This is a genomic window from Rhizobium sp. P1_C7 (genome assembly GCF_056406295.1).
On the sequence record NZ_JBFUAL010000028.1, the window covers coordinates 1 to 56,057 of the forward strand.

At 58.1% G+C, this 56,057-nt stretch carries 48 protein-coding genes, 2 tRNA genes and 11 pseudogenes; 25 read left to right on the forward strand and 36 right to left on the reverse strand.

Annotated elements, in window-relative coordinates; all coding sequences use genetic code 11:
* The 14 genes and pseudogenes from AC1D2R_RS28195 to AC1D2R_RS28260 form a co-directional block, all read right to left on the reverse strand.
* The coding region (locus tag AC1D2R_RS28195) for an SDR family NAD(P)-dependent oxidoreductase (protein WP_477972615.1) at window positions 1-392 on the reverse strand (392 nt) is incomplete at its 3' end.
* 4 nt (window positions 393-396) lie between these two features.
* On the reverse strand, window positions 397-1,233 hold the full coding sequence (kduI, locus tag AC1D2R_RS28200) for a 5-dehydro-4-deoxy-D-glucuronate isomerase (RefSeq protein ID WP_477972617.1): 837 nt from the start codon (window positions 1,231-1,233) through the stop codon (window positions 397-399).
* On the reverse strand, window positions 1,230-2,000 hold the full coding sequence (locus AC1D2R_RS28205) for a GntR family transcriptional regulator (RefSeq protein ID WP_477972619.1): 771 nt from the start codon (window positions 1,998-2,000) through the stop codon (window positions 1,230-1,232). Before AC1D2R_RS28205 ends, kduI begins: the two co-directional genes overlap by 4 nt.
* A 285-nt stretch (window positions 2,001-2,285) precedes the next feature.
* Complete coding sequence (locus tag AC1D2R_RS28210; RefSeq protein WP_477972620.1) at window positions 2,286-3,401, reverse strand: TRAP transporter substrate-binding protein; 1,116 nt, start codon at window positions 3,399-3,401, stop codon at window positions 2,286-2,288.
* A 48-nt stretch (window positions 3,402-3,449) separates the two neighbouring features.
* A complete protein-coding gene (locus tag AC1D2R_RS28215; protein WP_477972622.1) occupies window positions 3,450-5,030 on the reverse strand; it encodes a TRAP transporter large permease in 1,581 nt (526 codons plus the stop codon).
* A 15-nt stretch (window positions 5,031-5,045) separates the two neighbouring features.
* Complete coding sequence (locus tag AC1D2R_RS28220; RefSeq protein WP_477972624.1) at window positions 5,046-5,594, reverse strand: TRAP transporter small permease subunit; 549 nt, start codon at window positions 5,592-5,594, stop codon at window positions 5,046-5,048.
* Between the two features lie 117 nt (window positions 5,595-5,711).
* The gene (gene mctR, locus AC1D2R_RS28225) at window positions 5,712-6,359 is read right to left on the reverse strand and encodes a two-component system response regulator MctR (RefSeq protein ID WP_477972626.1); all 648 of its coding nucleotides are present in this window, start codon (window positions 6,357-6,359) and stop codon (window positions 5,712-5,714) included.
* The gene (gene mctS, locus AC1D2R_RS28230) at window positions 6,356-7,741 is read right to left on the reverse strand and encodes a two-component system sensor histidine kinase MctS (RefSeq protein WP_477972628.1); all 1,386 of its coding nucleotides are present in this window, start codon (window positions 7,739-7,741) and stop codon (window positions 6,356-6,358) included. The genes mctR and mctS overlap by 4 nt, the downstream gene beginning before the upstream one ends.
* Window positions 7,742-8,596: 855 nt before the next feature.
* The gene (locus tag AC1D2R_RS28235) at window positions 8,597-9,649 is read right to left on the reverse strand and encodes a DUF2332 domain-containing protein (RefSeq protein WP_477972629.1); all 1,053 of its coding nucleotides are present in this window, start codon (window positions 9,647-9,649) and stop codon (window positions 8,597-8,599) included.
* Window positions 9,650-10,205: 556 nt separating this feature from the next.
* A complete protein-coding gene (locus tag AC1D2R_RS28240; RefSeq protein WP_477972631.1) occupies window positions 10,206-10,412 on the reverse strand; it encodes a hypothetical protein in 207 nt (68 codons plus the stop codon).
* A pseudogene (locus AC1D2R_RS28245) lies at window positions 10,409-10,965 on the reverse strand (IS91 family transposase); the annotation flags it as partial. The pseudogene AC1D2R_RS28245 and the gene AC1D2R_RS28240, both read right to left, overlap by 4 nt.
* Before the next feature lie 109 nt (window positions 10,966-11,074).
* Window positions 11,075-11,149 (reverse strand) — tRNA-Pro (locus AC1D2R_RS28250).
* Window positions 11,150-11,496: 347 nt separating this feature from the next.
* A tRNA-Met gene (locus tag AC1D2R_RS28255) sits at window positions 11,497-11,573 on the reverse strand.
* A gap of 423 nt (window positions 11,574-11,996) precedes the next feature.
* Window positions 11,997-12,269: a hypothetical protein gene (locus tag AC1D2R_RS28260; RefSeq protein ID WP_477972633.1), complete on the reverse strand. Its 273-nt coding sequence runs from the start codon at window positions 12,267-12,269 to the stop codon at window positions 11,997-11,999.
* 990 nt (window positions 12,270-13,259) lie between these two features.
* On the opposite strand from AC1D2R_RS28260, the pseudogene AC1D2R_RS28265 reads away from it, so the two are divergent.
* A pseudogene (locus AC1D2R_RS28265) lies at window positions 13,260-13,430 on the forward strand (transposase); the annotation flags it as partial.
* A 475-nt stretch (window positions 13,431-13,905) separates the two neighbouring features.
* Here AC1D2R_RS28265 and AC1D2R_RS28270 read toward each other — a convergent pair.
* Window positions 13,906-14,073 (reverse strand): PAS domain-containing protein, encoded by a 168-nt coding sequence (locus AC1D2R_RS28270; protein ID WP_477972635.1) that lies wholly within the window; start codon window positions 14,071-14,073, stop codon window positions 13,906-13,908.
* Window positions 14,074-14,408: 335 nt separating this feature from the next.
* On the opposite strand from AC1D2R_RS28270, the gene AC1D2R_RS28275 reads away from it, so the two are divergent.
* The 7 genes and pseudogenes from AC1D2R_RS28275 to AC1D2R_RS28305 all read left to right on the forward strand — a co-directional run bounded on the left by AC1D2R_RS28275 (window position 14,409) and on the right by AC1D2R_RS28305 (window position 20,358).
* Window positions 14,409-15,128: an alpha/beta hydrolase gene (locus tag AC1D2R_RS28275; protein ID WP_477972637.1), complete on the forward strand. Its 720-nt coding sequence runs from the start codon at window positions 14,409-14,411 to the stop codon at window positions 15,126-15,128.
* Window positions 15,129-15,249: 121 nt separating this feature from the next.
* On the forward strand, window positions 15,250-16,236 hold the full coding sequence (locus AC1D2R_RS28280; RefSeq protein ID WP_477972639.1) for an MBL fold metallo-hydrolase: 987 nt from the start codon (window positions 15,250-15,252) through the stop codon (window positions 16,234-16,236).
* Window positions 16,237-16,323: 87 nt separating this feature from the next.
* Window positions 16,324-16,943, forward strand: a pseudogene (locus AC1D2R_RS28285) (pyridoxamine 5'-phosphate oxidase family protein).
* Entirely contained in the window at window positions 16,940-17,374 is a 435-nt protein-coding gene (locus AC1D2R_RS28290; protein WP_477972640.1) for a DUF1348 family protein, read from the forward strand. The pseudogene AC1D2R_RS28285 and the gene AC1D2R_RS28290 overlap by 4 nt, the downstream one beginning before the upstream one ends.
* Before the next feature lie 46 nt (window positions 17,375-17,420).
* Window positions 17,421-18,335 carry a fructose bisphosphate aldolase gene (locus AC1D2R_RS28295; RefSeq protein WP_477972641.1) on the forward strand — a complete coding sequence of 305 codons (915 nt, stop codon included), beginning with the start codon at window positions 17,421-17,423 and terminating at the stop codon, window positions 18,333-18,335.
* 166 nt (window positions 18,336-18,501) lie between these two features.
* Window positions 18,502-19,329 (forward strand): HD domain-containing protein, encoded by an 828-nt coding sequence (locus AC1D2R_RS28300; protein WP_477972642.1) that lies wholly within the window; start codon window positions 18,502-18,504, stop codon window positions 19,327-19,329.
* Between the two features lie 54 nt (window positions 19,330-19,383).
* Window positions 19,384-20,358, forward strand: coding sequence for an NADP-dependent oxidoreductase (locus AC1D2R_RS28305; RefSeq protein WP_477972644.1), 975 nt, complete (start codon window positions 19,384-19,386; stop codon window positions 20,356-20,358).
* Between the two features lie 32 nt (window positions 20,359-20,390).
* On the opposite strand, the pseudogene AC1D2R_RS28310 reads toward AC1D2R_RS28305, so the two are convergent.
* From AC1D2R_RS28310 to AC1D2R_RS28320, 3 genes and pseudogenes are all read right to left on the reverse strand, one after another.
* Window positions 20,391-21,395: pseudogene (locus AC1D2R_RS28310) on the reverse strand (aminotransferase-like domain-containing protein); the annotation flags it as partial.
* A gap of 292 nt (window positions 21,396-21,687) precedes the next feature.
* A pseudogene (locus tag AC1D2R_RS28315) lies at window positions 21,688-21,807 on the reverse strand (hydrolase); the annotation flags it as partial.
* A gap of 93 nt (window positions 21,808-21,900) precedes the next feature.
* Complete coding sequence (locus AC1D2R_RS28320; protein WP_477972645.1) at window positions 21,901-22,833, reverse strand: VOC family protein; 933 nt, start codon at window positions 22,831-22,833, stop codon at window positions 21,901-21,903.
* 120 nt (window positions 22,834-22,953) lie between these two features.
* Here AC1D2R_RS28320 and AC1D2R_RS28325 point away from each other — a divergent pair, with 120 nt between their 5' ends.
* Together AC1D2R_RS28325 and AC1D2R_RS28330 are read left to right on the forward strand one after the other, a co-directional pair.
* Window positions 22,954-23,853, forward strand: coding sequence for a LysR family transcriptional regulator (locus AC1D2R_RS28325; protein WP_477972647.1), 900 nt, complete (start codon window positions 22,954-22,956; stop codon window positions 23,851-23,853).
* 25 nt (window positions 23,854-23,878) lie between these two features.
* Window positions 23,879-24,132, forward strand: a pseudogene (locus AC1D2R_RS28330) (Lrp/AsnC family transcriptional regulator); the annotation flags it as partial.
* A 355-nt stretch (window positions 24,133-24,487) separates the two neighbouring features.
* Here the strand turns inward: AC1D2R_RS28330 and AC1D2R_RS28335 are convergent.
* The 6 genes from AC1D2R_RS28335 to AC1D2R_RS28360 form a co-directional block, all read right to left on the reverse strand.
* A complete protein-coding gene (locus AC1D2R_RS28335; protein WP_477972648.1) occupies window positions 24,488-25,234 on the reverse strand; it encodes a ribonuclease activity regulator RraA in 747 nt (248 codons plus the stop codon).
* 20 nt (window positions 25,235-25,254) lie between these two features.
* Complete coding sequence (locus AC1D2R_RS28340; RefSeq protein ID WP_477972650.1) at window positions 25,255-26,418, reverse strand: mandelate racemase/muconate lactonizing enzyme family protein; 1,164 nt, start codon at window positions 26,416-26,418, stop codon at window positions 25,255-25,257.
* Window positions 26,419-26,450: 32 nt separating this feature from the next.
* Window positions 26,451-27,548 carry an ABC transporter ATP-binding protein gene (locus tag AC1D2R_RS28345; RefSeq protein WP_477972652.1) on the reverse strand — a complete coding sequence of 366 codons (1,098 nt, stop codon included), beginning with the start codon at window positions 27,546-27,548 and terminating at the stop codon, window positions 26,451-26,453.
* Between the two features lie 10 nt (window positions 27,549-27,558).
* Window positions 27,559-28,449, reverse strand: coding sequence for a carbohydrate ABC transporter permease (locus tag AC1D2R_RS28350; RefSeq protein ID WP_477972654.1), 891 nt, complete (start codon window positions 28,447-28,449; stop codon window positions 27,559-27,561).
* Window positions 28,446-29,405: a carbohydrate ABC transporter permease gene (locus tag AC1D2R_RS28355; protein ID WP_477972656.1), complete on the reverse strand. Its 960-nt coding sequence runs from the start codon at window positions 29,403-29,405 to the stop codon at window positions 28,446-28,448. Before AC1D2R_RS28355 ends, AC1D2R_RS28350 begins: the two co-directional genes overlap by 4 nt.
* Window positions 29,406-29,478: 73 nt before the next feature.
* Window positions 29,479-30,957 carry an ABC transporter substrate-binding protein gene (locus tag AC1D2R_RS28360; RefSeq protein ID WP_477972658.1) on the reverse strand — a complete coding sequence of 493 codons (1,479 nt, stop codon included), beginning with the start codon at window positions 30,955-30,957 and terminating at the stop codon, window positions 29,479-29,481.
* Window positions 30,958-31,171: 214 nt separating this feature from the next.
* Between AC1D2R_RS28360 and AC1D2R_RS28365 the strand changes: the two genes are divergently transcribed.
* The 6 genes and pseudogenes from AC1D2R_RS28365 to AC1D2R_RS28390 all read left to right on the forward strand — a co-directional run bounded on the left by AC1D2R_RS28365 (window position 31,172) and on the right by AC1D2R_RS28390 (window position 38,378).
* Window positions 31,172-31,876: a GntR family transcriptional regulator gene (locus tag AC1D2R_RS28365; protein ID WP_477972660.1), complete on the forward strand. Its 705-nt coding sequence runs from the start codon at window positions 31,172-31,174 to the stop codon at window positions 31,874-31,876.
* Between the two features lie 54 nt (window positions 31,877-31,930).
* Window positions 31,931-33,097 carry a mandelate racemase/muconate lactonizing enzyme family protein gene (locus tag AC1D2R_RS28370; RefSeq protein ID WP_477972662.1) on the forward strand — a complete coding sequence of 389 codons (1,167 nt, stop codon included), beginning with the start codon at window positions 31,931-31,933 and terminating at the stop codon, window positions 33,095-33,097.
* Between the two features lie 69 nt (window positions 33,098-33,166).
* Window positions 33,167-34,528: a mandelate racemase/muconate lactonizing enzyme family protein gene (locus AC1D2R_RS28375; protein ID WP_477972664.1), complete on the forward strand. Its 1,362-nt coding sequence runs from the start codon at window positions 33,167-33,169 to the stop codon at window positions 34,526-34,528.
* Between the two features lie 14 nt (window positions 34,529-34,542).
* The gene (locus AC1D2R_RS28380) at window positions 34,543-35,742 is read left to right on the forward strand and encodes a mandelate racemase/muconate lactonizing enzyme family protein (RefSeq protein WP_477972666.1); all 1,200 of its coding nucleotides are present in this window, start codon (window positions 34,543-34,545) and stop codon (window positions 35,740-35,742) included.
* A gap of 269 nt (window positions 35,743-36,011) precedes the next feature.
* Window positions 36,012-36,722 (forward strand): annotated as a pseudogene (locus AC1D2R_RS28385) (aldo/keto reductase); the annotation flags it as partial.
* Between the two features lie 666 nt (window positions 36,723-37,388).
* On the forward strand, window positions 37,389-38,378 hold the full coding sequence (locus AC1D2R_RS28390; RefSeq protein WP_477972668.1) for a sensor histidine kinase: 990 nt from the start codon (window positions 37,389-37,391) through the stop codon (window positions 38,376-38,378).
* Between the two features lie 588 nt (window positions 38,379-38,966).
* On the opposite strand, the gene AC1D2R_RS28395 is transcribed toward AC1D2R_RS28390, so the two are convergent.
* The 4 genes and pseudogenes from AC1D2R_RS28395 to AC1D2R_RS28410 form a co-directional block, all read right to left on the reverse strand.
* A complete protein-coding gene (locus AC1D2R_RS28395; RefSeq protein WP_477972670.1) occupies window positions 38,967-39,194 on the reverse strand; it encodes a hypothetical protein in 228 nt (75 codons plus the stop codon).
* 88 nt (window positions 39,195-39,282) lie between these two features.
* Complete coding sequence (locus tag AC1D2R_RS28400) at window positions 39,283-39,618, reverse strand: DUF983 domain-containing protein (protein ID WP_477972671.1); 336 nt, start codon at window positions 39,616-39,618, stop codon at window positions 39,283-39,285.
* Window positions 39,619-39,762: 144 nt separating this feature from the next.
* Complete coding sequence (locus AC1D2R_RS28405; RefSeq protein ID WP_477972673.1) at window positions 39,763-40,092, reverse strand: beta/alpha barrel domain-containing protein; 330 nt, start codon at window positions 40,090-40,092, stop codon at window positions 39,763-39,765.
* A gap of 68 nt (window positions 40,093-40,160) precedes the next feature.
* Window positions 40,161-40,445, reverse strand: a pseudogene (locus tag AC1D2R_RS28410) (aminotransferase class I/II-fold pyridoxal phosphate-dependent enzyme); the annotation flags it as partial.
* 128 nt (window positions 40,446-40,573) lie between these two features.
* Between AC1D2R_RS28410 and AC1D2R_RS28415 the strand changes: the two are divergent.
* Complete coding sequence (locus tag AC1D2R_RS28415) at window positions 40,574-41,950, forward strand: aminotransferase-like domain-containing protein (protein ID WP_477972675.1); 1,377 nt, start codon at window positions 40,574-40,576, stop codon at window positions 41,948-41,950.
* Here the strand turns inward: AC1D2R_RS28415 and AC1D2R_RS28420 are convergent.
* Entirely contained in the window at window positions 41,915-42,520 is a 606-nt protein-coding gene (locus AC1D2R_RS28420; RefSeq protein WP_477972677.1) for a Ku protein, read from the reverse strand. The genes AC1D2R_RS28415 and AC1D2R_RS28420 overlap by 36 nt on opposite strands.
* On the opposite strand from AC1D2R_RS28420, the gene AC1D2R_RS28425 reads away from it, so the two are divergent.
* The 3 genes and pseudogenes from AC1D2R_RS28425 to AC1D2R_RS28435 all read left to right on the forward strand — a co-directional run bounded on the left by AC1D2R_RS28425 (window position 42,486) and on the right by AC1D2R_RS28435 (window position 44,088).
* Entirely contained in the window at window positions 42,486-43,238 is a 753-nt protein-coding gene (locus AC1D2R_RS28425; protein ID WP_477972679.1) for a class I SAM-dependent methyltransferase, read from the forward strand. The two genes, AC1D2R_RS28420 and AC1D2R_RS28425, sit on opposite strands and share 35 nt — an antisense overlap.
* A 60-nt stretch (window positions 43,239-43,298) precedes the next feature.
* Window positions 43,299-43,634, forward strand: coding sequence for a DUF2147 domain-containing protein (locus tag AC1D2R_RS28430; protein WP_477972681.1), 336 nt, complete (start codon window positions 43,299-43,301; stop codon window positions 43,632-43,634).
* 26 nt (window positions 43,635-43,660) lie between these two features.
* Window positions 43,661-44,088 (forward strand): annotated as a pseudogene (locus tag AC1D2R_RS28435) (DUF2177 family protein).
* Window positions 44,089-44,195: 107 nt separating this feature from the next.
* On the opposite strand, the gene AC1D2R_RS28440 reads toward AC1D2R_RS28435, so the two are convergent.
* A complete protein-coding gene (locus AC1D2R_RS28440) occupies window positions 44,196-44,414 on the reverse strand; it encodes a hypothetical protein (protein ID WP_477972683.1) in 219 nt (72 codons plus the stop codon).
* A 646-nt stretch (window positions 44,415-45,060) separates the two neighbouring features.
* The gene (locus AC1D2R_RS28445; RefSeq protein WP_477972685.1) at window positions 45,061-45,519 is read right to left on the reverse strand and encodes a hypothetical protein; all 459 of its coding nucleotides are present in this window, start codon (window positions 45,517-45,519) and stop codon (window positions 45,061-45,063) included.
* A gap of 319 nt (window positions 45,520-45,838) precedes the next feature.
* Here AC1D2R_RS28445 and AC1D2R_RS28450 point away from each other — a divergent pair, with 319 nt between their 5' ends.
* The gene (locus tag AC1D2R_RS28450; protein ID WP_477972687.1) at window positions 45,839-46,840 is read left to right on the forward strand and encodes a sensor histidine kinase; all 1,002 of its coding nucleotides are present in this window, start codon (window positions 45,839-45,841) and stop codon (window positions 46,838-46,840) included.
* 63 nt (window positions 46,841-46,903) lie between these two features.
* Here the strand turns inward: AC1D2R_RS28450 and AC1D2R_RS28455 are convergent, their stop codons facing one another.
* The 4 genes and pseudogenes from AC1D2R_RS28455 to AC1D2R_RS28470 all read right to left on the reverse strand — a co-directional run bounded on the left by AC1D2R_RS28455 (window position 46,904) and on the right by AC1D2R_RS28470 (window position 50,323).
* Window positions 46,904-47,206, reverse strand: a complete 303-nt coding sequence (locus AC1D2R_RS28455) for a hypothetical protein (protein ID WP_477972689.1) — start codon at window positions 47,204-47,206, stop codon at window positions 46,904-46,906.
* A gap of 268 nt (window positions 47,207-47,474) precedes the next feature.
* Entirely contained in the window at window positions 47,475-47,660 is a 186-nt protein-coding gene (locus AC1D2R_RS28460; protein ID WP_477972691.1) for a hypothetical protein, read from the reverse strand.
* Window positions 47,661-47,751: 91 nt separating this feature from the next.
* A pseudogene (locus AC1D2R_RS28465) lies at window positions 47,752-48,108 on the reverse strand (IS110 family transposase); the annotation flags it as partial.
* Between the two features lie 1,312 nt (window positions 48,109-49,420).
* A complete protein-coding gene (locus AC1D2R_RS28470) occupies window positions 49,421-50,323 on the reverse strand; it encodes a LysR family transcriptional regulator (RefSeq protein ID WP_477972693.1) in 903 nt (300 codons plus the stop codon).
* Window positions 50,324-50,460: 137 nt separating this feature from the next.
* Between AC1D2R_RS28470 and AC1D2R_RS28475 the strand changes: the two genes are divergently transcribed.
* The 4 genes and pseudogenes from AC1D2R_RS28475 to AC1D2R_RS28490 all read left to right on the forward strand — a co-directional run.
* A complete protein-coding gene (locus AC1D2R_RS28475) occupies window positions 50,461-51,639 on the forward strand; it encodes an HlyD family secretion protein (protein WP_477972694.1) in 1,179 nt (392 codons plus the stop codon).
* A 90-nt stretch (window positions 51,640-51,729) separates the two neighbouring features.
* The gene (locus tag AC1D2R_RS28480) at window positions 51,730-53,361 is read left to right on the forward strand and encodes an MDR family MFS transporter (RefSeq protein WP_477972695.1); all 1,632 of its coding nucleotides are present in this window, start codon (window positions 51,730-51,732) and stop codon (window positions 53,359-53,361) included.
* Between the two features lie 20 nt (window positions 53,362-53,381).
* Window positions 53,382-54,590 carry an adenylate/guanylate cyclase domain-containing protein gene (locus AC1D2R_RS28485; protein WP_477972698.1) on the forward strand — a complete coding sequence of 403 codons (1,209 nt, stop codon included), beginning with the start codon at window positions 53,382-53,384 and terminating at the stop codon, window positions 54,588-54,590.
* Window positions 54,591-54,662: 72 nt separating this feature from the next.
* Window positions 54,663-54,808, forward strand: a pseudogene (locus tag AC1D2R_RS28490) (carboxymuconolactone decarboxylase family protein); the annotation flags it as partial.
* 502 nt (window positions 54,809-55,310) lie between these two features.
* Here the strand turns inward: AC1D2R_RS28490 and AC1D2R_RS28495 are convergent.
* Entirely contained in the window at window positions 55,311-55,589 is a 279-nt protein-coding gene (locus AC1D2R_RS28495) for an HU family DNA-binding protein (protein ID WP_477972697.1), read from the reverse strand.
* Between the last annotated feature and the right edge of the window lie 468 nt (window positions 55,590-56,057).

A 56,057-nucleotide genomic window follows, 5' to 3' on the forward strand; every position in this document is an offset into this window, starting at 1 on the left:
ATCATGTGACGGCCGGCTGCCTGCGACAGGAAGAAGGCGGTCTTCAGATTGGTATCGATGACAGCGTCCCAATCGTCCTCGGTGAAATCCACCGCGTCGGCGCGGCGGATAATCCCGGCATTGTTGACGAGGATATCGAGGCCGCCGAAGACGGATACCGTTTCCGAGACGATATCCTTGACCGGCGCAATGCTGCCAAGATCGGCCTTGATGGCGTGGAAGCGGACACCCGCCTTTCTGACCAGAGCCTCGGTCTCGTCCATCGACGAACGACCGGCGGCGACGATCGAGGCACCGGCTTGAGCAAGAGCCAGCGCAATGCCCTGCCCGATGCCCGTGTTGGCGCCGGTGACGACGGCAGTGCGGCCCGAGAGATCGAAGGGATTGGCCATCGTTCTACCTCAGATCCGCAATGGCGATATGGTCCATGTCGGTGAAGCTCTTGTTGTCACCCGCCATTGCCCAGATGAAGCTGTAGTTCTTGGTTCCGGCACCCGAATGGATCGACCAGGGCGGCGAGATGATCGCCTGCTCGTTGGCGACCAGCATGTGGCGGGTCTGCTGCGGCTCGCCCATGAAGTGAAAGACACGCTGATCCGCTTCCAGGTCGAAATACAGATAGGCCTCCATGCGCCGGTCATGGGTGTGCGATGGCATGGTGTTCCAGACGCTACCTGCCTCGATCATGGTGAATCCCATGGTCAGCTGGCAGGACTGGCAGACCTCCGGGTGGATGAACTGGTAGATCGAGCGCTTGTTGGCAGTCGCCGCCTCGCCAGGCGTCAGGTGGCGGGCCTTGTCGCGGGTCAGGAGCACGGCGGGATAGACGTGGTGGGCAGGTGTTGAGACAAGGTAGAACTTCGCCGGATTGGCGGCATCCGCRCTTTCGAAGCTGACGTTCACGGCGCCCTTGCCGACATAAAGGCAATCATATTTGGCAAGATCGTATCGCTTTCCGTCGACGGTCACSTSACCGGCACCACCGACGTTRAGGGCCCCGAGTTCGCGCTCGSCAAGGAARGTCTCCTGACCGATTTCCTTCGGCGCACTCAGTGAAAGTGCAGCACCCAGAGGCATTGCGCCGCCGATWACCATGCGGTCGTAATGCGAATAGGTYAGCCGGATTTCACCGCCRGCAAAGACGGTCTCGATGAGGAAATGATGGCGCAGYGCTTCGGTGTCGTAGGCGCGAACTGCCTCGGGATGGGAGGCGTGGCGGACTTCGATCTTCATTGTACTTTTCCCTTMTGCTCGGGGGATGCCAGGGGAGATTTCGCATCCTCGATGAAAYATTTCGGATCCCAGATCTCGGCCTTCTCGACTTCGCCGAGCAGCTTGCCGAGATGGAAACCCATGGCCTCCGTGGCACCGGTCTTGTCGCCTTTGCGCATRCAGTCGATGACGATGGAATGCTCTTCGATGACGCGCGCCAGGCGCCCCTCTTGCGGCAATGTCAGCAAGCGGTAACGGTCGGAATGAACCTTGACCTGCTGGATGATCGCCCAGATGCCCGGAAAGCCGGCGATATCGCTGATCAGCTTGTGGAAGTCGTTGTCGACGACGTGAAAGGCCGCAACGTCRCCCTCGCGCACGCAGGCGCTGAGATCGGCGAGATTGCGCTCCAACGCACGCAGACCGGCAGCCGTCATCTTCTCGACGGCGATCGAGACTGTCGTGTCCTCCAGCGCCTTGCGTACCAGGATCGCCTCGTAGAGCGCATGGCGCGGAATGCGGGAAACGAATGTGCCGGACTGCGGAAATACGTTGACCAGACCGTCGTCGGACAGCCGCAGCATCGCCTCGCGGATCGGCGTGCGGCTGACGCCGAACTGCGCCTCGAGTTCCTTCTCGTTGAGCAGATCCATCGGCTTGCGGCGCAGTGAAATAATGTCGTCGCGCAGCGCGTTATAGACAAGCGTTGCGGCGCGCGGCGCCGCGGCCCGCTGATGCGAGAGATTGGTGACGCCGGAGAGCGAACGCTTCTTGCGGGCTTCGCTCATCGCGAAACTCCTGCCGATCCTGCATCGATAGAACGAATGCTTTTCTCCACCACTCACCACCTCCCGTTGGCTTGGTAAGAAGTAGTATATTAGTATCCAACTTAGCGCAAGACTTCCATTCGCTGAGCTCCGGAAAGTCACGTTTTCGGAGCGGCCGGCAAACGGATCCTATTTCAGAGAAAGAGGAAGGGGTGCGCCTCGTTCTTTTGCGAAATGCGCGGTGCAAAAAGAGGACGCCTTAGTCAAAAAGGAAAGAGCCGGGTTGAACCCGGCTCTTGACCTGCCTCACTTTTTTGCCGCCTGGGCAGCATACATGTAGCTATCGTAACTGTATTCGGCGACGCGAAACCATTCAAAGCTTTCATCGCGGAACTTCTTCCAGCCCGGATAGATCTTCGCCCAGGCCGGATGCTTTTCGCCGTACTCGGCGTAAAGTTCGAAGGAAGCCTTATAAGCGGAATCCATCACATCACGGGGAAGGGGACGCAGCTTGACGCCCTTTCCGACAAGCGAGCGGATCGCAGCGGTGTTTTTCACATCGTAGAGCGCCTGCATGTTGATGTTAGCCGCCTTGCACGCCGTGTCGAGCGCGGCCTTGTATGTGTCTGGCAGGCCTTCGTACTGCGCCTTGTTGATAAAGAAGTGGATGGTCAGACCGCCTTCCCAGTAGGCTGGGTAGTAGTAATTCTGGGCGATCTGATAGAAGCCGAGCTTCTCGTCGTCATAAGGTCCGATCCACTCGGCAGCGTCGATCGTGCCACGTTCGAGCGCTGGATAGATGTCGCCGCCCGGAAGCTGTTGCGGAACGACGCCGAGCCTCGACATGACTTCGCCGGCAACGCCCGCGATACGCATCTTGACGCCCTTCAGGTCGGCGGCGCTCTTGATTTCCTTGCGGAACCAGCCGCCCATCTGGGCGCCGGTGGCGCCACCTGGAATTCCGACCATTCCGTAGTCGGACAGGAATTCGTTATATGCTTCGTTGCCGCCGCCGTGATAGAGCCAGGCGTTCTGCTGGCGGCCGTTCAAACCGAACGGAATGGTGGAGCCGATGGCAAAGGTCGGATCCTTGCCGGTGAAATAATAGCCGCAAGTGTGGGCAAGCTCGACCGTGTTTGCCTTGACGGCGTCGATCGCCTGCGCTCCCGGCACGAGCTCGCCTGCCTGGAAGACCTGAATCTGGAACTTGCCCTCGGTGATCTTGTTCAGCGCATCGGCCATGACGACGGCACCGCCGTAGATCGTGTCTAGATTGTTCGGAAACCCTGAGGTCAGGCGCCAGCGGAGTGTCGGTGTGCTCTGGGCGATTGCGGGAGCAGCGAGCGCCGCCCCTGCCACGGTTGCAGCGCCGGCCAGGGCGCCTTTCGTCAGAAATCCTCTGCGGCCTATCTCTTTCGTCATCAATGGTCCTCCTCTGTGAGTTGGTGCGACTGCGCATTGCAGCTTGAGTTAGGGTTTGCTTCCATTTTGCTCCGGAGCGCCGAAGCTTGGGGTCGGAGACCCGAAATCCGGTGCCGGCGCGTCGAAGGCGGGCGGCGCGGCTTCACCGTCGGACGGATCGGCTCCGAACGGTGCTGCTGGCGTGCCAAACGGATTTGCTTCGTCCCCGCCTGGCATTGGAACGTTGAGCTCGATCGTCGAAGGATCGACAGCCACGTGTCCGGACTTGTAGTGGGTGACGAGGCCGGGGAACGCGATGACGATGACGACCATGACAAGCTGGATGCCGAGATAGGGCAGGGCACCCATGTAAATCTGGCCCGACGTGACCGGCTGGATCGTCGCTCCTGTGATCCGGTCCTTGTAGGCTCGCGTCGGCGCGACCGACCGCAGATAAAAGAGCGAGAAGCCGAAGGGCGGATGCATGAACGAGGTCTGCATATTGATCGCCAGCATGACGCCGAACCAGATCAGGTCGATCCCGAGAGCGTCGGCAACTGGTGCGAGCAGTGGAATGATGATGAAGGCCAGCTCGAAATAATCGAGGAAAAAGGCCAGGAAGAAGACGAGCAGGTTGGCGACGATGAGGAAGCCGACTTCCCCGCCCGGGATCGAGGTCATGAGATGCTCGACCCAGACGTGACCGTTGACGCCGTAGAAGGTCAACGAGAAGACGCGTGCGCCGAGCAGAATGAAGATCACGAAGGATGAGAGCTTTGCAGTCGCGTAGAGCGCCGATTTGATCATCGCGAGATCGAGGCGGCGATTGATGGCCGCCAGCGCGAGCGCTCCGACCGCACCCATTGCCCCGCCTTCGGTTGGCGTTGCCAGGCCGATGAAGATCGTACCGAGAACCAGGAAGATCAGGACCAGCGGTGGGACGAGCGAAATGACAACACGTTGCGCAAGCTTCCAGCCTCGGAGCGATCGGGCTTGTGGCGGCAGTGCTGGAACGCTCATGGGCCGGATGATCGACATGGTGATGATGTAGGCGGCATAGGCGGCCACCAGCAGGAGACCAGGGATGAGGGCGCCCTTGTACATGTCGCCGACAGAGCGGCCGAGCTGGTCGGCAAGGATGATGAGGACGAGGCTCGGTGGGATGATTTGCGCCAGTGTGCCGGAGGCAGCAATCGTGCCTGCGGCGACGCGCCTGTCGTATCCGTAGCGCAGCATGATCGGCAGCGAGATGAGGCCCATCGAGATGACCGAGGCCGCGACGACGCCTGTGGTTGCCGCTAGGATCGCCCCGACGAAGATCACGGCGAAGGCAAGCCCGCCGCGGACCGGACCGAACAGTTGTCCGATCGTGTCGAGCAGATCCTCGGCCATGCCGCTTCGTTCAAGGATCAATCCCATGAAGGTGAAGAAGGGAATCGCCAGCAGTGTTTCGTTCGACATCTGACCGAAGATACGGTCGGGAATCGCGCCGAAAAGATTGACGGGCAAAAGCCCCATCTCGATGCCGATGAAGCCAAACACGAAGCCTACAAAGGCGAGTGCGAATGCGACCGGGTAGCCAAGCAACAGCACAACGATCAGCGAAAGGAACATAATCGGCGCGAGATTTTCCGCGAAAAAAGCAAACATGGATATGGCTCCGCCTTAAAGGGTCTGGGCTTCGGCGTCGGCAAGTGCGATCGCATCGGGCAAGGCGCCGCGCAGGATTGCAATGCGCTTGATGAGTTCCGAGAGGCCCTGGAGAGCAAGAAGCCCAAAGCCGAGGGGGATCATCGCCCAGACCGGCCAAAGGATGAGGCCGCCGGTATTGTTCGATACCTCGCCGGTGGAGAACTTCTCGATCACGGTGGGCCAGGAGAGGTAGATGGTGATGAGGCAGAACGGGAAGAGGAAGAAGATGGTGCCGAAGACCTCGATCCAGAGTTGTGTGCGTCGCGAGAGGCGGCCATAGACCAGGTCGACCTTCACATGATCGTTGCTCATCAATGTCCACGCGGCTGCGACGAGGAAGGCTGCGGAAAACAGATACCATTGCGCTTCCAGCCAGGCATTCGAGCTGAGATTGAATAGTTTGCGTGTCGTGGCATTGATTGCGCTGATCAGCACGGCGAGCAACAGCAGCCAGGAAACGGCCTTGCCAAAGAAAGTATTGATCGCGTCGATCATCCGCGATAACGCCAAAAGTCCGGTCATGAATTCCTCCCGAGGCAGCAAGGAGCGGCCACTGAGGACACCTACGAGCAGTCTTCCAAGGCTACAATATCGGAAAATTATAATATGGATGGCTCTACCCAGTACTGGGTAGAGCGTTCAACGAGCCGGGATGAGACCTCGCTCAATGGCTATCCGCGTCAGTTCCGCTGTTGTGGATAGTCCCAGTTTTCGTTTTATAGTCTTGCGGTGGGTCTCAATGGTGGCGACCGAGAGCTGAAGCAATCCCGCAATGTCGCGATTGCTGCGGCCCGCTGCAAGGAGAGCCAGGATTTGACGCTCCCGTACCGTCAGCGGCAGCGGCTCGGTTTCTTCCATTTGTCGCCGTTGCATAAGGGCATCGGTGACCCCGGTGGAGAAATAGGTGCCGCCGGCGGCAACGGTTTCGATCGCCGTGATGATCTCGTCGTTTGGGACATCCTTGAGGATGTAACCAGATGCGCCCCTCACGATCGACGCCGAAATATATTCGCGACTGTCATGCATGGACAGCATCAGGATCCTTATCGATGGAACCGTGCTTTTAAACAACTCGATCGCATTGATGCCGCTGATCTGCGGCATGTTGATGTCCAGTAGGACGATGTCTGGTGCCGACGCGGCCGCGATCGCCAGACCGGGTTGAACCATCGCGGCGGTGCCGACAACGCTGATATGGGCGTAGGTCTCGAGCACCGCGCGCAGGCCTTCCAGCACAAGCGGATGATTGTCGACAAGGAGTATGGAAATAGGCCGGTCACCGTTCATGCCGCCCGTGCCGCCGACACTATCAAGTTCGCTGTCTTCGGAAACATCGCCGTCAGGGTGGTGCCATTTTCGTTGGATTTGATGAGCAATATGCCTTTGAAATGCGCCATTCGCTCCTGCATGTTCCTGAGACCGAGTCCGCCCGATCGGTTGGCGCCGCCATTTTCGCCGTCGCTTTTGATGCCACGGCCATCGTCTGCAACGGACATTCGGACTCGTCCCTTGGTGCTCCATATTCTGATTGTGACATGTGATGCACCGGAGTGTCGTTCGACGTTGGTAAGTGCCTCCTGGGCGATCCGATATAGCGCCGTGTTCGCTTCTGGCTTGAGGGCTTCGGGCGCTAGAGATTCCACCAAGACAGGAATGCCTGTTCGCTCTTCGAAATTGCTTCCAAGCGAAGACAGGGCCGCTGTCAGTCCAAGGTCGTCAAGCACGCTCGGCCGCAATTCATGCGACAGATCCCTGACCTCCTTGATCGCACCGTTCAGCGATGCAATGCCGCGTTCGATCGCGGCGCCGGCATCGGCTGCGCTCTCCCTGACTTTTCTCGAAGCAAGGTCGAAGGCATAGCGCACACCGATCAAGTTCTGCGAAACACCATCGTGAAGTTCCCGCGCCAGCCGCCCTCGCTCCTCTTCCTGAGTGTCGATGATCCGCTGCGTCAACAATTTCAGTTTGCCGTCGGCCAGGCGCCGCTCGTGAAGCGTGATCCACATGCATGTCGCAAAAACCATGAGGATCGACGGGACGGCAATCAGCGTTACCACCACAAACGTGCGTCGGATGCTTTGCTTCAAGTCGGCCTTGGCAGTCTGGGTCTGGGCGAAGACGTCATCGAGATAAACGCCCGTACCAATCATCCAGTGCCATTTGTCGAGGCCAGCCGCAAATGAGAGCTTGTCCGCCATCGCTCCCGACGAGGGCTTTTCCCATTTGTACTGATGCAGTCCACCGCCTTCTTTCGCCTTGGCAATCAGATTTGCAATTACTTGATCACCATCAGGGTCGACCAGGTCGAGCCAATTGTGACCTGGTCGGAAAGTTTGGCGCGGATGAACAACACTGTTGCCGTCGTAGTCGTAGACGAAGAAATATCCATCCTGGCCATAATTCAGTGAGGTTAGTATCTGTCTTACGCGTTCCATGGCACGCTCATCATCGACCCCGGCACTGTCATAAACATCCTTGATCGCCGAAAGAGCCAAGTTGGTAAGATTAAGGAGCTCGGTCTCCTTCGCTTTGAGCATGTTGCGCTCAAACGTATCGATACTGCTCTGGGCAAGGGTGGTTGATTGCCATGTCGTGAATGCCGTGATCAAGGTGATCGCAAGGACAAGTGGGAGAACTGCAAGCGCGAGGATTTGATGACGTAGTTGCACGGTAACCGCCTCTCTTAGAGCGGCAAGCTTATTCCGGCTCGTCCATCCAGCTCAAGGGTTGAGTTCAGTCCCTGATAAATGCGGTGAGACGTCCGATCGACTTGTGGTCGGCCGACGAGCTTCATACTGGCCGGGATCAAGCTCCATTCGTATTGTTCGTCGACGGCCCGATCGTTCGCGCGGGTCACACTCCTGTTGGCTCCATTTGGTTCGGAGCCGCTAAACGCATGCATGGATCAGGGTCTGGAAAGCCGTGCTTTGGTGCACGCTCGAAGCGAAGCAGACACAATCGGCCTCTTCCATTCCCGACGTCGCATGGGACGATCAGGCCAGGATCGGAATCTTTCGCTGTCTTAGTTCATGCTGCAGCCTGCGATCCGAACCGGAAGTCTGTGAGCGGTAAACTTGGCGCTCTTCTGTGCTCTTTCTTTCGGACCCTCTATCATCCTGGTGGCATGCACGACGACACAAGGTTCAGTCGTCGCCAAGGAGAACAATCTCGCCACAGCTGGTTTCGTCGCAGCCGACACACCAAAACGCCAGGCAATGCTCAACCGCCTGCCTCCGAACACCTTCGTGACGAGTATGCTTCTCCAACCGACTTTATGCTTCGGGGTCTTTCAAACCTGGGGTGGAAACCCCGCAGACGATCAGAGTACTGCTCCTGAACGATCGATAGTGGGGCAGCTCAATGGGGCGAATATCGAATTTTCAGCCGCTGGGAGGCGATAAGCAAACTCATAGGGGTGCGCCCTCTCCCTGTGAGGCGCGCAACATCGCCGACGAGCTTTGCCGACGGCGGGCCGTCCGGGCGACCCATTAGCGGAGCAGCCGCGGGTCGCTGGGGCTCAGTTCCTATAGCCACTCGATCCAGCGACCATGGTGGTCGCAGGCGGCGAGTTGCCTGGTTTCGCCGCGTGGCCAAATTGTTAGCCGCAGCACCGCATGTGGCGCGCCGGCGGCGAGCGGTTCTACGGAAAGCCAGGCGAGCGGAGATCGTTCCGTGGCTACAGTGCCGGCTTGGCGTATGGCCACCTCGATTGCATCCCGCGTTGGGTGGGGCATGTAGTCCCACACAGCCGAATGAAACATCACGAAAACCGAACCTTCTGATCGCGCAGCCAGTTTTTGCAGCAAGAAATCGGCCGCGTCGGCTTGAACCAGCGTGACGGGCGCTGCCACCGCCAGCCCGGTCGCTGCGTCCAGTCGCTGAAGTCGAGAGGCCTGGTCGGCCCAGATAAAAGATCTGAGGCGAAGCCGCGCAGCCTCGTTCGAGAGATCAACCGGCGCGATGTCACAACCAGAGCGCGCCGAAACCGTCAGCGCTCCATCGAGCGGTGGAACATTGCCGCGGAGGTCCGGTGCGAGGCGAACCGACGAAGCGGAGCTGCCCCATTGGGCAGTGCCATAACGATAGTGGAAACGGTCGAAGTTGAGGTTCAGCCCGGCGCTCGCGCCGATTTCGGCAATTTCCAGCGGCACACCGGTCTCTCGCGCTATCGAGAGGAAGCCCGGCAACAGCATTGCCGACCGAGCGACCTCGTTGGTCTGCGGCACGCTGTCGAGCGCCCGACATAATCCTTCGTCGTGCTGTCGTATCGCAGTAGTGATCGCGTCCCGAAGCTTGGAATCGGCAACCTCTCGCGGCGGATACACTGCAACGAGCCCTTCGTCAGCGCCGCGCAACACGAGTCCATGCAAGGCACCCAGCAGCCTGAGCGCCAGCGCGTCGGCCGTCGCGTTGCCAGGCCAGCCGAGCGCGCGCCGGCCGGTAGCGGTCGAGTGATCCAATCCCTCGGCAAGCGCGCGGCAGACCTTGGCAGAGAAGGGCGAACCGAGCGCATCGCATATGGCGGCTTGGGCTTCGAGGTTTCGCAGGACTGCGGCGGAAGGGTCAGTCTGGCCCATCGAACAACCAGCTTTCCAGTGATATAAGGTGGCCACGGCCGTGTAGGATCAGATTCAATTTTCTCATCGTCCTTCAACCTACATCGACCTTCGCGGCCGCGCTGCAAATCCTACAGAGGCGTGCCGGATAGTCCGGTGTGGTGATCGGCCCGGAACCAGCGCAAAGTTTCAGGCGAATGCGTCAAGGCCAGCTTCGCAGCAAGTTGGTAATGGGTGGACGATGCTTATCGTAGTCGGCTCATACCAAGCGCCCGCCGAACGGGCGAATTTGTTCATCACGAGGCTTTTATTATATATCGTAGCAGGCATTCATGTCGAGAGATTCAGACGCTTGGAGACAGCCTCAATACCCGCACCCTAACCTTGTGAGACGTGTTCTGTGATCCGGTTAGCCGTCGGTTCGCCGAGCTATAGAACGACAGTCTTATCACATGCTGTTTGGATAGCAGCCAGTCCGCTCCCGTGAAGAGTTTGGGGCGCCGGCAGGCGTACGAAAGTCCCCGAGCAAGGAACCCGCAGGCCACGGTCTAAGACTATGGAGATTTCAATCTGCGGCTCATGTCCGCGATAGCACGATCGCAGCCAGGCGCGGGATTAAGGACAGTGACGGGCCGCTTCGTTGCGCGTCCGCGGGGTTTTGCCGGCCCGGCACCAGGCTCGCCGGGACCCTGTCGGCGACGATGATCACCACAGACGCATGTGGGTCGGTTGCCGGAAGCGTGACGCCTGCGGCTGAAGTCTTGACCATTCCATGCCGGATCATGAAGCCGTCTCCCGGTTCGTCGCCGTCGCATCCGGCGGTCCGCGCGGCTGCTTCCAGTGTTCGAACATCTCGATGACGATCATTCGTCCGCCGCAGCAGGGGCACGGTGGGCGGAAGTCATCCTGTTCGCCTGGTGCGCCGTCAGCGACCGGTGTGGCGACATGCAGGAGTTCGCGTGCGAGCGCGAGGCTGGTCTTGCGGGCTGAGCCGGCGAGCAGGCCGTAGTGCCGGATACGATGGAAGCCACGCGGCAGGACATGGAGCAGGAAACGGCGGATGAACTCATCGACCGCGAGCGTCATGATCTGCTGTCGGTCGCAGCCGTCGCGGCGGTAGTCCTTGTAGCGGAAGGTGACGCCAGTTTCGTCGAAGGCGATCAGGCGACGGTTCGCGATTGCGACCCGTGGGTGTAGCGGGACAGATAGGCAAGAACCGCTTCAGGACCCGCGAACGGCGCCTTGGCATAGACCACCCAGCGCTTCTTTCGGACCGGCGATAGATGCATCAAGAATGCCTGACGCTCGGCGAGATGAACAAGGGCGCCGAGCCGACCGAAAATCGGCGCGCTGCACAGGGAGCTCGGGACGCAACTCAGAACGGAAATTCGCCATTTCCTACTCCGCAGCATACGAAAACATCGAAAGCAGGAATAAACTCCTGTCGTTGGGTGGCTGGATTCGAACCAGCGGCCCCCGATTTCCAAGTCCGGTACTCCGCGCGGACCGAGCTACACCCAGATGGAGCGTGACGATCCGACTTTCGTCTGGCGTGCAATCAGACTTTCGTCCGTCGCGCTATGACTGTAAATCCGGTTATTTGGTTGTGATCCTGAAGGCCCGCCAATGCCTTCAGGACGGCTTAGCCAGGAGGTCACAGACCGTCCCCGCGTGTGACCTCCTGACTTTGTCCCTTGGCTGAGCCCCAAGGAGGGCTTTGAGGGGTTCCCACCAGGAAGGGAGCCTCTCTGATCTCCTTGAAATCAAATGCGTTCACCTTGAGGACGCCGCAAGATTGGAGCGGGCGAAGGGTGTCGATCCCTCCATCTAAGAGTGGCACTCTCGGAACGGAGCCATCAGCGCACGCATGGTGCCTCCGAGAGGATTTGAACCTCCGCCCGTTTCCTTATGAGGGAACCGCACTACCAGACCGTGCCAAGGAGGCATTATCCCTGTCCCGCATAGCCGATCCGCACGCTGGCCGATAGCGATCCGGGCCGGGGAATCTGATGCCTGATAGCCGATGGTGCCGGATAGCCGCTCAGTTGGGAAGTCAATAGCCGGATCACCGATCCGGTTGGTAGCGACAGGCATTACTTCTATCAGTGGTTGATTAAGCTCATCGAATCGAGATCCCTGATCTGAACAACCCCTGCTTGATTCTTTCTTCGATGGGCAGACGCCTTCCTCGCGTTTGGCAGCTGGCACGGATCCGGCGTCGGAAGAAAAGGCATAAGGCAGGCGGGCAGGGGAGGCCTCTGGAGGCGCGTTTAGATGCCCCTGGTACTTGGGAGCAGGGCCATCAGTGGCGGCTCACAGTCAGAACCGCCACCGTTGCTAGTTAGCTATGACTACCGCTGTTCAGGCGTTAGTTGCCGTTGCCGCCAGCGTTGTTGCTGCCGGGGAAGTTGCGTTCAACAGCGTCGGGACGCGAGTGCGGGCCTGTGGTCTGGTCCGCCGATGGGTTAGCGGTGGCCACCGTGCCGTTGCCGCCGATGACGTCGCCGTTACCCTTGTAGGACGACGAGGACTGGCCGACAGCCGAACCCTTCGAAGTCGTGGTCTTGCCTTCGAGCGATGCGCCAGCGAATGCTGCCGTTGCGAGCAGCGAGAGACCCGCTGCCAAAATCATCTTCTTCATGTTGTCTTCTCATCCCTGTTCGGCACGGACAATTCCCTGCCACCTCACAAATAGGATGAAAGCTGAAGCGCTGTTTGATTAGCGACGCCAATCTGTTGTTCTCAACAGCCATTTTTGGGGGGAAACCTCCAGCCCGCCAAGCATTATCAATACAGTTGTCAGTTTATTTTCTAGTATCCAAAACCAGCGACCGCAGGGCCGCTCTGGCCAAACGCCAATGTGAGTTCCGGGTCACGACCGCCCTCGCACCCCATAGCTCTCCGCCAGAGGATGCAGCGGCAGCGCAGGATCGGGACGTGTTACCGGGTGCTCGGTGGGATGTTCGGCAATCGGTCACCGAAAAGAACACCGTACGTTCATCTGCCTGGCCCCCGGCGCGCTGGATAGTGTGGACCGCGGGTCTTGCCACGGCCCGGCCAATCGTGGCGTGCTCGAGGCATGGGGTCGTGTCAGCGCAATCTTTAGCGGCCAGGCGTCGTCGTACAATTGGAGTAAGATGATGTGGGTCCTGATGTACGTCTTCTCTTACTCAGTCAATCCCTCCGCTATAGACGACCGGGCTGAATGGAGGCTCCTCCCAACCGTGGTGTTCCAGGAGTTCTCGAATGAAGAGCGATGCATGTCGGCCAAATCGAAACTTGAGGCCAGCTTAAAGGAGACGGGAGACAAGCTAAGAAGTGGCTTGGAAGACTCATGTTGACGGATGTTGACAGCAAAACACCTCGTTTTTTCTACTGACCATCCCAACAAGGACTCTGTGTTGACGTAAGTTAACGCTATGTTGAGAGCCAAGGGCCGTTTTTCAGATTTTCCCCGAGCAATCTCTCTAGGAAACGCACCACAGCGCAACGTCGAGTCAAAGCGCGCATAGTGCAATGCATAGAGAGGAACACAGGCCATGCAGCACTCAAAGACAATCGACCGCACAGACACACTCACCGGCACCTAGAGAGCATCATACGATCCCTGGGATCGGAGCTTTGGGGGCGACTGCTCGCTGCCATTGGAAACGGTCGGCAATTCCAGAAAGCCCGCGATCTGGCCGCCTGGCTCGGCCTCGTGCCGCGAGAATACTCGACTGGCGGAAAGCAGAAGCTTCTCGGTATCAGCAAGCGAGGAAACCTATACGTGCGCAAATTGCTCGTACATGGAGCACGATCCTGTTAGAAATAGAACCAGCGGTACTTGCCATCTCCACCACGGATGCGACCCTTCAACTGAGTATGGTCCGAATGCTCAAGGTCTCGCTTCCAAATTGCAACCATCTCAGGGATGTCATCGGGGTGATAGAGGTCCAAGAAGCCTCCAATCTAGGATCCGCTCAGCCGGTAGCCCGGCATAATCCAGCCAGCTTTTGTTGACAAAGTCCGCGCTGCTATCGGGTCGCGCCGAGCAGACAAGGACCGGAAGCGAGTCGATGATCAGCCGGAGATTCTGCTCGCTCGCTGCAAGCGCGGCCTTAGTTCCTTGAGCGCATTCTCAGCTTGCTTGCGATCCTCGATATCAAGAACCACGCCTTACCACCTGACGACCTTTCCTCCCGGATCGTGCCGTGGCTTTTGCCGAAGACTACACCACCGAAACTCGCCCTCCGCGCGTCTGAGCCGTCCCTCGACTTCTTTGGCGGTCTTGGAAGTCATGATGTTCCGCCAATTAGTCGATCGAGGTCATCGGGATGAAAGAGGCGGTAGAAGTTTTCGCCGGCAATATCAGCAAGTGGCAGGCCGACATATTCCAGGAAGTGCTGATTGGGGAAATCCAGCATTCCATCCGATGTTGTAGACCAGGCCATTGCCGGGATCATGTCAATGATCTCGTCAGTGTGTGGCTGTTCCAAGTCTATCCCCCGGCTGCTTGTAACGCTGGTGCGGGGCTGAAAATACGCTGTTCCGCGATATTAGGTTAGGTGAGATTTATAGACCAAGGTCCATTTCTGCAGTCCCATCGTCTAGTCGGAGGGGACCAATGTCTCAATTGAGAGTTGGCCTCATCAGCCCTACACATGGCCGTCGTGCGAGTGGGGCACGCCGGCATTAGCAGTGCATCATCACACTCATCGAAGGCAATGCATATCCGCCAAAAAACTCACCGAGCTTTCGCGGGCAGATCAGTCAAATCGTGTCACCCGGGAGCTCGCAATTGACCCTAGATACTTCTCGTCCTCTATCCGAATCCGTTTCAGTAGTGCTCGTGCACGGCGCGTTCGTGGATGCCTCCGGTTGGCGAAAGGTCTATGACACCTTGTCGGAGGAAGGCTATGAGGTTCTCGTTGTTCAGAACTCTGCCGTAACCTTCGATCAGGATGTTGAGCGCACCAAAAACGTTATCGCCAAGGCGAAACATCCAGTTGTGCTCGTCGGACATTCGTATGGTGGCGCGGTGATTACGGAAGCCGGGAGCGAAGAAAAGGTCCTGGGTCTCGTTTATCTGGCAGCTTTCGTTCCCGACTCCGGGGAATCCGTCTCCGACCTGGCCTCGAAAGAGGTCCCCGGTGCGGAGAAAGCCCCACTCCTTCCGCCGAAGGATGGCTTCATCAAAATCGATCCGGAGAAGTTTGCGGCCGCATTCTCGGCCGACATAGATCCCGCCGAAGCGCAGTTCATGGCTGCCGCCCAGAGGCCGTGGGGCCTTGAAGCCGTCCAGGGCAAGATCACCTCTGCGGCATGGAAAGCTAAGCCATCCTTCTACCTGCTCGCAACGAAAGATCGAATGATACCCGCTCAAGCGCAGGCCGCGATGGCCGCGCGCGCAGGAGCCGCGGTCGTAGAGGTTAGCAGCAGCCATGCGGTAATGCTGTCCCCGCCTGACGAAGTCGCAGCGCTCATCAGAACAGCAGCTAAGCCGAACCAGCAAAACTGATGCTGAGCGTCAACTGCTGTCCACATCAATCACCGACTGGGGGAATACAATGCGCAACTTTCTTATGCCGACACGTTCACAGGCACCACAAATATCACCGATTCAACCCGAGGAGAATAGCATGCCTCAGCTTTCACGCCGCGCTTTCGCGAGCGCTCTGCCTCTTGGTCTCGTTGGAGGAACCCTTTTCGGCGGAAGTCTGCTCGGCGACTTGACTGCCCAGGCTGCAACATCCAAGGCTGCCGAAACACCGGTCGCAACAACGCCGTTTGCACAGATTCATATCGGCCGTTTTACGGTAACGGCGCTGACGGATGGGTATGCTGATATGCCCTACAACTACTTTCCGGGACGCTCAGCCCCCGAAGTGGAAAAGGCCGCAAACGCCCAGTTTACGGCCAGACCCAGCGGGGTTCGTTTTCTGTTCAATCAATACCTCGTTGAAGACGGTAAGCAACGTATCCTGATCGATGCCGGCGCTGCAGGTTCTATCGGGGAAACCGGGCATCTCCCGCAGGCGCTGGTCACGCTCGGTCTGAAGCCGAGCCAGATCGATGCCGTTATCGTGACCCATATGCACCAGGACCACATGGGCGGTTTGGTTCTCGGCGGCAAGAACAATTACCCGGATGCTGAGGTCTATATAGACCGTCGCGACGTCAAGCACTGGACCGACCGGGCTAAGCGCAATGGCGCGCCTGATTTCCTGCAGCCCAGCTTCAAGATGGCTGAAGAGGTGGTGCGTCTCTATCCGAAGCTGCAAGCGATCGACGGAGAGCGTGAAATCGTTCCCGGCGTCTCGATTGTCGACCTAACCGGCCATACGCCTGGCCATATCGGCGTCCGCATCGAGGATGGCGGCAAGAGCCTGATCATGGTTTCCGACATGATTTTCCCGGTCGTCCATCCGGCTGCAACGGACGTCTTCTTTCTGTTCGAACAGGATCAGGCTGCTGCGAAAGCCATGCGCGATCGCTTCTTCCCACAAGCTGCCTCGGAAGGTGCCCTGATCGCTGCGACACACATGCCGTTCCCTGGTCTTGGTCGCGTGGTCTCCGATCGTGGTCAGATGCGCTGGGAGGTGGCCGACTGGGCCTTGCAAGACTGATGCTTCAGCCGAAGGATTTAGCCACCTGAAATAGACTAAGGCCCGCATTGTCCGCTAATGCGGGCCTCTCGAGTATGGAGACGAGGTATGCCGTACCACTTTCTGGAAGTCGCCGTGACGCCAAGCGTCCGAGCCGCGCAGGCGGATATGGGGGTGGACCAGATATGGCTGGGCGAGCACGATCGGCCTTCGGATACTTTGACGGAGAACGAGATCGCTTTCATCGCGACGCGCGACAGCTTCTATATAGCGTCTGTGTCAGAAAAGGGTTGGCCGTATGTTCATCATCGCGGTGGGAAAATCGGTTTCCTCAAGGTTGTTGATCCGCAAACGATGGCATTTGCCGACTATCGCGGAAACCGCCAGTACAGCGCAGGGATTTCGCAGCCAACGACCGCGCCTGTCTGTTCCTAATGGACTATGTCCGACGGACCGGGCTCAAAGTCTATGCCCACGTCGAGCGGCTGACGCTCGACGCCGACCCATCGCTTACGGACCTCGTATCCGATCCGACGTATAGGGGCCGTGCGGAGCGGATATTCAAGCTCCGGCTCGAAGCATACGACTGGAACTGTCCCCAGCACATCATTCCCCGCTACACCGAACAGCAGGTTGAGCAAGCAGTCGCCCCGCTTCGTCAGAAGCTGCAACAGCTGGAAGCTGAAAATGCAGCGTTGCGGGCAAGATTAGAAGGAAGATCCGAATGACCGACGCTCAAAGACCGCCTCTGCCCCCGTTTACATCAGAGACTGCTGCCGAAAAGGTGCGGCTTGCCGAAGATGGCTGGAATAGCCGGGACCCCGCCACGGTCGCCTTGGCGTACACGGTTGATAGTCAGTGGCGTAATCGCGCCGAGTTCGTCAATGGTCGTGAGGCAATCGCTCAAAAAGCGCTCATCAAAAGCCGAGTCGAATATGGGCTCGGCAACGGCGTGTCGACATTTGTCGTCGAGGCATTGGCACCTGTAGGTGGGGAACCTAATATTTCCTTTGATAACCTTGGAAAGTCGGCTTCCGGCACGCATTCCACCGGAAGAGCTTCAAGTTGTGAGATGGCAATCTTATCCGATGGGCTCGCCGCCAGCTGCCTCGCCGGCCGGTGCACACTAGCGCAAGGACCCGCGGTATCTTCTCGCTGAGCCACGCCTCGAAATTTCTGTTCAATCGGAGGAAGGGAAAGTACGCATGAATACGGAAATTCGCAAAGAACTGGCCGCCCGGCTGACTTCAGCATCGGGAATTATCGCGGCACTAGATCAAAGCGGAGGGTCCACTCCTGAGACCTTGCGCTCCTACGGTATATCCAACACCGCCTATCAGGGCGAAGCGGAAATGTTGAAGCTTATCCATGAGATGCGCGTAAGGGTAATAACCGCACCCGGATTTTCAAGCGAGCGTGTGATTGGCGCCATTTTGTTCGAACACACCATGGAGAGCTCCATCGGCGCCAAATCAATCCCCGCATATCTTTTGGAAGATCGGGGAATCTTATCGTTTTTGAAGGTCGATAGTGGTCGTGAAGCCGAGCATGACGGGGTCCAGTTGATGAAGCCCATGCCAAATCTCAGCAATTTGCTTGAGCGCGCGTTGGAAAAGGGATTCCTCGGGACGAAAATGCGTTCGGTCGTGCATTCAGCGTCCGAAAAAGGGATTTCTGCTGCCGTCACGCAACAATTTGACGTGGCATCGACTATCCTAAAGATTGGATTGATCCCGATTATCGAGCCTGAGGTTCTCGTCAGCAGCCCGGATAAGGCGATGGCCGAAGCCATTTTGGTCAAGGAAATCCTCAAGAACCTTTCGGAACTTTCGCATGGAACGCAGGTCATATTGAAGCTTACTCTGCCCAGTCAGCCGGATCTCTACGCAGCACTTGTCGAGCATCCCAAGGTTGCTCGGGTTTTTGCCTTATCCGGGGGCTATAGTCTAAAGGTCGCTTGTGAAAAACTCAGAGAGAACACCGGGGTGATCGGAAGCTTCTCGCGGGCTCTGTTTGAGAATCTACGTGTTTCCATGCCGAACGCCGAATTCGACCGAAATCTCTCTCAAAACATTGAGGAAATATATTTGGCTAGTGCACAGAAAGGCGAGAACGCGTGACGTGGTGCATTCGAAAGTTCGATGAACGACTACGTGAATTTCAAGGCCTGTTCCCTGTTGCACCGACGACAAATTTGCTTGAGGCGACACTCGTCACCCACCGGACGGATAGTGAGTTCAGGTCTACGGCAATATCGGCGGTTTTGCTCACCCGTAGTGCATCATCTTGGCTTGGAAAGCCAAGGAGTTGAATCAATTTGAGATTGCAAAGCCAAATATGGTGCCGAGAGTTCGAATCCTCTTCCAAACCATCATCGCGGCTACCTGCACCACCCTTTCAGTTTTTGCCGGCTTGACAGGTCTTCCGAAAGACGACCAATCCGAACCGCTTGTAGTCGAGGCAGATATCAACACGAGTAAACCCGCAGCAGATATACCGGACACCGAATTGACACGCGACGCGACGCGCCTCGTTCGCGAGGCGGAGGGCGACTTTCTGTTCGAGCACTCTGTCCGCGTCTATCAGTGGGCCGTGCTGGCGGGCAGACGCAAAGGGCTCATCTTTGATCCTGAGCTACTGTATGTGGCGGCTTTGTTTCATGACTTTGGCCTGACGGACAGGTACGGTCAGAGCCATCTTCGCTTCGAAGTCGACGGTGCAAACTCCGCACGTGATTTCTTGCGCGGCCACGGCGTGCCGGAAGTTTTACGCGAGAATATCTGGCTTGCGATCGCGCTCCACACGACGAATGGCATTTCCGCCAACCTTTCCACGACCGCGGCGCTGGTTGCCGAAGGCGCCAATATGGATCTTGTCGGTGCAGGCTACGATAGTTTCACGCCCGCCGAGCGCAATGCTGTCGAGGCAGCTCATCCACACCCGCCACAGTTTGCGGATGACTTCATGCAGATCCTCTACGAGGGCCTTGAGCATCGTCCAGAGACGACACAAGGCACCGGGCTTGCCGATGTCATGGCTTATAAAGACCCTGCCTTTCGCCGCAGGGACTTCAGTAATTTGATGCGCAATTCGAAATGGGCTGTCGGCGATTAGGCGGACAGGCCGAAGTTCCGAGCTTCCACGAGAAGCAAACTCAAGGAGTTCATCATGACACCCGACACCACTAATCCATATCCCGAACATGAAGATGCATCCATCATGGCGTGGCGCGTCCATGATTTCGGCTCGCCCGAGGCGATGAAATTCGAATCTGTTCCCAAGCCGGTGCCTGGTCCAAGCGAGGTTCTGATCAGGGTCAGGGCCGCTGGAGTGGGGCCATGGGATGGATGGATCAGGGCAGGCAAGAGCGCCTTGCCTCAGCCCCTGCCGCTGACGCTCGGTTCTGATCTATCCGGCGACGTCGTTACCATTGGCGCCGATGTGGCCGATCTTTCGGTTGGGGACGCGGTCTATGGCGTAACCAATCCGAGATTCATCGGCGCATATGCGCAGTATGCGGTGGCGTCGGCGGAGATGGTTGCTCGCAAGCCCGCAACGATCAGCTACCCAGATGCTGCCTCCGTACCGGTGATCGCGGTCACGGCCTGGCAGGGCCTGTTTGATCAAGCGCAACTCGTCGCCGGGCAAAAGGTGCTCATCCATGGCGCCGCCGGAAATGTGGGAGCTTACGCCGTGCAGCTGGCTAGGCGTGCGGGTATCGAGATCATCGCCACTGCTGCCAGGAGAGATTTCGCCTACCTTCGTGAACTGGGCGCGGATACTTTGGTCGACTATCACAGCGAGCGCTTTGAAGACGTCGCCCGGGATGTGGACGCTGTACTTGATCTCGTCGGCGGCGAAACGCAAAGGCGTTCGTTTCATGTCCTGAGGCGCGGCGGAAAACTGATTTCGGCTGTCTCACCTCCCGATCAGGACCTTGCCAGCCAGCATGGGGTTGAAGCGGCGTTCTTTCTTGTCAGCGTCGGAACCGAGGACCTGACGAAGATCGCCGGGCTGATCGACAATGGCGATTTGAAGACGCGGGTCGGTATGATCCTCCCGCTTGAGGAAGCGTACGTGGCCCATCTGATGCTTGAGGGCGTGCGCAGTGCGCCAGGGGGGAAGATTGTTCTCTCAGTTTAACCTAACTGCCCGGTAAGGTCTCGGGAGCTTGTTCAGGATGGAGCGGGCAAGCGTGACTGACTTGTCACCTCGATCAGCCGATCACACGATCGGGCAAGGTTCTTCATCGGCGTCGTCGCGACGCCGATGAAGGAGCCCGGATGCCGCGTCGTCGGACGACACGTACCAGGCCGACAGCGGCGATGGTGACATTCCAAAGCTGAAAGCTGCGCGAGCAGCTGCCACGTCTGATACATCCTCGGGCAATCTCAGTAAGACGGCCAAACCGGTCGCCTCGGCCCTATCAACACCAACACGCGACCGCAGGTAATCCAATAGCGCCTCTTGCCTGGCTGCGTAGGCGCGCTTGGTTCGGCGCAGATGGCGGATATAGTGACCCTCCTGCATGAACTCTGCGGTGGCGACCTGTATCGCAGGTCCAGGGGCCGGCGCCAGACAGGCTGCCATCTCAGAGAACCGGCGGACTAGATCGGCCGGCGCGACAACGAAACCGAGCCGTATAGCCGGGCTGATCGTCTTGCTGAACGAGCCGATGTGGATGACGCGCCCACCCCGGTCGAGTGATGCCAGCGCCGGCGCGGCGCGTCCCGTCAACTGAAGCTCGCTCAGATAGTCGTCTTCGATGACCCATGCGCCAGCGTTGCTTGCCCATTCGAGGAGACCAAGACGTCGATCAAGCGACATCGTCGGCCCGAGAGGACCTGCTGCCCTGGCGTCACAACGGCAATCTTGGCGTCGGGATGCTGACGCAATCCGAAATCAATATCGATGCCATCCGCATCGACGGGAATTGGTGCGAGTGAAAGGCCGGAAAGCTCAAGGCCTTTTCTTGACCAAGGGAATCCCGGATTTTCGACCCAGGCGGCATGGCCAGCCAGTGCGAGGACGCTGAGCGCTAAGCCGAAGCCCGCGCCGAATCCACCGGTGATGATCACCTGCGAAGGCGAGCAGTTGATCCGTCGGGCGACGGCGAGGTAGGAGGCGATCTCGCGCCTGAGCTCGAATTCGCCGCGCGGTGCTGACGAGACCATTCTTACAACCCCGATCAAATGAATGGGATACGGACGCTAGCCAATGACAAGCCGGTGGGACGACAGCCATATCGCTCACAACGGCACCGACCCGCTCGGCGGGATACCCCATGTCATGCAGAGCGGCCCCAGCCGGCCGGTTGTCTAGTTTATCGACCGGTCTCGCAGCAAAGGAGATATAGATATGAATATAGACGAGCTTTCCACCTTAGGAATTCCTGACAGCAAACTGGCTCGCGATGTGACGCAGTTTATTCGCGACACGGAGGGCGACCTGCTCTTCCATCATTCTGCGCGCGACGTTGTTCTTCAGAACTTGTCGGTCGAGCGACTGAACGCCGAACGCCATCTGCGGCTGCTGGTCGATGAAGATGATCTGGCTGTTCTGTGGGGTCAAAACCTGGAGCTTGTTGGACATCGAGTGTTTCCTTCTAGATGAGTTGAATAAAGGGATGGAACAGGATGGGCGGCGCGTCTTGCACATTATGCCGCCCCATTGTCTGAAAGTGACTCAGGCTGCGAGCGGAGTCAGCCCGGCCTCGATCTGGTCACGATAGGGTTCGTAGCGTGCTGGCAGCTTCAAAACCTCGCCGAGATGCGCCGAATCCTCGTCACGGTCGAAGCCGGGTTCGTTCGTGGCGATCTCGAAAAGCACACCACCCGGAGTGCGGAAATAAATGGCCCAGAAGTAGTCACGGTCGATGACGGGGGTCACCTGATAGCCCGTGTCCATCAGAGCCTTGCGAACTTCGAGCTGCTTTGCGCGGTTCTCGACGGCAAAAGCGATGTGATGCACAGAGCCTGCGCCCTGTCTGGCAAAAGGAGTCTGTGGAAGCGCCTCAAGGTCGATCGTGTCGGCACCGTTGCCACCAGGGATGATAAAGCGGGTTAAATCGCCCTCCGTCTCCGTGCGCTGATAACCCATGAAACCGAGCAACTCGGACGTGGCCGCGATGTCATGCAGGCGGAATTTCGCTCCGGAAAAGCCCCGGATACCGACGCTTTCGTCGATGCCCGCACCGTCCCACGCCTTGCGGCCGTCGTCTTCCGCTTCGATCAGTGCAAATCCTTCTCCATCCGGACCATGGAAGCGCAGAAGGCTACTGCCAAATGACGAGCCGCTGGTAAGGTTGCTGGCGCCCCTCGCTATCAGGCGGTCCTGCCAGAATGCCAGAGAACCCTTTGGCACTGCGAACTGCGTTTCGCTCACTTCCCCCACGCCTGCGCGACCACGCATGACATTTGGAAAGGGGAAGTAGGTCATCACCGAACCGGGAGTGCCGGCTTCATCACCGTAATAGAGGTGGTAGACATTGGGATCATCGAAGTTGACGGTTTTCTTCACACGACGCAGACCCAGCGTATCGGTGAAGAACGTGTTGTTCTCGCGCGCATCCGATGCCATCGATGTGATGTGGTGCAGTCCCTTGATATCCTTGATCATGATGCTTGCCCTTCCATGGCTGAGTTCGTTTGGCTGGTGTGATTGGAAGGTATGGCAGTTGATCAGCCGCCGGAATTGCAATAATTATTGTCAATGAATTGCGCAGGATGAAATAATCGCATGAACAACTACCGGGCACTACGGACGTTTCTTTTGGCTGCGGAGAAACGCAACTTTGCCCAAGTAGCGCGGGAACTGGACATGACACCTGCGGCCGTCACGCGGGCCATCGCTGCACTGGAAGACGACCTCGGCGTTCAGCTCTTTGTGCGCACGACGCGCCAGGTCTCTCTCACCACCGATGGGGCGATCTATGCGGCACAGATACAGCCGGCCATCGCTGCGCTGGAGAATGCGCGCAAAGATGTCATGAACGCACACAAGGCCGACCACGGCCGCCTACGGATCAGCGCGCCAACCTGGTTTGGTCAGCAGGTGCTCCCGTCTATTCTGTCCGGATTCAAGGAACGCTATCCAAAAATCAGCTTCGAGGTTTCGCTGGCAGATGGCATGGTCAATATTATCGACGACGATTATGATCTGGCAATCCGCATCTCCGCGGCGCCATCCGACAAATTCACGATCTGGCGCAAGATCAGCGTTGTCAGGCGTATCCTGGTTGCAGCGCCGGGCAGTCGGTACGCTGACATGCAGCATCCGAACGAACTAACCCCCGACGACTGCTTGGCTTACAGTGGCGCAAGCAGGCGAGAGAACTGGACGCTGTCTGATAGGGGAGGAAACACCAGCATCTCAGCCGGGCGGGCGTTCAGTGCCAACAGCGGCGAATTGCTCGCTAGTATGGCCGCCGACGGTATGGGCGTGGCAATGCTACCAAGGTTCCATGTCAGCGAGCATTTGCGCACTGGTAGGTTGGTGCATGTCTTTCAAGGATGGTCCCCATCGGACCTGTGGCTGACGTTGTTTTATCCGCCATATCAGGCATTGCCGCCGAGGATTGCGTCGTTTTCGAATTTCTTCGAGCGGCAAATTCCCTCTTTCATGACTGCGATGGATTGAATGTTAAACGGACGCGCTACGTGACCAATTGGAGGAACGCGGTGTCATTAAAGGTTACAAGGCTCTATTAGACCGACGTGAAATTGGTCTCGGCGTCTTGGCTTTCGTTCGTATCAAAATCGACAGTCATAGCGAGGCAGAGGCCGACGAATTCTCCCAGGGCATCACGAAGCTTGCGGAAGTCGTGGCCCGCTATTCATAGCTGGAGATGCGGACTTTATGCTGCACGTTGTCGCACGCGACTTGGATACGTATCCAGATTTTGCAATAAAGGTCATCCTCCCCGGCCACGACATTCCATCCATCCACCATCGCCAACTGCGAGCAGCAGCCTTGGATACTTGGCGCCAAATCGCACGTCTTCACACCGCATGACCAAAACCTCACTCCCAGATCTTGTTTTCACAGCGTTAAGTTTACAGTGCCCCTCAAGCTCATATCAAAACCACAAACCATTGTTCGTCGGCCAATCCATGGGATTTGCAAGTAAATTGATGCATAATTCAAGTGAGAGATTGAGCGTTTTGAAAGGCACAACGGTTCTCAACGCGGCGCAGTCGGCGGGCGTCTGCCCCCTAAATTATGTTGTAGGTTACTCCCAGGGGTTCCTAAGTCACCTGGGACCGTCCATCGGCTAGGTTGTTCCCAGGTGGTTTGTTTTGCGCCACTCTTCGTACTCTCCGCGGGCGTCGTCATGCAGCGGATAGTAACGCTGCAACGACCCTCCCTCCATAAGCTTCACGCGCGAGAACTCCTCCCAATCGTGGTGCTTTTGCGACTCTTCGATCACCTTCGAGGCCATTGCGACTGGAAGCATCACCACCCCGTCGTCGTCGGCGACGATGATGTCGCCGGGGATTACCGTGACACCACCGCAGGCAATCGGAACATTGACGGCATTGGGATAGATGCTGGTTTGCACATGGTAGTTGGGCGTCCAGCCGCGCAGCCATAGGGGGAGATCTAGTTTCTCGACATTGGGCCGGTCGCGCATGCATCCGTCGATTACGATGCCAGCGCCGCCTCTGCCTTTGAAATACGTCGACATCATATCGCCGAAGACGCCCGAGCTCATGTCGCCGCGCGCGTCGACCACGACCACATCGCCCTCCTGCACGTGATAGAGCACGTGCCGGTGCAACTGCGTCTCCGGATCGGCATATTCTCCCTCGGAGAAGAGGTCCGGCCGCTGCGGCATGAATTGAAGCGTCAGGGCCGGCCCGACGATCGACTTCCCGCGATTCTGCGGCACGGGACCGACCATGTGCGGATTGCGGAAGCCCATGTGGCCAAGCGTGCCGGAAACCGTCGCGGCGCCGATTTCCTTCAGTGCGTCGATCAGCTCTTTGGGCGGTCGCGGAATGTCGGGCGTATGCGTCATTTTAGGCTCCCGTTGATCAACTACCAGTTTGTGACAGAACCGTCGCGGCGCTTCAGGTGAGGCGCTTCCCAGAAACGAAAGCTCTCCGCCTTGACCGCCTCTTCGTTGACCTCGACGCCGAGCCCCGGCAGGTCGCTGACCGGATAGTCGGGGCCGTCGAGCCGTGGTTGCACGGGGAAAAAGTCGGAATTGTCGAAGCCCAGGCTTGTTTCGGGCGCCCTGGTCTCGAGCCAAGCGAAATTCGGCACCGCTGCGGCGAAATGGATGGTCGCGGCCGTGCAGACTGGGCCAAGGGGATTGTGCGGCATCAGGTCCACATAGTGCGCCTCGCTCCAGCCAGCGACCTTCATCGCTTCAGTGAGCCCGCCAACATTGCAAACATCGAGCCGGTTGAACTGATGGATGCCGCGCTCGATGTAGGGCAGGAACTGCCACTTGCTGGCAAATTCCTCGCCGATGGCGAACGGGATGTCGGTCATGGTGCGCAGGGCTTCGTAGGCCTCCGGTGTCTCGTCTCGTATCGGTTCCTCGAGGAAATCAAGCGCGCCACGGCCGAGTTTGTTGCAGAAGCTCGCCGCCTCTGCCACCGACAGCCGATGGTGATAGTCGATGCCGAGCACGACGTCGCCGCCAAGCGCCTCGCGCGCCTTGTTTAGCATGCTTGCGGTAGCCCCGATCGACTGGCGCGGCTCAAAAATGTCCTTGCTGTTTTGCCCGACAGGGAAGAAGCGGATCGCCTGCCACCCCTGTGCGCGTAGTTCGCGGGCTCGTTCGATGGCAACATCGCCCTCGGCCTCGTCACCGGTCGACGCGAAGGTAGGAATGCGGTCGCGCTGCTTGCCGCCCAGCAGTTCGTAGACCGGCACCCCCAGCGCCTTGCCCTTGATGTCGTGAAGGGCAATGTCGATGGCGGAAATCGCCGCCTGCAGAACGCGCCCGCCTTCGAAGTATTGGCTGCGATAAACTTCTTGCCAGATCCGACCAATCTGCATCGGGTCGCGGCCGATGAGAAACTCGCGATAGTGCTCGATCGCGCCGACCACGGCCTTCTCGCGACCGCTCAAGCCACTCTCGCCCCATCCGAAAATGCCGTTGTCCGTCTCGACCTTGACGAGCATCTGGTTGCGTATTCCGACCCATACTGGATAGGGCTTGATCGCGGTAATTTTCAGTTTCGTCTTCATCCACGTTCTCGTTTTTTGAGCTAGCAATGGGCTCAGTCGGACTTGAGGGCCATTTCAGTCTCGCCGTCGAACAGATGCATCCGTTCCTGATCGAACTCTAGCCAGATCTGCTCGTCGGGCATGACGTCAACGGTCGGGGGCACGCTGACGTTGACGATTGCACCGGATAACAGAGCTTGAACAAAGGTAACGTCTCCTGTCGGCTCCACCGTGTAGGCCCTCGCAGGAACGCTACCAGGCATCGCACTCTTGTGTAGCTTGATGGTCGAGTGCCGTGCGCCCAGCACCACTTTCTTGGTCGACGCTTTCGTGACCTTTCGGACGTTGTTGGGCGAGAGATCCAGACGCCAGCCTTCTGCACTCGTCAGTACAGTATTGCCGCCGGCGGTTGACGCTTCCAGCGGAACGAGGCTCATTGCCGGGCTGCCGACGAAGCTCGCGACGAACATATTCACCGGATGGGCAAAAACCTGAGCCGGTGAGTCGTATTGCTGCAGGTAACCGCCGTTCATCACCGCCATCCTGTCGGCCATGGTCACCGCCTCGAGTTGATCGTGGGTGACGTAAATGATGGTCGCCTTCAGGTCCTGGTGGAAACGCTTGATCTCGGAGCGCATCTGCACACGCAGCTTCGCATCGAGATTGGAGAGCGGTTCATCCATGAGGAATACCGCGGGATCGCGAACAAGCGCGCGGCCCAACGCCACGCGCTGCTGTTGCCCCCCCGAAAGTTCGCGTGGCTTGCGCTCGAGCAATTGCGTCATGTCGAGCACTCGCGCTGCTTCCCTGACCTTCTTGTCGATCTCGTCGCTTGGCAGCTTGCGCATTTGCAGCGGGAACGCCAGATTTTTGTAGACCGATTTCTGCGGATACAGCGCGTAGTTCTGGAACACCATTGCGATGTCACGGTCCTTCGGGTCGAGGTCGTTGACCACCCTGTCACCAATGGCGATATCGCCAGACGTGACGGATGTGAGCCCCGCTACAAGATTGAGCGTGGTCGTCTTGCCGCAGCCCGAAGGCCCGACGAGCGCCACGAATTCGCCGTCGTTGACCGTCAGCGAAACGTTCTTCACAGCTTTGAAGCTGCCATAGTACTTGACCAGATCTCTTAGGACCACATGGGCCACAGGCAACTCCCTAGTGCTTGACTGCGCCTTCGGTGAGGGCGCGTACGAAGTATCGTTGCAGTACGAGAAAGAGGACCACGACAGGCACGCTCATCATGAAGCTTGCTGCCATTAGACCTGGAAAGTCGGTTGTATTTTCTGAAAAGAAGCGCTGGATGCCGACCGGCAATGTCAACTGCTCGTTCTTTGAGAGGAAGGTATAGGCGTAGATGTATTCGTTCCACGCGCCAATGAAGGAATAGATCGCAGTGGCGATGATGCCTGGCGCCGAGAGTGGCATTACAATCAACAAGAAAGCCTGGAACCGCGTTGCCCCGTCGATGCGCGCCGCCTGCTCGAGTTGCACTGGGATGTTGTCGTAGAAACCCTTGAGCAGCCAGATGGCAAGCGGCAAGCCGAACGTCAGGTAGGTAAGGATCAGGGACCCATGGGTGTTCACCAGCCCTATCGCACGCATCAGGATGAAGAGCGGCACGAGAAAGATCACTGCAGGGAACATGTTTCGAAGCAAGACGGCGAAGAACAGGACGTTTCGGCCCGGGAAGGTAAACCGCGAAAACGCGTAGGCCGCGGGAACTGCCACGATCACCGAAAGGATGGTTGTCGCGGTGGAAACGTAGAGGCTGTTCCAGAAGAAGCGCAGGAAGTCCTGGCCGACGCTGTTTTGAGGATCGAGCAGCTTCTGGTAGCTGGCGAGGGTGGGCTGATCGGGCCACCACTGCGGCGGGAATTGCATGGCCGCAAAGCCGGACTTGATCGAGGTGATCAGCATCCAGATCATCGGCAATGCAGTGTAGAGTAACATGAACACAAGGAAGATGCGGCCACCCCAACGCCATCCATCGACGGCCATACGACGACGCGGCTGGGCGTCACGAGCAGCGTTGGCGATTGCGGTCATTCGCTTCCGTCCTTCTGTTCGTTGCCGCTTAGTGCACGGACGTAAAAATAGCCGAACGACATAAGGATCAGGAAAAGGAGCACGGAATAGGCAGACGCCACCCCCCATCGTTGACGGCCAAAGGCGAGTTCATAAATGTGGGTGATCCAGATGTGCGATGCATTCGAAGGCCCGCCGGCGGTCATGATCCAGGGGATGATAAATGAATTGAAGTTTGCCACTGCCAAGAGAAGGATCGTAACTATCGACACGTTTTTCACGTGCGGAAAGGTGACGTGCCAGAACCGCTGCCACGCGCTTGCTCCATCGACCTTTGCGGCGCGCAGCAACTGTTCGGGAACCGTCTGCAGCCCAGCCATCATCATGATCATGGCAAACGGAAATTCCCGCCAGATATTGACGACGATCAGCGAAGGCAGCACCGTGCTGACGTTGTCGATGAAATTCGGTGGGTGGTCGGCCAAACCGAGGCCGACCAGCACCGCGCCGATGATCCCGAAGTCCGAATGGTAGATCCACTTCCAGATATAGGACGCGGCGACCGCGCTGATGACCCATGGAATGATCAGGATAGCGCGCAGGATGGCTCGCCCGAAAAAGTCGCGATGGAGCGCAAGCGCGCAAGCAAATCCCAGGACAAAAGAGATGAAAGTCGATCCGACGGTCCAGATGAGCGTGTTCTTGGTGACCGTCCAGAACACCGGACTTTTGAGGATTGAGGTATAGTTGTCGAACCCCACGAAAATCTTGTCGCGAAGCTGCAGGCCAGGAGGCGTGTTAAAGAATGACAGCTCGATCGTGTAGTAGATAGGGTAGGCGATCACGATGAGCATCACCGCGATGGCCGGTAGCACGTACGCGTAGTCAGCGCGATGCACCCAGACTTTTCGGAGCACGTCGGACCTGTCGGGTTGCAGCGTGCGTCGCGTCTCGGCCTTGCCAGTCAAGATCGTCACTTTACCTCGCCCTTCTTCGTGGGAAGAAACCGGCTGCAACCGAGGCGCAGCCGGTCAGCTCGTCAAGCTTGGACTAGAGCCCGCCATCCGTGAGCTCTTTCACCTTCTTGGCTGCGTCATCCGCGGCTTGGTCAACGGTCATGGCTCCGGTGAGGGCATTTTGCAGCATGTCCGGGACGATAATGTTCATGATCTCGGGAGACTGCGGTAATGCCGGGAACGGGATGCCGTATGGCAGCATCGAGGTTGTGACATCCAGGAACTTGATACTGTCCAGGCGTTCCTTCATCCATTTGGTTTTGAAGCCGTTAAGGTTTCCCGGATTGGAACCTGCATAAGCCATCTTCAACGACCACTCGGGGCTCGCCCACATGCAGCCTAGAGCCTTTGCAGCAGGCTCGTCGACTTTGCCGCCCTCTACATATTCGGGCTTCAGGATGTGTATGTTCGAGCCGCCAAATACGACGGCACGCTTGCCGTCTGGGCCAGTCGGTATCAGACCGTAGCGCATGTTGTCGATTACGGTCTGTGCCTTGTCCTTGTCGCTGCCCGTCGTTTTCTTTTGCAGGTCCAGCATGACGTTATAGTCAGAAGGGTGCGAGACCATCATGGCAAGCTGGCCAGCGAGGAAGAGGGGCTGGTTGTCTGCCTGTTGGTTGGTGAGCGCCGACACCGGAACCGACTTGTCGCGAACATACATGTCGTAGGATGCTTGCAATGCCGCCTTGCTCTGCGGGCTGTCGAGCTGGACGTCCTTGTAGGTCGGGTTGGCGGTCGCTTCGTCGAAAACACCGCCCCCATAGGCCCACAACTGCGGCATAAAGCGATATGGCGTATTGCCGGCATTCTTGCGCGCAACAAGGCCGTAACCGGCAATGCCGAGTTTATCGTGGATCTGTTTGGAATATTTGACGACGTCATCCCAGGTCGCGGGAGCCTTATCTGGATCAAGGCCCGCACGCTTGAAGATATCGGCGTTCCAGATGAACGCCATCGTCTCGTTGTTGGTTGGAATGCCGTAGGTCACCCCATCCCAGGTCACGGCCTTCATCGCGCCCGGCCAGAAATCCGCTGTCGGATACCCTACGTCCTCGGGTTTGAGCGGCTGCAAGTACCCTTTTGAGGCGAACTCAGTACCGCCCAGAATTTGCAGGCGAACCGCCATGGGCGCAGCGTTGCCGAGGAGCGCGGTCCGGAACTTGTCCAACAGGTCGTTATAGGTGAGGGCTTGCTCTTCAAGCTCTATGTTCGGATAGGTTTTACGGAAGGTCTCGAAGAAGTCCTTGTAATATTGGCGCAGGAGATCCGGGTCGCCCTCGAATACGCCCTGATACCAGAAAGTCAGCCTCCCCTTGTAGTCAAGCGGCGTGACTTTGCCACAGTCGCCAGCCGTGTCGAAATCCTCCGTACCGGCAATGGAGCGCACGTATTCCGGCGACCACTTGCTCAAATCAACCGGCGCACCCAGCGCGGATACGGACATCAGAGATAGCATCAGGGTTGTAGATACAGTGGTACGCACGGCGGCACCGCCGAGTGAAATCCTCGTCATGGGTATCCTCCAGGTTTTCTCCCAAGCCGCTCCGCGTTTGAGGCGAGCGGTCTTTGCTCCCCGGCCGTTGGACTCCACTCCCAATGTATTCCTTCGACCTAAATGTAGGTTTTCAGATTAAAGATTTGCTGTCAATCAAAGAAATCGTACATTGTTTTCAGAAGCTACGCGTGCTATCCGAGAAATACGTGTACTAACTGGGGCAGTCGTTACAGTGACAAGTGAATTCAAAGCAAAGCCACCTGAGGGGATCGACGAAATCGGGGCGTCCAGCGAGGGCGCTTCGGTCTATCAACTGATCAGGGAAGACATCATCGAGGGGCGGCTTGCAGCCAACGAGCGACTGATAATCACGGACCTCGCCAAGCGCCACGGCACGTCGACCAACCCGGTTCGGGAAGCTTTGCAACTGTTGCGCGGGGAGGGCTTCGTCAGCTTCTTCCCGAACCGCGGCGCGCGCGTCAGGCCCATCGATCAGGATTTTGTTCGCGACATCTACGAAATAGGGGTGGTGATCGAGCCAGTATTGACGCGATGGTTCGTGAATATGGCGACCATCGAGGACATCGCAGAACTGGAACGCATCCAAGGCTTAATCGAAGAGAACAACTTCGCCGACCCGGTCAGGCACAGCGAGCTGGACACCGCCTTCCACACGGTAATGTACCAAAAGCACTATAACCGTCATGCGGCGGAGCTTTGGTGGAAGCATCGCGAGGTGCTCCGAGCCGTAAGCCGCCGATTCAACTTCACACTTGCCCGGCGCGCGGCGATCCTCAGCGAGCATCGCGAACTCATCGCATATGTAAAAGCGGGAAATGCAAATGAGGCAGCGGAACTCATTGCACGCCATGTCGAAGGCTCAGGCCGTCATATCCTCGAACACATGCGCGCGCGTAACGCCGCTCGGGCAGTGTAGAATTCGCGGCTTGGACTAGTGTTGTCCCCATCACGTCAGACAGAGGCAGCTGAAATGAAAATCACCAGCGTACGGCCGTGGCTCATCAAATCGGATGCATCTTACTGGGGGGAATTTTTGTTTGTCGAAGTGACGACCGATGAGGGGGTGAGCGGCTGGGGAGAGATCACCACCACGACAAGGCTCGCCAATCGCGCCCTCTGCACGATCCTGCGGCAGATCGGTGCCGCTTTGACAGGCGAGGACCCGGCGCGTATTGAGTATCTGTGGCACAAGATATTCCGCAGCTTCACCTACATGGGCAGTCGCGGCGCCGCAGTCGAATGCGTGAGCGCCATCGACATAGCCCTCTGGGACATCAAAGGCAAAGTCCTTGGCAAGCCGATTTACGAGCTGTTGGGTGGACCGGTCCGCGATGAAATTGCGCTCTACACCCATCCCAACCAAGCCAAATTTACCAGCAATGAGGCCGTGGCCCGCGAAATTCGAGACATCGTCGAGTCCGGCCACACTGCGCTCAAGTTCGATCCTTTCCCCCAACAGGGCCGCACCGCCAACGGACAGTCCCGCGAACAGCGGGACGGCTACCTCGATGGCAGCATGACCCGCAAGGACGAGCGCGAAGCCGCCGAGCTCACGGCTCTGATCCGCGAAACGGCGGGCTCTGATGTCGACATCCTCATCGATGCGCATGGCCGCTTCGACGTTCCCACCGCCATTCGCCTCTGTCGGAGCCTCGAGGAAGCCGGTCAGATCGACTGGTTCGAGGAGCCCTGTCCCCCGGAGAGCCTCAACGCTCTCAGACAGGTCCGTGAGAAGGTGAGTGCCCCTATTTCGTGGGGCGAGCGCGGCCACACGAAGTGGGATTTCGTGCCGGTGCTCGAAAACAAGCTCGCCGACTACATTATGCCTGACGTGACCTGGACGGGCGGCATCACCGAACTCAAAAAGATCTCCGCCCTGTGCGAAGCCTACTACATCCCGGTTTCACCGCACGACGCTGCAGGTCCGATTAACGTGGTTGCGGGAGCGCAGGTGATGATGACCGTTCCTAACTTTTACAAGCTGGAAACGTCTGAGTGGAACCTGGGCAAATACGATCATCTCATCGACAAGCCACTGGATGTTTCGAATGGCAATCTCAAGCTCGCGGCCAGGCCTGGTCTCGGCATCGAGATGAACCGCGATTACCTACAGGCTCACGAGATCGAGCTAGATTAGCTTAGCAACGCTCCAGGCCGCGTTAAGGTATGCGACGAGGAGCCCCGCCGACCAGAACGAGGATTAAAGATGCAAGTGGCAAATGGAGCCGACGAGGCGCTCAATCGGGTAAACGCGCATTCCAGGCCGTCCGACCTTCGCATCATAGATATGCGGGTAGCCGAAATTGTAGGTGCGCCATTCACCTCGGCGCTCCTCAAAATTTATACCAACCAAGGGATCGTCGGGCTCGGCGAAGTGCGCGATGGCGCGAGCGCCACCTACGCGCTCATGTTGAAGAGCCGGCTGCTTGGCGAGAACCCTTGCGACATCGACCGTTTGTTCCGCCGGATTAAGCAGTTTGGCGGGCACGGGCGGCAAGGCGGCGGCGTATCGGCGGTCGAGATTGCATTGTGGGATCTCGCGGGCAAGGCCTACGGAGTGCCTGTCTATCAAATGCTCGGCGGCCGTTTTCGTGATAAAGTTCGCGTCTACTGCGATACCGACGCCACAGTGCCGAGCGGCACCGAGACCGGCAAGCGGCTCAAGGAACGCATGGATCTCGGGTTCACTTTCCTCAAGATGGATCTGGGATTGATGCAGATCGCAGATGCGCCCGGCGCGGTCGTATTTCCCGCCGGTTCACTGGAAGGATATCGCACGGGTCCGCATCGCGGGCCGCTAAAGAGCCTTGAAGATCGGCGCATCCGCAACGCCGCGTATGATTTGCATAACGTCCAGCACCCGTTTACCGGCCTGCATTTTTCCGACAAGGGCCTCGACCTGCTTGAGCAATATATCGCCCAAGTTCGTGACGTCATCGGTATGGACGTGCCGCTTGCGATCGACCATATCGGACATATCTCTCTTCAGAATGGCATTCGCCTCGCCAGGCGCATCGAAAAATACGTTCCCGCCTGGCTCGAGGACGTGATCCCATGGCAGTACAGCGAGCAATACCGGCAACTGCAGGACACCACGACAATTCCGATCTGCACCGGCGAGGATATATACCTCAAGGAGGGTTTCGAGCCTTTGCTCAAAAGTGGCGGCGTCTCGATTATCCACCCCGATCTGCTCACCAGTGGCGGTATCCTCGAGACCAAAAAGATCGGCGACATGGCACAGGGGCATGGTGTCGCCATGGCTATCCATATGGCGGAAAGCCCGATCGCCGCAATGGCCGCGGCACATGTTGCGACAGCGACCGAGAATTTCATGGCGCTCGAATATCATTCCGCGGATGTCGAATGGTGGGATGATATCGTCACAGGGCCTCCAAAACCGTTGGTGAAGGACGGCTTCATCACTGTTTCCGACAAGCCGGGTCTCGGAATTGAAGACGTCGTCGATGAGGTTATCTCACAGCATCTGCAGCCGGGGGTCACTGGTATTTGGCAGCCTACGGATCGATGGGACGATGAATATTCCTGGGATCGTACCTGGAGCTGAGCAAGGGAACGAACATGAAAATCACCGATCTCCGCTGCGCCGTTATCGGCAAACATCCGATTGTCCGCATCGTTACCGATGAGGGCCTTCATGGCTTAGGTGAAGTCGAATTCACCAAATCCTACCTCAAGCCCTGGGTGTTGCATTTCCGCGAGGCGCTGATTGGCGAGGATCCGACCGACGTCGAAAGAGTGATGTTAAAAATCCGCCAACGCGGCTCCTTCAAGCCTTACGGTGCAGCAGTGAGCGCCATCGAGCATGCGCTGTGGGATATCGCCGGGAAGGCCGCCGGCGTGCCCGTCTATAAACTGCTCGGCGGCAAGGTGCGCGACAAGGTGCGCGTCTACAACGGCTCTATTCGTCAAAAACGCACTGGCGACCGGCCGGAGGATTACGCCGCTGACGTCAAATGGATGATGGAGCAGCCGCAGAACTTCTTCATGGTCAAGCAGGGAATCTCGTTCCACTCCAATATGAAGGACACGATCGAGGATTTTCACTATGGCGTGACGCAAAAGAAGGCTGGTTATCACGGTGCAATGGATCAAGGCGTGATCAGCGAGCGCGGTTTCAATCACATGCTCGACTGCGTGATCGCCATGAAGGAAGTGCTGGGCGACAAAGTCAGCCTGGCGCTTGACTGCGGCCCGGGCTGGATGTTGCCCGATGCCATCAAGTTCGCTCGCGCGGTCGAGAAGTACAATTTGATGTGGCTCGAGGACATGCTGACCGGCGACTATGTACCGTGGGTCAATCCGCAGGCCTATCGCGAACTGACGACCTCCACATCGACGCCGATCCACACCGGTGAGCAGATATACCTGCGGCACAATTTCAAGGAGCTGATCGAGACGCAGGCGGTGCGTGTCATTGGCCCTGACCCAGCCGATATTGGCGGCATTGCCGAGCTCAAATGGGTGGCCGAGCATGCCTATATGCACTCGATCCTGATGGCACCGCACGGCACAGCTAACGGGCTGCTGGGGCTCGGTGCCTTGATCAATGTCTGTGCAACATTGCCTGCTAATTATGTTGCGTTCGAATATCCCAGCGCCTCCGATCCCTGGTGGGAAGATTTGGTCATCGGCTTACCCTCGCAGATCGTGAAGGACAGTATGGTAGACCTGCTGGAAGCACCCGGGCTCGGCCTCGACATCGACGCCGACGGAGCAAGGAAATATCTCGCAGAAGAGGACAAGGGCTTCTTCGACTGAACTCCCGCGAGATGTAAATACGGCGTTGGATTGGAGCCGTCGCCGCATTTTTTTGACGAGTATCGCTGGTTAAAGTGCTAACGGATGGTGATGTATTCGAGCGCGCGAGGTCTGATACCTGAGTTGTGCCGAGGAGCAGGCCGGGGCGCACAGGAAAGCGATAGTGGTATAAATTTTCGCGATCCGCAGGCTCGTTAATAGGCTTTCGGGAGTGCCTTTTTGGCCTTTCATAGGACGCGAGGCTCCGCTCGATTATCGAGGAGGAAGATATGATAAAAAGGAAGCTTGGCCGAGACGGCCCGGTAGTCTCAGCTATCGGGTTAGGCTGTATGGGTCTAAACCACCACCGCGGACCGGCGATGCCCAGGGAAGACGCTGTCGCTCTTCTGCGAGCGGCCTTCGACCGCGGTATTACGTTGTTCGATACCGCCGAGATATATGGCCCGCTCACCAATGAGGAGATTGTCGGAGAGGCTCTCGCGCCAGTCCGAGATCATGTTGTGATTGCTACGAAGTTCGGCTTTAAGGACGGAATCCCGAATAATGGCCTCGACAGCCGACCGCAGAGCATTCGTCGAACGGTCGACGCGGCGTTGCTTAGATTGAAGACAGACCGAATAGACATCCTCTATCAGCACCGCGTCGATCCTGAAGTCCCAATGGCGGATGTCGGCGGAGCTGTCAAAGACCTGATTGCTGCCGGAAAGGTCTTGCATTTCGGCCTATCGGAAGCCGACGACCAATCCATCCGGCACGCTCACGCGGTACAGCCTGTGGCAGCACTGCAGAGCGAATATTCTCTCTGGTGGCGGCAACCTGAGGAAACCGTTCTTTCGACCGTAGAGGAACTAGGCATCGGTTTCGTATCGTACAGCCCGCTTGGACGTGGCTTTCTCTCAGGGACGATGGGAAAAAACACGACCTTCGAAGGCGAGAACGATCAGCGCAAGACGAATCCCTATCTTTCAGCAAAAAATCGCGCGGTGCGCTTGTCCTGAGATTTCGCCTGGAATACAGCTAATCGAGGCAGCGCTGTACAGTGCAACTCCGCACGCATTACCCGGGCCCTCCGGAAGGACCTCACCGAATTTCACTCCGCCATCTGGCACGTGGTCCAAACGCCATGACAAATACTCCGAACCACTAATAAGCTCGCAATGCTCGTAAGTAATTCGCCCCAACAAAAAAGCATTTTCAATTGCTATGGAATTTTCCTAGAATCAATTCATGCGACGGTGTCATCAATCTGTTCAACTTCACGCGTCCCAAAAAAGCCCAATGGTCGTTGAATTGCCGCCTGCTGAGATGTGCGCGCCGTTCGGTTGTTATATTCAGCGCCTCGCAGCATCGAAAACCTTGCGGGTTATTGCCATTTTTGGTTCAAAATGCGCGACATGAGCTTGCGAACTAAGCAGGGATGTTTTGCACTCACCAGGATGGCCTTAACGCGGGGGGGTGGTTCGGTTTTGCGTAGCAATTTCCGGCTCACGGGGAGCGCCGTCGCCAATGCGCGTGTCAAAGTATCTGGTCAGGCTCTCACACAGTTGCTTCGTGGACTTCCCACGAATTCTGTTTGTTGCTCATCCGCCTAGCGGGTACACCTACGCGTCTGACTTAGAGCCGAAAGGTATGAGATGAGCAGCAAGATGACCCAGCCCCAATGGACCGCGGAGGAACTCCGAAACGCGATAAAGTCGGCCGGAGTGGCTCTATGGATGTGGATCATCGACGACGACGCCTTCATGATGGATGCAAAGGCCTACAAGCTGTGGGAGGTCGTCGACGACGGGGACCTGACCTTCGAGGATCTTTCGGAAAAGATTCATCCGGCCGACCGCGAGAGGGTTCGCACGGCGTTTGCCGCGACACGGGCCGTCGACGGTCCGTTTGAGATCGATTTCCGCATCATCACCGACAATGAAACCGTTCGTTGGATCTCGGCCCGCGGTCAGGGGAATTTCGGAGACGTAAACACCAAGAAGATGTCCGGCATCTTCCTCGACGTGACTGGCCGCAAACAAGCGGAGGAGGGGCACGAACTCCTGGCCGGGGAAATGAGTCACCGCGTCAAGAACCTTCTGGCGCTTGCGTCAGGTCTGACGGCCATCACGGCACGAGGGACCGAAACTAAGGAAGACATGGCCCGGCAGTTGACCCAGCGTCTGACCGCTCTCGGCCGGGCTCACGACCTCGTCCGTCCGTTGCCGGACAGTCAGGGAAATGCTGCCCTGCTTGGCGATCTGTTCGCAGTACTTCTCGCGCCCTATGACGACGATGACGCCTTCTCCGGGCGGATACGCGTCGCGGTCCCCCGCATGGGGCTTGGGGAGAAGTCGGCGACCAGTCTCGCCCTCGTCATCCATGAACTCGCGACGAATTCGCTGAAATACGGAGCGCTGTCGGTCGAGGAAGGATTGCTCGACGTTTCCGGCGAGATCGAGGACGACGTCGTCGAAATCGTCTGGACGGAACATGGGGGCCCCGTCGCCGAAGCGCCGCAGTTTTCGGAAGGCTTCGGAAGCAAGCTTGTTCAACGTACCGTTGGCGGCCAGCTTGGCGGCTCGATATCATACGAGTGGGCGGATGCAGGCCTGGTTGTGAGGCTGCGAATGAAGGAAGACCGGCTGTCGTCGTGATTGGTCGGCGGGGGCGTCCTCCTTCAGGGAGCCTACAATGCCGGCCTGTGGAGCAGCGTCATCTTGCTTGTTCCGTTGTCTCTCCGGGTCATTTACGCGTGCGCAATTGGCGGACCGTATAGCGGCAAGGTCGTCGGCGCGGCGTACGCCGCCGGAATCATCACGCACGTCTTCCTTTTCATCGGCTACGGGTTTTTCAAATCCGGGGTAATCGGCGGGCCCACGGCGGCAGCCATCTCGTAATCCTCACTGCTGTAACTGTCGGCGGCATCTATGAAATCCGTGGAGTTCACCAACCCAGTCGCATCCCACTCGAAGAACAACGCGTGCGCGTCTGGTTGCTCGGGAAGCGAGAACCTGAGCGACACGTAGCGCTTCTTGAAATCAGTGCGCTCGATCCGTCAATACCGACCCCGGGCGCAGGAGACAGTGATCCTTTGTCCGAAGTTCCTGACCCACGTGTACTTGATATCGTCTATCTCAGGATCCGCAGGCTTCCCGACGAGCTGCGACCGCCGATTCTCCTCCATACGTGGCCGCTTCAATGGCTCGCCCGCGCGGCGTAGCCGGGCTGGGAACGTGGTGCCATCATGGGAAGCTCAAGTCCAAACCAAGCATGCTGCTAAGGACGAAGGCAATTGTCCCCACGACTAGGAGCGCTAGGATGAAGAATGCGACCATCATGCCGCCCGTTCGCAGCAAAGCTCGCGTCTCACTTTTTTCACCTTGATCATAATGCCACTTGACAGCGTAGAACATGGCCACGGCCAGTGCGAGGGCCTTGAACGTGCCGAAGGCTATAGGTATCCATTCCATGACAATGCTCTCATGTACATCAGCTACGCGCGTTACGTCTCATTCTGAGCAGGCAATACCCGTTCATACGCAACGCTGATTTGTATCGTCAGGCGGCAGCTTGCTGGTTTACGCCGCTCGAGTTCGCCGGAGGTTCGATCCGTTTCGCTTCCGCCTCGAAGCAAGACCGGCTTCTTGCAAGCCAGCCTTTCAGCAGCCGAATGGGCAGAAGACAAGCCAGAAGCACGGGCGGGAGGGCGATGACGAGGTGCACCCAGATCGACGGCGAGTAAGCAACCTGAATCCGGCACACCAGCGCAACACCGACTAGCCCGATGAAGCAAATCACATAGAACCCCAAGCGATCCCTTAGCTCGGCGGAAGGCTGTACGGGGTTACGCAACGCGGTCTTTCTCGGCGACAGCGGTCGCGATTCGTTAGTCACTATTTGAATTCCCGAGGATTGATAGGATGTGCTTGTACATATACTATCCCATCACAAATCCATATATTTCAAATTGTCGCAGGGCTTGATGGATGCCGTTGCTTGTTGACTGGTGGCAGGCCCGGTGCGCGCACTGGAGCGACCTTAACGCTCCGCAGCGGAAGATGTCGCGCGCCAGGCGGCAACGAACGATCTTGCGGTCTCGCGAACTTCAAACGCCGTGCGGCCCGGACGATAAAGGTTCCCGCCGATGCCGAAACCGGTTGCACCCGCTTCCCTCCATGCCGCCATAGATCCTTTAGTCACGCCCCGCGTGGGCAGCAGCGGAATGTCCTTCGCGAACACGGCGCGCCATGCCTTGAGCACCGACGGTGATATAGCCTCTGCCGGAAAGACCTTGAGCGCATTCGCGCCAGCACCGAGTGCCGCAACCCTTCGGTAGGGGTTGCCACTCCCGGAATACAGGACAGCCATTGCTCACGAGCTGCCCGGATGACGCCGACGTCGGCATGCGGCATCACGATCATCGTAAGACGGCATCAGGCCGCCTCCTTGCCGTGTAGGTCTGCGAGCGATGTCTCCAGCGCGACGTACTGGCTCTGGTTACCTGAGATGTTGCGCGTGCCACCGGTGCCCGCGCCGGAACGGTCGATCGAGCTGTGCATCGCCGCCAGGACCTCGGGATGCTGACCCATTCCGAGATAGTCGTTGCTGCACCAGACCGTCACCCGCCTTGCTCCCTCAGGCCCATGCCAGAGAGCTTCCGGAAACTCGCCGGCGAGGCGCTCGATCTCTATGAAGGTGCGGTATCGGCCGTCGAGCTTCATGTCCGCGAGTACTTTCTTGAACTTGTGAAGATGATCCACTCGCCCTTCTCTCCTTGACAACAAGGCCTTAGTCGTATCCATATAATGTCCATATATTTTCGGATTGATAGGATTACAACGGAACTTCAATGGCTGCGACATCATGGACACCAAAGCTCGGTTCCAGAGACGGACCGATCTACCTCGCGGTTGCTGACGCGCTCGCGGCCGACATCGCCAGCGGACAGCTTGCCGAGGGTGCGCGCCTCCCGACGCAGCGCAGGCTTGCGGCAGACCTCGACGTTGACTTCACGACAGTCAGCCGCGCCTACGCAGAGGCTCAAAGACGCGGGTTGATCGAAGGCCGTGTTGGCCAAGGCACCTATGTGAAGGCGCGGCGAAGCGTGCCAACACGCCCGCAGCCTTCAGGTCTCGTCGACATGAGCATGAACCTGCCGCCGCGTTTCCAGAACGGCTCTCTCGCCCGCAGGATGTGGGAGACGGTCAGGGAGCTCGAGGATCAAGGTCTTGACCTCCTGATGCGCTACCAGGAGCCGGGAGGAATCATGGAGGACCGGGTGACCGCGACGACATGGCTCTCGCGGAGGCTTCCTGATGTGATGCCGGACCGCGTCCTTGTCGCGGCGGGTGCTCAAGGGGCGCTCCATGCCGTGCTGAGCGTTCTGACTGATCCGGGCGACACGGTCTGCGCGGAGCAACTGACCTATCCCGGTTTCAGGGCCGTCGCCTCTCACCTGAGGCTGAAGCTCTTGCCGTTGGAGATGGACAGGCATGGCTTGCTCCCGAAGGCGTTCGAGCAAGTCTGCCAGAACGCGAAGCCGAAGGCGCTGTACTGCATGCCGACGCTCCATAACCCCACAACGCGCACCATGCCGCTCGCCCGACGTCGCGAGCTGATCGAACTGGCCCGAGCGCATGATGTTCCTGTGATAGAGGACGATGCGTATGGCGCCCTGGCTCCTGTTGCGCCAACACCGCTCGCCGCTCTCGCGCCTGACATCGTCTACCACGTGGCGAGCCTGTCGAAGTGCCTGTCTCCAGCCCTGCGCGTCGCTTACGTCGCCGTACCGGAAGGACGATCCCTCAGGGTCGCCAACGCCATCCGCGCTTCGGCTTCCATCGTCTCGCCGCTCACCAGCGCGATTGCCTCGCGGTGGATCGAGACCGGGTTGGCGGACGCCGTGAGAGATGAGATCGCCCGGGAGAGTGCCACGAGGCTGCAGGTCTTGAACGCGATGCTGCCGAAGGACGCTGAAACATCTCCTGGAGGGTTCCACGTCTGGCTGCACGTTGCGGAGCCATGGACGCGTGGCGAACTCGTGTCGAGACTTCGTTCGGTCGGCGTCGGCGTCGTCGCCAGTGACGCCTTCGCGGTCTCAAGCCCTCCGGAGGCGATCAGGATCGGGCTCGGTGCTCCTGCCTCAGCCGAAGAACTGAGGCGTAGCTTGGCAGTAGTCGCTGACCTCCTGTCACAGCAACCAGCGATCACGACAATGGTCATTTAACTGTTTTCCAGGATATCGACGCATACATCCATGAAGCAGATCCGGATCTGCTTTCTCGTCGATTTCCTCGAAGTAATTCTCCTCCGGCCGAACCTCTTCGCCGAAACGCAGCGTCCAGAGCACGATGCCTTCGCCGCGCGGTTCCAGGACGACCGCCCGCTCTCGGCCGCCCATCACGAGCTTCGACACGCTGAAAACCTTGTCGGCTTTCATGGCATCCCTGATCACCGCAAATGCCTCGTTGCCGACGGCGTCGTCCGGCATCAAGTAGTGCGGCTTCTCAAGGTAAATCCACTCGATGCTGTCGGCCGGGACGAACTTGTCGATGTTGATCGTCTTCACCGTGTCGAGCGCACTCGCGTGAACGCGCCGTCGTCGGACTTGGTCCGCTAACAACAACAAGCGATCTCGTCGATCCCCGCCCTGCCATGCAGTCAAGCACAACAGTTCTGTGTGGTCGACGGCGCGCAGCGTGCCCTTCTTTGCCTTCTCTTCGCCAGCATCTTTCTCGCATGCGCGTATCAGAGACCCGACGATGCTATATTCCTCGGCGATTTTCGACGAGACCACTGTGACTCTTGAGGCTGCACAGCAAAACCGATTGAATCGGATCCGGGAAAAGCTCGCGCTTAAAGGCGGCGAACGTATTTTGGAGATCGGTTGTGGATGGGGCGGGCTTGCACTCGATCTTGCTACCAGCTCGGACGCCAACGTCGTCGGCATCACGCTGTCGCCTTCCCAACTCCTCTGGGCGAAAAAGGCGGTCGCCGCCGAAGGCAAGACTACTCAAGTCGATCTGCGACTGCAGGACTATCGAGCGACTGACGGCGAGTTCGATCGGATCGTGTCGCTTGAGATGTTCGAGGCGGTCGGCGAGGCCTATTGGCCGAGCTATTTCGACATGATCAAGCGCTGCATGATAACCGGCGGACGAACCGTAATGCAGATCATTTCGATCGACCAAGAGCGGTTCGAGGCCTATCGCGGCAGCATCGACTTCATCCAGAAATATGTGTTTCCAGGCGGCTTTTTGCCATCAAATAAAGCGCTTAGAGCTGAGATAGCCGCAGCTGGCCTGAAGCTGACCGAGATCGAGCACTTCGGCAAATCCTACGCCCGAACTCTGCGCGAATGGAGGGTACGCTTCCACTCGCGTTGGCCATCCATCGCTGACCAAGGCTTCGACGATCGGTTTAAAAGGCTCTGGAACTATTACCTTAGTTATTGCGAGGCCGGCTTTGAGGAAGGAAGCATTGATGTAGGCCTTTACACCATCGAACATGCTTGAACAGCACCGTAAGGAGAAACGGAATGAACCCTATGATGCCGATGGTCGCGGTTTTAGCGATTGGTTCTGCGAGCGTGGCCGGGGTCTACTGACATCAAGGGTCAGTGGGCACGTGGCGACGGAAACGCAAAGGTGAAGATCGCGCCTTGCGGTTCGGATGTCTGCGCTGTCAACACCTGGATCAAGCCGGGAACGCCGAAGGAGAAAGAAGGCGACAAGCTTGTGATGTCGATAAAACCCGACGCTGATGGTCGCTACTCAGGCACGGCATTCGATCCACAACGCGACATGAGCTACAGGCTGACGGTAATCGTCGACGGCAATAAGATGACCACGAAAGGTTGTGTGGTCGCTGGTTTGCTCTGCAAAGCTATCGACTGGACACGCATCGACTGAGGGGCAGGACCTCAAAGGAGAAAGATGTGAAAACCTACATTGTCGCATATCTTGCAACGTTGATCGTTTTCGTTGCGATTGATTTTGCCTGGCTTGGCAGCATGGCTGATCGCCTTTATCGCCCGGCTTTGGGCGAGATGCTGGCCCCTGAATTCAGACTAGCTCCGGCCATCGCCTTTTACCTCATCTACGCGGCCGGACTGACGCTTTTGGCTGTCAGGGCAGGCTTGATGTCTGGCTCTATGGTCGCGGCGGCTCTTTACGGCGCCGCCGTTGGCTTCACAGCGTACGCAACCTACGACTTAACAAACCAGTCGACGCTTAAAAATTGGTCAACGATGCTAACGATGGCCGATTTGCTTTGGGGACCGCTTTGTCGGCTTTTTCGGCCGGCGCAGCTTTTTGGATTACGCAGCGCGTTTCGGGAGCTGTGGAAAAGGTGGACGTTCAGTAGGGGATACGGTGACCCCGACCGCGTCGTTCTTCTTGGCGAGGTCGGGCTTTTGCTCCGCGACACGAAGACGCAAGGTTTTCCTTTCTAGCGTGCGAGGCAGGGCTGCTTTACGAGCTGATCGCGGGGCTGTTGGTTGCGTTGTCGATCGCGTCTCGCTGTTTGACCAACTGCTCATAGAGTGCCTGCTGCTCTTCGAGGCGCTCCTGGATTAAGTCGTCATCCGCCGCGCCGCTGACTCCTGCAGCCTGCTCGATGAGGGTCCTGATGTTTTCGCTTACTTCCGCAATTCTGGCCTCAAGGTCGTCTCGTGCTACGGATTCAGCCATGGATTTGTCCTTTCGATAACAATCAACTGTAGAAACAGGGGTACGTGCTAAGCGGCCTGGCCTGCTGATTTCTACACCGGGCCCCTTGCCAGTTGGCGCGTCCTCTTTGAAAGCCGCGCTATGAGGCGGGCGGTTAAACGAGGTCGAAGCGATCTGCGTACATTACCTTCATCCAAACCGCGATGAAATCCCCCACGAACTTTTCCTGAGCATCGGCCCGCCCGTACACCTTGGCGCGCCTCGGAAGGTCGATGTTTTGCCAGGGACTCCCGGAGTCCAGGAAAGCTACGAAGCAGAGCGAACCCGCGATTTATCGTCGGCGAATTCGATACGCTGTGGTTTGATAAGCCCTTACATCTCCTAACAGGCGGCATCCCGGCTTTCGATAGCCTGCCTCCGAGACGCACCGTTCGAAAGGTGCCTGACAGCGATTAGTGCAGTAGATTGCCCACCCCGAACCTCCTCGCGATCAATTCTCCGGTAAAAGCCCGGGCAGGAACCGCATCGCCAATCCGACCGGAAAAGCCAGCCTGAGGGGCGTACGGGATGTTTTCGACTGGACGACCCCAGACTTGATCAGGGCTGCAGTTAATCGCCGTGCGGACCTTTCGCTTGCTCCCATCAGGACAGCAACGGGAATTGAGAGCTATCTGCCATTGAAATTCTCCGCGGTAAGGTATCCGACTTCATTCATCTCCAGACCGAAATTTGTCGGGCCTCCGTCGCAGAGAACTACGGGATGCGCCGATAGGTCTCCAAAGATTTGCCGGAGCTGAGCACTTGCAACGAAGAAATTGCCATACAGAAAGCGTTTCCCGTCCCGCACGATTCCGACATACTGGCCGTACCAATCCGAAATCGGGCGTCTGTCGCCTGCCTGGAAGCGAGAGACGATTTGTGGAAGAACACTCTCCATCTTAGCCACATCGCCGGCTGTAGGCGGCCATGTAGCTTCACCCATAGCTGGCGCGGCGCGGGAGCATTGAGCTAACAATTTTGATGCAGCGGAGCCAGGCATGATACTGTAGCGTGGCTCGTCGCCGGCCGCGTAGCTGCTGCCAAAGGCCAAAATATATAACGTCCACAGTATCCGGAATGTCTTCATCTATCGCCATCCGCTCGTTGCCTGGCTCTATGCAAGCATGGAGAACCTTTTTGGCTTTTCCACGTCCGCAATGGGCGGTCACGGGGGCTTTTGATACATAGTTTCTCAACTTTATGGAGTGATATTCCAATTATAATTCAGCTAGTTCACTCCGGTTTGGTGAAGGCTGCTACCGAATGCCGCAGTTTCCGATACTGACAAAGCGTAAGCTGATGCAGAACTACGATCGCATCGTTACGAAGAGGCGAGGCTCGCTCACGAGCGTGAGCGTCTGAATCAAATGAATGCAACTGCGAAAGAGAGCCGGAAAGGCATCTGAATGGCATCTGCCACCGCTGACAAATCGAGTTGGTCGCACAACGAGCTGCACCGGGCTATCTTGGCAGCTGGCGTAGCTTTGTGGTCATGGAACGTCGATACCGATGATCTCATCATGGACGAGCAGGGCTACGGGCTGTGGAATGTCGATCGAAGTGAACCTCTGACATTCGAGCGTCTCTCTGAAAAAATACACCCTGCCGACAGGGACCGTGTGAGAGCCGCGTTCACGGCGACCAGGGCGCTTGTTGGCCGTTACGAGATCGATTTCCGGATTCTCGTCGGTCCTGACGTTAGGTGGGTATCGGCACGGGGGCAGGGCGACGACGAGGGCATCAAGAACCGCAAGGTTATGGGCATTTTCCTCGACGTAACCGGGCGGAAGCAGGCCGAGGAAAGCCATGAACTGCTTGCCGGCGAAATGAGCCATCGGGTCAAGAACCTGCTGGCAATAGCAGCGGGGCTTACCACAATCACGTCGCGGTCCTCGACGTCCATCGAGGACATGACCAAGCAGCTTACCAACCGCTTGACCGCACTTGGCCGCGCCCACGACCTCGTTCGACCGCTGCCGAGCGGGCAGGGTGCCGCGGCACTTCTCGGCGACATCTTTACCGTACTCCTTTCTCCTTATGACGACGAAGGCGCGTTCGCCGGCCGTATCAGGGTCGCGGTGCCGCGCCTGGGTGTCGGCGAAAACGCTGCGACAGGCCTTGCGCTGGTCATCCACGAGTTGGCGACCAACGCCTTGAAGTACGGAGCCTTGTCGACGCCGGAAGGCACACTCGATATCTCCGGCACAATGTCCGGAGACGACGTCGAAATCAGATGGACGGAAAGAGGTGGTCCCGTGGTCTCGACGCCTGGTGGGCCGGGAGGTTACGGCAGCAAGCTCCTTCAGAGGACACTCTCAGGTCAGTTGGGCGGAACCCTGCATCACGACTGGTCGCCCGAAGGGCTGCTGGCGACGATGCGGGTCAGCGGTGATCGTCTTTCCAGTTAGCCGCCCTCTATGTCAGGGACCCTCGAGACAAGTCGGTCCGGTCCTTGACGCATCTCTCCGAGGCTAAGCAATTTCGTAGAGAAAGTCGCAGACGAGGTCGGCTATGACGCTCGCCTGGGCGTCACTCATATAGGCGGCCGTTTCGGCTACGATAGCCTCGACGTCACCCCGGTCGACCGCGATCAGATCAAGTATCCGCGCGAATTTGATGGTCAGTTCAGCATCGCCTGCAAACTCATCGATCATAACGGCCAGTAGGCTTTCGGTCGCGTCGATCAATCTCGTTTGAATGCTTTCAGGCGATGTCGATAGTGCTCTTACTGCTTCGAACAAGTGCGTCCGCGCTTCCGGATATTTGGCGTCCATTTGGTTTTCCTTCCAAGGCGCTGCTGCCAGGCAGGTGGCGGTCTATACCGCCCGGCCGTGCTTGTCGAACGGCTTGAGAAATAACGACGGCGCGTGCTGTGCGGCCTCACCCTATCTACCGACGGTGAGACTGATCGTAACCCGCCAAGAGCGAGGCGTCGTCGCACATGACGAGCGCGCCCGCCGTCCGAAGTGCTTTGGAAAAAGCCGCTGGACCTCAGGGCGATCGTGTCGATGCCATTCTTTTTCGCAATTCCCCATCTCAAGATCACAAATCCTGCACGGAATTGTCACGGGTATCCATGGCAAGGTCGTGAAGCGCTTGAGTATCGGGATCGGATTCCGCTGAAAGGATGACACTCAGCAAGGTGGCTCGGGCAACCACTTTCTTGGTCGCACCAGGAAATTGTGCTTTCACCGCCTCGATGAGAGCTTTCGGCTTCATGCCTGGCACGGCCAGCCCCTTATGAGACCCATGCTCACCTTTTGCGTAGCCTACTTGGCCTCAAGCTCTGTGCGCCCCTGCAAGATCGCCTCTTCGATACGCGATGTCGACGACGCGGCACTGCAATCGATGCTGCCTCGACAAGATGGCTCTCAATCCAAACGACTCTGTTCAGCACGCGGCCGATCCAGAACCCATCCAAGCCCACCTCCTGGATCACCACCAACGGGTAAAGCTCTCCCTCGCGGGAGAATGCCCTTTGGCGTAGTTCGTCAAAGCAGGCGAACAAACCGGCGATATCACCGCCAGCGACCGTATGGCGGGACATCTTTGCGCTTCCCGGCGAAAGCGATGTGACCAGCCAGGTCGATTTACTCAATTCCAATGAAACATAAATTGCGCCAAGATCGACGCGGATAGCGGCAGGTACCTCAGGTTTATCGGCTGTCGTAAGCATGATCAGCCTCTAGAGAGATTTTTAGCGAACCCACTCTGCCAGGATGCAGGCCGCTATCCACTTCCCATAGGATCTTATTCCTCGCCAACGTCTCGGCGACGAACGATCGCTTGAATGCGATGCCGAAGTAGACGTGATCTCTCGTGTCATCCCAAGTCGGGTCGAGAACTTCGCCGGAGGCGTCGACAAGCCAGGCATGCTGGACCGGAATTGGAAGCCCGGGTTCGATTGCGTAACCCTCAGCGTAGAATACATCATCGCGTGAGATGGCATATGCGGTCTCGTTGTTAAAACATGCCCGTTTCGGACCCATTAGCAACCAGCCCGGCTTTTTCCGACACGGCAGGAACAGTCGGCCGTGCGAGGAGGGCGCAGTCGCATGGCCGAAGGTCGACTCTATCGACAGGAGGAAGTCGATATGTCCGAGCGTACGACCTTGCCGACCGCAGGAGCTCGCCCCATCGCTCCCTTTACACCGAAGTGGAAGCAATGCCAGCGATTTCAACCATTTAGTTGAAATGCTTGGCGTTGGATGAACGTCGACGCGCATTGAGCTCCAACCAACCGCGCATCATGGACGAAGCAAGGCAACCTCGCCAAAGATACGATGGAATGTGCGGGCGATCTTGCACGGATTTGATACAAAATTCGCGGACATGTAGGGCAATCGAAATCAATCCTCGATCAAGCCTTCACGGGCATGCTCCTTTGTGTGCTCCGCAGCAAAGGCCGACACCGCAGTCGGCCGGGGGGTGTTGTCACGCAGTTGCTCTGACATCGCTTCGGTTGTTGGATTTATTGACGACGATCGCCTTCTAGTTGAAGGATTGGTAGGAGGGATTCGATCAGGAAGCACGGCCCTTTGACATTAGACGACGGACGTGTCGAAGTCCTCCTTGCTCTACAGGTCCGAACGTAGCCTTTGCTTCGGAAAAGAATTCGAGTTTGCCGAATGCATCCCTGGCGGCGTTTGAGAGCGCAACCTGTGCCATTGCCGGCGTCGGAGACGATCAATTTGGCCGAGCCCCCAGTTTTTCCAATGCGGCATCGACGCTCTCTTGACGGCCCCCCGTCACGATCACCCGCGCACCCTCGGCGACGAACTCCGGGCAGTCTCCAGTCCTATGCCGCTTGTTCCGTTGGTGATCACTGCAGTCTCGTTCTCGAGCCTTGGCATCTCTGTTCTCCTGTCGGGAAATGCCCATGCAGCGATGGTAGTGGGAGAAAGGGACAATCTTGGGCACGGACGACACGGAGGCCGATCCACCGCACGCGATGAACCGATGGTGAAAGCATTCAGGTCCGCAATAGCCTAGCTCATCCACTTGCGATGCTCGGCGAAACGCTCCGCCAGCAGGTCGATGAACAGCCGGACCTTGGTCGGCAGATGACTTTTATTGGGATAGACGGCGTTGATCGCGAACTCTACGCCTCGGTATCGTGGGAGCAGGGGAACCAGGCGGCCTTCGGCCAGATCGTCGGACACCAGAAAGCTGGGTGCAAGGATTACTGCGCGGCCGTTGATCGCGAGGTAACGCAGGGTTTCGGCGCTGTTGGTCACCATTGACCCGCTGACCTTCACCCGGTCCCGCTCGCCGGCCCCGTTCTCAAACGTCCATTCGTCCCCGAAAGGATAGTAGGTGTAGCGTGTACAGTCGTGCCCAGGGAGATCAGCGATGGTCGAGGGTGCTTTGTGGGTCTCGAGATACGAAGGCGAGCAGACGAGGATGTGACGCCACGGCGTGAGCTTGCGGACAATCAGACTGTTGTCGGAGAAGGGGACCGTGCGGATGGCGAGGTCATAACCGTCTTCGACCATATCCACCATGCGTTCGCTGATGCCAAGGTCCAGCGTGACCGAAGGATAGAGTTGCATGAACTCGTCCATCACGGGAAGCAGGAATCTTACGATCGCTGCCGTCGAAGTCAGCTTGAGGACACCCCGTGGTGTCGTCGTCAGCGCACCGGCCGCCCGGTCGGCTTCATCGAGATCGGCGAGAATCTGGGCGGACCGGTCGTAGTAAAACTTTCCGGTCTCGGTGAGGCTCACCTTGCGGGTCGTGCGGTTAAGGAGCCGGACACCCAGTCTTTCTTCTAGCGACTGGACATGGGTGGCGACCATAGTGACCGACATGTTCAAGCGCCTTGCCGCCGCGGTGAACCCGCCGCTCTCGACTACTTTTCCGAAGACCGAAAGACTCGTGAGCCTGTCCATAGTCGCCTCCTAATTATCCGCTCTGAGCGTATGATGCTTACGGATATAAGCGGATTATCAATCGATTCACAGCGGGGCATCTTTAGTCCATCAGAACATCCGCGCGCTCCATGCGCAAAATCGTAGGAGATTTCGAAATGGTCGAACTGCCCCGCAAGGAAGTGTTCGAAACGTCTGCCGAAGCCGATCGCAAGATCAAGGACCTTCCATCTGCTCCCACTGAAACCCCTGCACCGGCCTCGCCTGCCGCCCCAGCCAAGCCCCGCAAATCTGGCATCAAAAACGGTGTCCTCGCTCTTGTGCTCCTTGCGGGTGCTGCCTACGGCGTGAACTTCGGCCATCACTACTGGACCGTAGGCCGATTTATCGAGTCCACCGACGACGCATACGTAAAAGCCGATTACACGACGATCGCCCCCAAGGTGGCTGGCTATATCAAGGAAGTGTTGGTCAACGACAACGACCCGGTCAAGGCCGGGCAGGTTCTTGCTCGCATTGATGACCGCGACTCCCAGGCCGCCCTCAACCAGGCACGTGCTGATGTAAAAGCTGCCGAAGCTGCCATTACCAACATCGACGCCCAGATCGAATTGCAGCAGTCCGTGATCGATCAATCCAAGGCCGCATTAAACGCCTCCAACGCCTCGCTCGTATTCGCGAAGTCGGAGGCCGCCAGAAACGCCCGGCTGATCGTCAGCGGTGCAGGTAGCCAATCGAAGGCGGAGCAGACACAATCCCTGATGGATCAGGCGTCTGCTGCCGTTGAGCGCGATCAGGCCGCACTCCTCGCCGCCAAAAACAAGGTGCCGGTGCTCAAGACCCAACGCGATCAGGCGGTCGCCCAACGCGACCGCTCTGCTGCGGTCGTAAGTCAGGCAGAATTGAATCTTTCGTACACAAACATCGTCGCCGCCGTAGACGGTACGGTCGGCGCGCGCTCCATCCGTGTTGGGCAGTACGTCACGTCGGGGACGCAGCTGATGGCCGTGGTGCCTCTGCACTCCGTCTACGTGGTTGCCAATTTCAAGGAAACGCAGCTCACCTACGTCAAGCCCGGCCAGAGCGTCGAGGTGAAGGTCGATAGCTTCCCCGATCTTGAAGTGAAGGGTCACGTCGACAGCATTTCACCCGCGAGCGGCCTTGAGTTCTCGTTGCTGCCTCCGGACAACGCGACAGGCAACTTCACAAAGATCGTGCAGCGCATCCCCGTCAAGATCGTGATCGACAACGACGAGATGGCTGGTCGTCTGCGGTCGGGCATGTCCGTCGAGCCCGAGATCGACACCAAGGAAGCACAGCAGTCGGCGACGAAGTGAGGATTATCCGCTCCTAGCGGACAGTCCTTCCGATCCTTTCCCGATTATCGCGTCATGAGAGATTCCGGTAGACCCGGAAGGAGATAAGTCATGGCTAATCTTCAGCTCGCAGTAAACAATGACAAGCCCCAGGCGACGACGGCTCCGTCAGCGCCTCCAAAGGTTCCCGCGAAGTCCGAGATGAGCGCACTACGCATGTGGTTTGCCGTCATCGGCTCAACGCTCGGGGCCTTCATGGCCGTCCTCAACATCCAGATCGTCAACGCCTCGCTCGCCGACATCCAGGGTGCGATCGGGGCCGGCAAGGACGATGGTGGTTGGATTTCCACGTCGTACCTCATTGCCGAGATCGTCGTTATTCCGCTTTCTGGATGGCTTGCCCGCGTCTTCTCAGTCCGGACCTATCTGCTCGTCAATGCGATCATGTTCCTTGTCTTCTCGGTGGCTTGCGCCTTTGCCGTGAACTTGCAGCAGATGATCGTGCTGCGCGCTATCCAAGGCTTCTCAGGCGGCGTCCTGATTCCGATGGCCTTCACCATCATCATCACGCTCCTTCCCAAGCCGAAGCAGCCGATCGGCCTGGCGCTCTTCGCTCTTTCGGCGACTTTCGCTCCGGCTATCGGTCCGACAATCGGCGGCTATCTCACGGAGAACTATGGCTGGGAGTTCATCTTTTACGTCAACCTTGTTCCGGGTTCCATCATGGTCGCCATGCTCTGGGCGTCACTTGACCGCTCACCGATGAACCTTGGTCTTCTTGCCAAGGGCGACTGGGCAGGGATCGTGACCATGGCAATCGGGCTTGCAGCGCTGCAGACGGTGCTCGAGGAGGGCAACAAGGAAGATTGGTTCGGTTCCGACTTCATCCTCCGGCTGTCAGTCACCGCCGCGGTGTCACTGACGCTCTTCCTGATCATCGAACTCAAGGCCGCCCATCCGCTGCTGAACCTGCGCCTGCTGTTCCGCCGCAACTTCGGCTTCGGCATCCTCGCGAACTTCCTGCTTGGGATTGCGCTCTACGGCTCGGCCTTCGTGCTCCCGATCTATCTTTCCCGCATCCAAGGCTACAACTCCGAGCAGATCGGCATGGTGCTCGCCTGGACTGGCATCCCGCAGCTTCTGCTGATCCCGCTGGTGCCGCGCCTGATGAAACGCTTCGACGTCCGCCTACTGATCATTGTCGGCTTCGCCCTCTTTGCCGCCTCGAACTTCATGAACGTTCACATGACGGGCGACTATGCGAGTGACCAGCTCTTCTGGCCGAACGTCGTACGTGCTGTTGGCCAGGCTTTGGTGTTCACTCCGCTATCGGCGATTGCCACCACGGGTATCGAACAGGAAAACGCGGGATCGGCTTCAGCGCTCTTCAACATGATGCGCAACCTCGGTGGTGCGGTCGGCATCGCATCGCTGCAGACCTTCATCTCGAAGCGCGAACAGTTTCACTCGAACGTCCTGACGAACTCGATAAGCGTGTTCGAGGAGGCAACCCGGCTCCGCATCGCCAGACTGACCAACTACTTCATGACCCACGGCGTCAGTGACCAGGCCGCCGCCACCCGCAAGGCACTTGTCGCCATCGCGGGCAGCGTCCGCAAGCAGGCCAACATCATGGCCTTCAGCGACACTTTCTTCCTGCTTGGCGTGGCGCTCGTAGTGGCCCTCCTTGCAACGCTTCTTCTTAAAAAGCCCGGCCACGTTTCCGGTGCGGGCGCTCACTGAGGAATTCGGCGATGACCTTGATGACAGAAGATCCGATCATCCGAAGGGAACGTGGGGCGCGTGGTCGAAGCGTTGATCCGTCCTCAATCCTATCGATCCTCGAATGGCTTTCAGGCGACGAATGCCACTCTATAGACGAGGCTGGCTTGGTCGCCGGGCTCGGCAAGAGGCTTCGCCAGATTGGGTTGCCGGTCGACAGGCTGACGCTCCACTTGATGACCCTCCATCCCGAAATCCTCGGCCGCACGCTTGCATGGGCACCTGGCGAACCGATTGAAGTGCACGACCGGGAACACGGGATGAAGATGGCCTACGCCACCAGCCCGCTTCGCAAAGTGATGGATTCCCGTGAGCCGATGATCGTGGACGCCGACGATGCGATGTGGCCATGGCAGCATATCGATGTGTTCGAGGGCAGGGGACTCGTTCAGCTCGTGATCGCGCCTTTGTGCAACATCGATGGTCCGGTTAGCGCAGGCGTGTTCGGGACCGAGCGTCCCTCGGGTTTCACGCTTTCGGAAATTCGTACCATCGAACGGATACTCCCGGCGCTTCGCAACACCTGCGAGATGCGGGTCATGCGACAGGCCGAACTGTCTCTCCTTGACGTCTACATCGGCCCAATGACGGCGCAGCGCATTCTGGCTGGCCGTATCCGGCAGGGGGACATCGAGACGATGGAGGCGGCGCTCCTGCTTTGCGACCTGCGCGGCTTCACCGAGTTGTCGAACCGCTTGCCCGACGGAAAGGTGCTTGAACTCCTGAACGCCTACTTCGACGTCGTGATTCCGGCCATCACCAGCCAGGGCGGCGAGGTCCTCAAGTTCATGGGCGACGCTGCGCTGGCATTTTTTCCAAGTTCCGATGCGGTCATGGCATGTGAACAGGCACTGGCAGCGACCGGCGAGATACTGGATGAACTCTCCAGTTTCGTTCTGGATGGTGTGCGTATCGACGCGGCAGTGGCCCTCCACCATGGCCGCGTGAGTTACGGCAACATCGGATCGGGCCGACGTCTCGATTTCACGGTCATTGGTTCGGACGTGAACCTTCTCAGCCGCATCCAGACGGCATGCGGTGCGCTCGGCAAGCCGGTCCTCATGTCCGACGCTTTTCGCCGCCACACTCGAAGCAAGAGTATCGTCACGACCAAATTCCACCATTTGAAGGGCTTCGAAGACCCGATCGAACTCTTCACGATCTCGACGCCAGACCAGAAAGCCAGCTGAGCAAGGCCGGCGTCGCTAACCTTGCGGCCGCGCGGTGCGTCGTCGCATCAACCACAAGCAAGGAAGAACACTATGCAACCTCGTTTCAACTTCGGAAAAGCCTCTCCCGCCTCATACAAGGCGGTCGCGGCGTTCATGAGTTCGTGCAGAAATGCGGCCTCGAGGCGCGCTTCATCCATCTGATCAAGCTGCGTGCGTCACAGATCAACGGCTGCGCCCAACTACAAAGTTCTTTCAATCCCCAGGGCCGGATCAGCCTTGACGGATCCAGGCGAACGGACCGTGGGACTTCATGGCTTCAACAGCGGGGAACAAGGTTGGTCCCCGTTCTCCTGAGCCGTTGCCCGCCGCAAGCGGGATTGTGGTGCAGCCGCCCAGAGCGGCGACCGTATGTGAGGTTGTAAAGGCTCGCAGGCCGAGCCGGTAAAGTATCGGGCTCAGACTTGGATTCGAGACGAGGAGAAGATGCTGCCTTGATAGCTGTTGACGCAGGTGAGGAAGATGCCACTGCCTCGCGCGATGGCATCGTCAATATTGCCCGGTCGCTGGCAAGGCCGGGTAGGTGAGGCACAGGTGGGCCGGTGGGATCCCGTTGACAAAAACTTCACTATATTTTTGCATGCTGGTGCGGTCGCGGGGATGAGACGCCGGGACATGCATTGAGGGGCTCGTCTGTGTATGGAGTGACGAGCCCTTTCGCTTCCCTTGAGAAGCAGGCGTTTACTTGTTCAGCGCATCCTTGAGCGCCTTTGCCGGCGTGAAGGCTAGCTTCTTTTGCGCGGCGACCTTAATCACCGCACCCGTTCCCGGATTGCGTGCCTCGCGCTCCGGTGTTTCCTTCGGCTTGAACTTGCCAAAGCCCGGGATCGAGCTTTCCGCGCCAGATGTCGCGGCTGATGTGATGGCTGCAAACACCGCTTCGACGATCGCCTTGCCCTGAGCCTTCGTCAGGCCGTGGTCGGTGGCGATCTTGTCGGCGATTTCGTTGGTCGTTGTCATCCGTTGAAACTCCTGTTGGCGAGGAATCCTTGGCTCGACTTTTGTGGCCTGTCACTTTGCCGCCCGGCTTGCGCGCGCGTTTCGGCAACCTTTTCCACAACTTCCATCCCTGTTCCGTCCTTTGTCCCATCCGGGCGGGCGATCTTTCATCAGCGTTCGCCCTTCGGATGGATCCGGCAGCGTGTGTCCTGCCGTTAAACACGCCGTCGTGTCACGGACCTCGCGTCCTGCCCCGGCTTTAGGTCCTGCCGGGCCCGCGCTGCCCCGCAACGGCTTTGCCGTCCTCCACTGCGTTGCGGCCCATTCGGGTGCAGGTCAGCGCTTGCAGCCCGGTGTTCGGACCGCCGTAGCAGGTCGCGATGGTCGCGACCTCAAGCCGGAGGTTCGAACATGAGCAGGCAACACACCAGCCAGCGATCCGATATCTACAGCCGCATCACCGACAAGATCATCGCCGAGCTCGAACAG

Bases quoted from the DNA above. Each gene is read 5' to 3' on its own strand.
- AC1D2R_RS28210 (WP_477972620.1), bottom strand. From the start codon at position 3,401: ATGACGAAAGAGATAGGCCGCAGAGGATTTCTGACGAAAGGCGCCCTG.
- AC1D2R_RS28215 (WP_477972622.1), bottom strand. From the start codon at position 5,030: ATGTTTGCTTTTTTCGCGGAAAATCTCGCGCCGATTATGTTCCTTTCG.
- AC1D2R_RS28220 (WP_477972624.1), bottom strand. From the start codon at position 5,594: ATGACCGGACTTTTGGCGTTATCGCGGATGATCGACGCGATCAATACT.
- mctR (WP_477972626.1), bottom strand. From the start codon at position 6,359: ATGAACGGTGACCGGCCTATTTCCATACTCCTTGTCGACAATCATCCG.
- AC1D2R_RS28235 (WP_477972629.1), bottom strand. From the start codon at position 9,649: ATGGGCCAGACTGACCCTTCCGCCGCAGTCCTGCGAAACCTCGAAGCC.
- AC1D2R_RS28240 (WP_477972631.1), bottom strand. From the start codon at position 10,412: ATGATCCGGCATGGAATGGTCAAGACTTCAGCCGCAGGCGTCACGCTT.
- AC1D2R_RS28260 (WP_477972633.1), bottom strand. From the start codon at position 12,269: ATGAAGAAGATGATTTTGGCAGCGGGTCTCTCGCTGCTCGCAACGGCA.
- AC1D2R_RS28270 (WP_477972635.1), bottom strand. From the start codon at position 14,073: ATGATCCCGGCAATGGCCTGGTCTACAACATCGGATGGAATGCTGGAT.
- AC1D2R_RS28280 (WP_477972639.1), top strand. From the start codon at position 15,250: ATGCCTCAGCTTTCACGCCGCGCTTTCGCGAGCGCTCTGCCTCTTGGT.
- AC1D2R_RS28290 (WP_477972640.1), top strand. From the start codon at position 16,940: ATGACCGACGCTCAAAGACCGCCTCTGCCCCCGTTTACATCAGAGACT.
- AC1D2R_RS28295 (WP_477972641.1), top strand. From the start codon at position 17,421: ATGAATACGGAAATTCGCAAAGAACTGGCCGCCCGGCTGACTTCAGCA.
- AC1D2R_RS28305 (WP_477972644.1), top strand. From the start codon at position 19,384: ATGACACCCGACACCACTAATCCATATCCCGAACATGAAGATGCATCC.
- AC1D2R_RS28320 (WP_477972645.1), bottom strand. From the start codon at position 22,833: ATGATCAAGGATATCAAGGGACTGCACCACATCACATCGATGGCATCG.
- AC1D2R_RS28325 (WP_477972647.1), top strand. From the start codon at position 22,954: ATGAACAACTACCGGGCACTACGGACGTTTCTTTTGGCTGCGGAGAAA.
- AC1D2R_RS28335 (WP_477972648.1), bottom strand. From the start codon at position 25,234: ATGACGCATACGCCCGACATTCCGCGACCGCCCAAAGAGCTGATCGAC.
- AC1D2R_RS28340 (WP_477972650.1), bottom strand. From the start codon at position 26,418: ATGAAGACGAAACTGAAAATTACCGCGATCAAGCCCTATCCAGTATGG.
- AC1D2R_RS28350 (WP_477972654.1), bottom strand. From the start codon at position 28,449: ATGACCGCAATCGCCAACGCTGCTCGTGACGCCCAGCCGCGTCGTCGT.
- AC1D2R_RS28360 (WP_477972658.1), bottom strand. From the start codon at position 30,957: ATGACGAGGATTTCACTCGGCGGTGCCGCCGTGCGTACCACTGTATCT.
- AC1D2R_RS28370 (WP_477972662.1), top strand. From the start codon at position 31,931: ATGAAAATCACCAGCGTACGGCCGTGGCTCATCAAATCGGATGCATCT.
- AC1D2R_RS28375 (WP_477972664.1), top strand. From the start codon at position 33,167: ATGCAAGTGGCAAATGGAGCCGACGAGGCGCTCAATCGGGTAAACGCG.
- AC1D2R_RS28380 (WP_477972666.1), top strand. From the start codon at position 34,543: ATGAAAATCACCGATCTCCGCTGCGCCGTTATCGGCAAACATCCGATT.
- AC1D2R_RS28390 (WP_477972668.1), top strand. From the start codon at position 37,389: ATGACCCAGCCCCAATGGACCGCGGAGGAACTCCGAAACGCGATAAAG.
- AC1D2R_RS28395 (WP_477972670.1), bottom strand. From the start codon at position 39,194: ATGGAATGGATACCTATAGCCTTCGGCACGTTCAAGGCCCTCGCACTG.
- AC1D2R_RS28405 (WP_477972673.1), bottom strand. From the start codon at position 40,092: ATGGCTGTCCTGTATTCCGGGAGTGGCAACCCCTACCGAAGGGTTGCG.
- AC1D2R_RS28415 (WP_477972675.1), top strand. From the start codon at position 40,574: ATGGCTGCGACATCATGGACACCAAAGCTCGGTTCCAGAGACGGACCG.
- AC1D2R_RS28425 (WP_477972679.1), top strand. From the start codon at position 42,486: ATGCTATATTCCTCGGCGATTTTCGACGAGACCACTGTGACTCTTGAG.
- AC1D2R_RS28440 (WP_477972683.1), bottom strand. From the start codon at position 44,414: ATGGCTGAATCCGTAGCACGAGACGACCTTGAGGCCAGAATTGCGGAA.
- AC1D2R_RS28445 (WP_477972685.1), bottom strand. From the start codon at position 45,519: ATGAAGACATTCCGGATACTGTGGACGTTATATATTTTGGCCTTTGGC.
- AC1D2R_RS28450 (WP_477972687.1), top strand. From the start codon at position 45,839: ATGGCATCTGCCACCGCTGACAAATCGAGTTGGTCGCACAACGAGCTG.
- AC1D2R_RS28455 (WP_477972689.1), bottom strand. From the start codon at position 47,206: ATGGACGCCAAATATCCGGAAGCGCGGACGCACTTGTTCGAAGCAGTA.
- AC1D2R_RS28470 (WP_477972693.1), bottom strand. From the start codon at position 50,323: ATGGACAGGCTCACGAGTCTTTCGGTCTTCGGAAAAGTAGTCGAGAGC.
- AC1D2R_RS28475 (WP_477972694.1), top strand. From the start codon at position 50,461: ATGGTCGAACTGCCCCGCAAGGAAGTGTTCGAAACGTCTGCCGAAGCC.
- AC1D2R_RS28480 (WP_477972695.1), top strand. From the start codon at position 51,730: ATGGCTAATCTTCAGCTCGCAGTAAACAATGACAAGCCCCAGGCGACG.
- AC1D2R_RS28485 (WP_477972698.1), top strand. From the start codon at position 53,382: ATGACAGAAGATCCGATCATCCGAAGGGAACGTGGGGCGCGTGGTCGA.
- AC1D2R_RS28495 (WP_477972697.1), bottom strand. From the start codon at position 55,589: ATGACAACGACCAACGAAATCGCCGACAAGATCGCCACCGACCACGGC.